At 39.5% G+C, this 41,547-nt stretch carries 31 protein-coding genes and 1 tRNA gene; 12 read left to right on the forward strand and 20 right to left on the reverse strand.

What is annotated here, in order from left to right; translation table 11 throughout:
- The coding region (locus A3775_RS22765) for a serine/threonine-protein kinase (protein ID WP_082803831.1) at window positions 1–1,415 on the reverse strand (1,415 nt) is incomplete at its 3' end.
- A 576-nt stretch (window positions 1,416–1,991) separates the two neighbouring features.
- Between A3775_RS22765 and A3775_RS25160 the strand changes: the two genes are divergently transcribed.
- Both A3775_RS25160 and A3775_RS22770 read left to right on the forward strand, forming a co-directional pair.
- Window positions 1,992–2,213, forward strand: a complete 222-nt coding sequence (locus A3775_RS25160) for a hypothetical protein (protein WP_156481715.1) — start codon at window positions 1,992–1,994, stop codon at window positions 2,211–2,213.
- Between the two features lie 477 nt (window positions 2,214–2,690).
- Entirely contained in the window at window positions 2,691–4,889 is a 2,199-nt protein-coding gene (locus A3775_RS22770) for a CHASE2 domain-containing serine/threonine-protein kinase (RefSeq protein ID WP_066382071.1), read from the forward strand.
- Between the two features lie 213 nt (window positions 4,890–5,102).
- On the opposite strand, the gene A3775_RS22775 is transcribed toward A3775_RS22770, so the two are convergent.
- Together A3775_RS22775 and A3775_RS22780 are read right to left on the reverse strand one after the other, a co-directional pair.
- Window positions 5,103–5,498 (reverse strand): tetratricopeptide repeat protein, encoded by a 396-nt coding sequence (locus A3775_RS22775; RefSeq protein ID WP_066382068.1) that lies wholly within the window; start codon window positions 5,496–5,498, stop codon window positions 5,103–5,105.
- A gap of 162 nt (window positions 5,499–5,660) precedes the next feature.
- Entirely contained in the window at window positions 5,661–7,370 is a 1,710-nt protein-coding gene (locus A3775_RS22780; protein WP_231867065.1) for a ShlB/FhaC/HecB family hemolysin secretion/activation protein, read from the reverse strand.
- Between the two features lie 339 nt (window positions 7,371–7,709).
- On the opposite strand from A3775_RS22780, the gene A3775_RS22785 reads away from it, so the two are divergent.
- Window positions 7,710–13,178, forward strand: coding sequence for a CHAT domain-containing protein (locus A3775_RS22785; protein ID WP_066426965.1), 5,469 nt, complete (start codon window positions 7,710–7,712; stop codon window positions 13,176–13,178).
- A gap of 96 nt (window positions 13,179–13,274) precedes the next feature.
- Here the strand turns inward: A3775_RS22785 and A3775_RS22790 are convergent, their stop codons facing one another.
- On the reverse strand, window positions 13,275–14,189 hold the full coding sequence (locus A3775_RS22790; protein WP_231867066.1) for a DUF928 domain-containing protein: 915 nt from the start codon (window positions 14,187–14,189) through the stop codon (window positions 13,275–13,277).
- Window positions 14,190–14,654: 465 nt separating this feature from the next.
- Between A3775_RS22790 and A3775_RS22795 the strand changes: the two genes are divergently transcribed.
- From A3775_RS22795 to A3775_RS22805, 3 genes are all read left to right on the forward strand, one after another.
- Window positions 14,655–15,641 (forward strand): helix-turn-helix transcriptional regulator, encoded by a 987-nt coding sequence (locus tag A3775_RS22795; RefSeq protein WP_082803833.1) that lies wholly within the window; start codon window positions 14,655–14,657, stop codon window positions 15,639–15,641.
- Between the two features lie 193 nt (window positions 15,642–15,834).
- Window positions 15,835–18,420 (forward strand): TonB-dependent siderophore receptor, encoded by a 2,586-nt coding sequence (locus A3775_RS22800; protein WP_066382057.1) that lies wholly within the window; start codon window positions 15,835–15,837, stop codon window positions 18,418–18,420.
- A 400-nt stretch (window positions 18,421–18,820) separates the two neighbouring features.
- Window positions 18,821–19,765: an iron-siderophore ABC transporter substrate-binding protein gene (locus A3775_RS22805; RefSeq protein WP_231867067.1), complete on the forward strand. Its 945-nt coding sequence runs from the start codon at window positions 18,821–18,823 to the stop codon at window positions 19,763–19,765.
- 142 nt (window positions 19,766–19,907) lie between these two features.
- Here the strand turns inward: A3775_RS22805 and A3775_RS22810 are convergent, their stop codons facing one another.
- The 10 genes from A3775_RS22810 to A3775_RS22855 form a co-directional block, all read right to left on the reverse strand.
- The gene (locus tag A3775_RS22810; protein WP_066426967.1) at window positions 19,908–21,194 is read right to left on the reverse strand and encodes an MFS transporter; all 1,287 of its coding nucleotides are present in this window, start codon (window positions 21,192–21,194) and stop codon (window positions 19,908–19,910) included.
- Window positions 21,195–21,222: 28 nt separating this feature from the next.
- Entirely contained in the window at window positions 21,223–22,137 is a 915-nt protein-coding gene (locus A3775_RS22815) for a ferric iron reductase (protein ID WP_082803834.1), read from the reverse strand.
- A complete protein-coding gene (locus A3775_RS22820) occupies window positions 22,134–23,114 on the reverse strand; it encodes an iron-siderophore ABC transporter substrate-binding protein (RefSeq protein WP_066426969.1) in 981 nt (326 codons plus the stop codon). Before A3775_RS22820 ends, A3775_RS22815 begins: the two co-directional genes overlap by 4 nt.
- A gap of 5 nt (window positions 23,115–23,119) precedes the next feature.
- Window positions 23,120–24,100 carry an iron-siderophore ABC transporter substrate-binding protein gene (locus A3775_RS22825; protein WP_066426971.1) on the reverse strand — a complete coding sequence of 327 codons (981 nt, stop codon included), beginning with the start codon at window positions 24,098–24,100 and terminating at the stop codon, window positions 23,120–23,122.
- A 109-nt stretch (window positions 24,101–24,209) separates the two neighbouring features.
- Window positions 24,210–26,753: a TonB-dependent siderophore receptor gene (locus tag A3775_RS22830; RefSeq protein ID WP_066426973.1), complete on the reverse strand. Its 2,544-nt coding sequence runs from the start codon at window positions 26,751–26,753 to the stop codon at window positions 24,210–24,212.
- A gap of 257 nt (window positions 26,754–27,010) precedes the next feature.
- Window positions 27,011–27,808, reverse strand: a complete 798-nt coding sequence (locus A3775_RS22835) for a class I SAM-dependent methyltransferase (RefSeq protein ID WP_066382045.1) — start codon at window positions 27,806–27,808, stop codon at window positions 27,011–27,013.
- 25 nt (window positions 27,809–27,833) lie between these two features.
- Complete coding sequence (locus A3775_RS22840) at window positions 27,834–28,847, reverse strand: helix-turn-helix transcriptional regulator (RefSeq protein ID WP_066382043.1); 1,014 nt, start codon at window positions 28,845–28,847, stop codon at window positions 27,834–27,836.
- A gap of 324 nt (window positions 28,848–29,171) precedes the next feature.
- Window positions 29,172–29,975 (reverse strand): ABC transporter ATP-binding protein, encoded by an 804-nt coding sequence (locus tag A3775_RS22845; RefSeq protein WP_066427049.1) that lies wholly within the window; start codon window positions 29,973–29,975, stop codon window positions 29,172–29,174.
- 44 nt (window positions 29,976–30,019) lie between these two features.
- Window positions 30,020–31,060, reverse strand: a complete 1,041-nt coding sequence (locus tag A3775_RS22850) for an iron ABC transporter permease (RefSeq protein WP_066426975.1) — start codon at window positions 31,058–31,060, stop codon at window positions 30,020–30,022.
- Window positions 31,057–32,088 (reverse strand): iron ABC transporter permease, encoded by a 1,032-nt coding sequence (locus A3775_RS22855; protein ID WP_066426976.1) that lies wholly within the window; start codon window positions 32,086–32,088, stop codon window positions 31,057–31,059. Before A3775_RS22855 ends, A3775_RS22850 begins: the two co-directional genes overlap by 4 nt.
- 742 nt (window positions 32,089–32,830) lie before the next feature.
- On the opposite strand from A3775_RS22855, the gene A3775_RS22860 reads away from it, so the two are divergent.
- The 3 genes from A3775_RS22860 to A3775_RS22870 are packed head-to-tail and all read left to right on the forward strand — an operon-like array spanning window position 32,831 to window position 35,892.
- Complete coding sequence (locus tag A3775_RS22860) at window positions 32,831–34,543, forward strand: Mu transposase C-terminal domain-containing protein (protein WP_066426978.1); 1,713 nt, start codon at window positions 32,831–32,833, stop codon at window positions 34,541–34,543.
- A 3-nt stretch (window positions 34,544–34,546) separates the two neighbouring features.
- On the forward strand, window positions 34,547–35,383 hold the full coding sequence (locus tag A3775_RS22865; RefSeq protein WP_066426980.1) for a TniB family NTP-binding protein: 837 nt from the start codon (window positions 34,547–34,549) through the stop codon (window positions 35,381–35,383).
- Window positions 35,383–35,892, forward strand: coding sequence for a TniQ family protein (locus tag A3775_RS22870; protein ID WP_066426983.1), 510 nt, complete (start codon window positions 35,383–35,385; stop codon window positions 35,890–35,892). Before A3775_RS22865 ends, A3775_RS22870 begins: the two co-directional genes overlap by 1 nt.
- Window positions 35,893–35,944: 52 nt before the next feature.
- Here A3775_RS22870 and A3775_RS22875 read toward each other — a convergent pair whose 3' ends face one another.
- The 3 genes from A3775_RS22875 to A3775_RS22885 form a co-directional block, all read right to left on the reverse strand.
- Window positions 35,945–36,934, reverse strand: coding sequence for a hypothetical protein (locus tag A3775_RS22875; protein WP_066426985.1), 990 nt, complete (start codon window positions 36,932–36,934; stop codon window positions 35,945–35,947).
- Between the two features lie 16 nt (window positions 36,935–36,950).
- Complete coding sequence (locus tag A3775_RS22880; protein WP_066382036.1) at window positions 36,951–38,021, reverse strand: DUF262 domain-containing protein; 1,071 nt, start codon at window positions 38,019–38,021, stop codon at window positions 36,951–36,953.
- Between the two features lie 91 nt (window positions 38,022–38,112).
- Complete coding sequence (locus A3775_RS22885; RefSeq protein ID WP_066382035.1) at window positions 38,113–38,565, reverse strand: MerR family transcriptional regulator; 453 nt, start codon at window positions 38,563–38,565, stop codon at window positions 38,113–38,115.
- Between the two features lie 70 nt (window positions 38,566–38,635).
- Here A3775_RS22885 and A3775_RS24820 point away from each other — a divergent pair, with 70 nt between their 5' ends.
- Together A3775_RS24820 and cas12k are read left to right on the forward strand one after the other, a co-directional pair.
- Window positions 38,636–38,881: a hypothetical protein gene (locus A3775_RS24820; protein ID WP_066426986.1), complete on the forward strand. Its 246-nt coding sequence runs from the start codon at window positions 38,636–38,638 to the stop codon at window positions 38,879–38,881.
- Between the two features lie 14 nt (window positions 38,882–38,895).
- Window positions 38,896–39,684 (forward strand): type V CRISPR-associated protein Cas12k, encoded by a 789-nt coding sequence (cas12k, locus tag A3775_RS22895; protein ID WP_066426987.1) that lies wholly within the window; start codon window positions 38,896–38,898, stop codon window positions 39,682–39,684.
- 526 nt (window positions 39,685–40,210) lie between these two features.
- On the opposite strand, the gene A3775_RS25335 is transcribed toward cas12k, so the two are convergent.
- The 3 genes from A3775_RS25335 to A3775_RS22905 form a co-directional block, all read right to left on the reverse strand.
- The gene (locus tag A3775_RS25335; RefSeq protein WP_255363879.1) at window positions 40,211–40,336 is read right to left on the reverse strand and encodes a hypothetical protein; all 126 of its coding nucleotides are present in this window, start codon (window positions 40,334–40,336) and stop codon (window positions 40,211–40,213) included.
- A 43-nt stretch (window positions 40,337–40,379) separates the two neighbouring features.
- A tRNA-Cys gene (locus tag A3775_RS22900) sits at window positions 40,380–40,451 on the reverse strand.
- 154 nt (window positions 40,452–40,605) lie between these two features.
- Entirely contained in the window at window positions 40,606–41,202 is a 597-nt protein-coding gene (locus tag A3775_RS22905) for a chromophore lyase CpcT/CpeT (protein ID WP_066382034.1), read from the reverse strand.
- Window positions 41,203–41,280: 78 nt separating this feature from the next.
- Between A3775_RS22905 and A3775_RS24825 the strand changes: the two genes are divergently transcribed.
- Window positions 41,281–41,487, forward strand: coding sequence for a hypothetical protein (locus A3775_RS24825; RefSeq protein WP_066426989.1), 207 nt, complete (start codon window positions 41,281–41,283; stop codon window positions 41,485–41,487).
- Window positions 41,488–41,547 lie beyond the last annotated feature (60 nt).

A 41,547-nucleotide genomic window follows, 5' to 3' on the forward strand; every position in this document is an offset into this window, starting at 1 on the left:
TCTGGGGTTGGCTGTGGTGCTTCTGGTTGTAGCAGTTGGGTAACGCTATCGTGATTGCCACTGGCGTAGGGTGAAGGATGTGGTGGCAACACCTCCCCTGGGGTTGGCTGTGGTGCTTCTGGTTGTAGCAGTTGGGTAACGCTATCGTGATTGCCACTGGCGTAGGGTGAAGGATGTGGTGGCAACACCTCCCCTGGGGTTGGCTGTGGTTCTATTGGTTGCGGTATTTGGGTAACGCTATCGTAATTGCCACTGGCGTAGGGTGAAGGATGTGGTGGCAACACCTCCCCTGGGGTTGGCTGTGGTTCTATTGGTTGCGGTATTTGGGTAACGCTATCGTCATTTGACTCTTGATTGTACCCTGTTTGCTGAAAAATAATAGTTTCAGCGTCAGATTGGCTAGACTCTACTGCTGGCACTGGATAGGAATGAGATTGAGGATGAACAATAATTGGTTTTTGGCTAGTATTGGTACTGCCCAGCGCAGGTTGGGTAATGGCTTGCAAAGCCTGATTTAGTTCTGCTACCGATGCAAAGCGATGATTCGGGTTCTTTTGCAGACATTTGAGGACTACAGCTTCTACTTCAGCAGATAAGTGTTCACATCCAGGTTGCTCCCGTAGAGGTTTAGGTGGCTCATAGGCATGGGCTAGAACCCAGGAAGCTTCACTAATATTATTACCTTGAATGTGGAAACCAAAGGGATCTGCTGCACTTAACATTTCATACAGAATGATCCCCAAACTATAAATATCAGCCCTGGAATCTAGATTTTCCTTGTTTTGGATTTGCTCAGGTGCAGCATAGCGAAATGTACCAATAAAGGTATGAGTGAGATGGGTCTGATCTGATGATTGATTGCGGATTTTGGCGACACCAAAATCTAAAATTTTCACCCACTCTCCCAAATCTGTAGGTACAAGAAAGATATTATCGGGTTTTAAGTCACGATGCACCACCTGAATATGCTCATGGCCGCCATCTTTTTGCAGGGTCACTCCTTGATGGGCCAAATGTAAACCCTGACACACTTGAGAGATAATACTTACGGTTCGTTCTACAGATAATCGCTTTTCACACAGTAGCAAGTGTCGCAATGTTTGACCGCGCAAATACTCCATCACATAAAATGGATATCCTTCTGGAGTGACACCACAATCAATAATCTTGACAATGTGGTCACTTTGCAAGGCCGCAGAGATTGCCACCTCCCGCTCAAAACGCTTTCTCATCTCTGGTGATGCTACCAGCGTATCTTTGAGTAACTTCAACACTACCTGCTGACCGACACGGGTATCTGTTGCCAAGAAGACTTCTCCCATGCCCCCCGCAGCTATGGGTCTGTCTATCCGGTATCGCTGGTTATCACCTACAAATCGTCCATTCCAAAAATTTGAAGAAGGTGGGGAATTCATTTGATGGAAGCCATCCTAAATTTAATTTCAAGTTTAAACTTTTAGCCAACAGAATAATAATTATTTTGACAATATTCAACGCTACCACTTAAGCATGATAGCAAGTTTTAAGATTAATTTTTACTTCTTTTAATTTCAGCTTATGACATCACTCGCGTCAAGCCAAATTCATCATTTTGATGGTAATACTTAATCAATGTTTAAAATTTTTACTAAAAAATTCTGGCAATTGACTTTTGATGGTATTCTAGATTGATTGGGTAAGTCTATGTAACTACATAATATACAAGGCAAACCGCACTAGATTATCCTGACTGGTTAGTAGCATCAATCAATTCTACCCTTCCCTGGTGTGATGAATAGGACTGGTGCAAGTGTCACACTCAATATCTATATGTAGGGTGCGTCATCCTGCATAAATCCTGCAAATAAACTTATGTTTGCCATCTGACGCGCCCTACCTTACATCTTGCACCAGTTGCTTTATTGCAAATAAAGTCAGGTGGGCAATGCTCACAACGTAAAAATAATGGTTAGAGCGTATTTTCAGCATTGCCCACCCTACGGTTATTGAGAATGGTGCAAGATATCAGCTACCAATGTGCCAGTTGCGTAAGTTCTGATGAAGTATCGAAATGCGCTCCTCAATACGCATTAATACAATTATCAGATGCGTTAAAATGTTTTTTCCCAGAAAACCAAAGGCTTTCCTCAATTCCAGAAAAAAGACAAAAAAGATTTTTTTACCTGATACTGTTGCGTGGCGTAGCCATAGATGCACTTGATTCTGCACTGTAGAGACTAGCTATGCTTAGAGATTATTTACAGCAGGGAACAGGGAACAGGGAACAGGGAATAGGGAATAGGGAATAGGGAACAGGGAACAGGAAAAGAGAAAAGATCAGCATCGAAAACTTATCATAAGTAATTAGCCGGACATGATATCAGCCGTAACACACCCTACTTAATATTTACTTGATAAATAGCCTCTTAGTCTCTACATCATTGATTTGATGCAACTTCATAGAGAATTGGTATTTCCTATCAATTGTGATGATTTATAACTGCAAATAACTCTATGATTATCTGCATAATTAAAGTTAATTATAAAATTACAGTATTATTTATTTTTCACCTAACTGTTTCACAAATTTATATAAGATTCTATAATGAATGATTAATAAAAAATAAAATTTGTAAACTTGGACACATAATTTCAAGAAGATAAAATAATCTAAAAAATACTTAAATTTTATCAAATATCTCCTTAGTGAAATGTTAGCAAATTTTCAGAAACTATTAAAACAGCCAGTCATTATTTCTAGTGCGATCGCCACAATTTTCATCCTGGGAGTTCAAAGACTGCAAGTGCTAGAAGCCCTGGAGTTAAGAGTTTATGACCAGATGATGCAATTGCGTACTGATCCAGGGCCAGATCCGCGTCTATTAATTGTCGCTGTCACTGAACAGGATTTGCAAAAATGGAATTGGCCTTTATCTGGGGAAGTTCTAGACCGATTGTTGGGCAAACTTGTAGAATATCAACCCCGCGCCATAGGTTTAGATATTTTTCGGGATTTACCTGTACAACCTGGCCATGAAAAACTACTAAAACGCTTACAACTAAGTGATGTTATCGTTTCTATCTGTAAACACGCCGATAGCAAAAATCCTGGTATTGCACCCCCACAAGGAACAGAACCATTCCAAGTAGGATTTAGCGATGTTGTTGAAGATACGGATGGTTTGATTCGGCGGAATCTCATATCAGTTAATGTAGATCAATCCGATAGTTGTAAAAGCCCCTATTCCTTGAGTTGGCAGTTAGCCCTGAAATATTTGCAAGTCGGAGGTATTCAGCCGCAATTAACCGCCAACCAAGAACTGCAACTACGTAATGTTGTCTTGAAACCTCTGCAAAGTCACTCTGGTGGATATCAAAATGCAGATGCCCAAGGCTACCAAATTCTCTTAAATTACCGTTCTCCTCGTCAAGTTGCCCAGCAAGTTACTGTGACAGATGTACTTTCAGGCCAGGTGAAACCGGATGTAGTTAAAGACCGCATTGTATTAATTGGTTCCACAGCACCCACTTTAAAAGATATTTTTAATACACCATTTACTTCGGGAAAAGCTGATGATTCTGGCAAGATGGCAGGAGTAGAAATTCATGCTAACATGGTCAGCCAAATTCTGAGCGCGGTTTTGAACAACGAGCGTCTGTTTTGGTTTTTACCTGGGTGGGCGGAAGTGATTTGGATAGGGGGATGGTGTGTAGTTGGGGGGTTTTTAGCCGGGCGGATTCGACATCCATTAGGCTTAGGATTGGCAGAAGGTGCTTCTTTGGCTGTTTTATTTGGCAGTAATTTTGTCATTTTTACCCTAGCTGGATGGTTTCCTGTAGTTTCTCCGGCACTGGGTTTAGTCATGGCGGGCGGTGGTGTTCTGGCTTATACTGCCTATCAGAGCAAGCAAGAACAAGAAAAAATCTTGCAACGGGTACAAGAGCAACAAGATTTAATTGCTCAGTTGCAAGCCTATGTGACTCAAGAAACCAAGATGCCCACGCAGGGCATCACCCTTGCTGCTACTGTCTATCCTGTAGGGCAAGAACTGGGATTAAATACATTACTGAATAAACGTTACAACATTACGGAAATTTTAGGTAGTGGAGGATTTGGTACTACTTACTTAGCTCAAGATGTACAACGACCGGGAAATCCTGTATGTGTTGTGAAACAGATGCGACCTAGTAACCAAGATTCACAATATCTCAGTGTCCTCAGACGGTTATTTAATAATGAAGCATATATTCTCGAAACTTTAGGTAAACATCCACAAATACCCTATTTACTAGCCTTTTTTGAGGAAAACCAGCAATTTTATTTGGTTCAGGAATTTATTCCCGGCCATCCTTTGTCTGACGAGTTAACGCCTGGGGTAACTCGCTCACGGGTTGAAGTAATCAATCTACTCAAGCAAGTTTTGCAGGTGCTAGTTTTTGTTCACAGCTATGGTGTGATTCATCGAGATGTCAAACCTGGTAATTTGATGCGGCGAGAAACAGATGCACAGATTGTTTTAATTGATTTTGGTGCGGTGAAACAAGTGCAACCGAAACAGCACCCCCAGGAGCAAGAAAATCAGACTATTGCAATTGGTACTCCCGGTTATGCCCCTGGTGAACAAATGAGTGGGGTGCCAAGACTCAACAGTGATATTTATGCGTTGGGAATTATTGGCATACAAGCTTTAACTGGGGTAAATCCAAAAGTTTTCCGCAGAGATGTCAATACAGGTATGGTAATTATTCCCGTTACTTCGGAAACTGGTGAACAAATTTGGCAGTATTGGTGGCAAAAAGCAGATACTACTGAGCAATTGACTAAAGTCCTCAATAAAATGGTACATCTTGACTTTACCCAAAGATATCAGTCAGCTGGAGAGGTGCTGAATCTTGTCCAGAGTTTATAGGGGACTGGGGATTGGGGACTGGGTAATATCAAATTAATATGAACCTGCTTAGAATCAAAGATCAAGCATAATTGAACGCAGATGGACGCAGATAAACGCGGATAAAGACAGATAAATCAATGGATTTTATAATTCTGTGCAACTTCACATAAAATTGGTATAAGAATTAATTCTTCCTTGTCTCCTGCTTCTGCACCGCAAGCACTGCTTCAGCTATAACCTATTGGTATCGTGATCAAATAGATGATAAATAGTACCTTCAGGAGCGAGATTCATGGCTGCGTTGTAATCCTCAATTGCTTTTTGCTGATTACCTAGTTTTTGATAAGTTTGACTGCGCCAATAATAAAAGAAAGCATTATCAGGATTTATACCAATGGCTTTAGTATAATCTTCTAATGCTCCTTGATGATCGCCTAATTTTTGTTGACGAAATTTTGCTCTAGCTGTATAAATTTCTGCACATTGGGGAGCAAGAGAAATTGCTAAATGAAAATGTGCGATCGCTCCCTCAATATCTCCTTGGGCAAAATAAGTATAAGCCTGTTGAATATATCGGTGGACATCTGGTTTTTGTGCGGGGCTAATTTCTTGATGATCGCTATTCACTTGTTTCGAGGTTTTTTAATAGTTTACTCAAGCCGTATCTGTTATTAGATTAACCGCATTTACGGTCATCGTCAGTATTTTAAATATCCATTTGCAAATATCCTCAACTTTTACTGATTTTTTCTGAGTTTTTCTGAAAAAACTACATCCCTGGGGAGGAGTTTAAGGTTGATAGCGTAAGCTAAAGTAAAAGCCTTCGTCTTGGATATTGTTACCCCTGCCTTGCAAATCGACGAAGGGAATAGCATAATCTAAACGCATACTCAGACGCTCAATTCCTAAAGCCTGATTCCACAACAATCCTAAGCCTGCACCGGCGAGAAAAGTTTGCTCAGGTAATTTATTGGGATTATCCGCTTGATTCCAGACAACACCCAGATCAAAAAACGGTGCTAGCTGCATTGTTGGTAATCCCGCTTCATTCCTCTGCACTACAATTCTGTTTTCTACTCCCAAACGAAAACCATTATCACCGGCGCGGATATTTTGCCGATAGCCACGGATAGACTGTCCACCGCCAATCACGAATTGCTGGGAAGGTAATAAACTGTTGGGTGTGAGTTGCCAATCTGCTTGGATGAGTAACAAATTATCATTATTGAGTTGCTGCGATCGCTGTATTTGACCTAACCAACTAAAAAAGCGACTATCAGGGATGGGGTCTTGATTAATTGTGGCATCAAATAAGCCCACACCCAGGTTAAATTGCGATCGCAAAAACCAAGCACCCTGAAGATCACGCTTTACATAGTCTTGAGCAAACTTAATTACACTGGTACGACTCACCCCATTGTTACCAGGGCCTATACCCACACGGACGGGGGGGTTGCCAAAAAACAGAAAACTTTGACCATCCTGATAGGTAAATCCTAATGATAAAGCAAACTCTTCTCTAGTGGTTCGCCATAGCGGTTGACGATAATTAATTTCATACAAATCCTGTTCACCCTGAATGTTTAACTCCCGAAATGGTGACTCAGTGATGTTGCTGCTACTAGGTGAAACTCGGACTTGCACAGTTCCATTCATGGCATTCACAGGCATCTGATAACTAAAATCCCAGACTTCAGAACCACCTGTAAACGTCCGGTAATAAGAACCTGTGAACAAATCCCCAAATCCCGTTAAGTTCCGATAAGCCAGTTCCACCCCGAATCTTTCACCACCGACGCTAGGAGGTGAATAGTTATCAATCAAGAAGTTACTGGTAAAATTTTGCGCCTCTTGGACTCTGACAATCAACAAACTTTCTCCCACTTTACCAGTAGGACGGAGGCTAGCTTCCACATTTGTAAATAGGGGATCGAGTCGCAGTAGTCTGAGTTGTTCCTCTAGGTTAATGCCATTTAGAGGCACACCCGCGCCTAGTTGGATGCGACTGCGAATATAAGCCGGGTTGACACGTTCTGCCCCTTGAATATCAATCTCTGCCAACCGCCCCTCAATCACCTGAAGCACCAACACACCGTCTGTAGTACCAGGCTGGGGAGTGATAGGAATGGCTCTAGAATTGAGATAATTCTCATTTAAGTAAAGTTGAGTTACCGCATCAGCCGCTTTTCTCATCTCTTCCACAGTCAATTCCCGTGCTTCAAAGGGCTTGACTATAGGTGCAAAGTCATTTTGATTAAAGACGGTGCTGCCTACCACCTGAATTTGACGCACATAGAACTTTTCTGGAAGTATCGGTGTTTCTGTTGCTGGTGGTGATTGCGTCTGAGATTCTGGCTCAGGAGGGGTAGCATCTGCTGCCTGTACTATGGTAGTTGTCGGTAGATACTGATGACTATTTAACTCAGGTACTGGGTGAGGATTATTACTAGCTAGGCTACGCTGTCCATTGACAATGAATAGACACAGCGTAGGCATCATCAAGAGCAAACTCGACTGGTATCTATGAAAATTGAAATTCTTTACCCTAGGGACACAACGGAAAGCAAAATTGGCAATTCTTGACTGATTGTGGACTTCAGAGGCAATACCAATCTTTTTTCCTTTGCTCATGTCACCTCGGTAGGATGGGTTAATTTGACAAACTGGCTGATGTTGATTCTGCCCTATGCGATTGCTGTTTACGTATCTATGTATCATTTTTTAACAATTATTCTTAAAAAGATTTGTAACTAAAAAACAGAATTAAGAGTATTTTCTCGTACAAGTGATGATACCGCATTATATTCTGGTAGTAGCAGAAAACCTGGGAGTAATTCCATGTCACCACTGATCTCCATTGTTATCGTTAATTACAATCGGGAGCTTTATCTAGGCGAAGCGATCGCCAGCGTCTTACAGCAGACATGGCAAGATTTTGAGTTACTGGTGTGGGATGATGGCTCCACAGATAGATCAGTGGTGATTGCCCAAGAGTATGCCCAACAAGATAGCCGAGTGCGGGTAGTAGCAGCACCGCATCAAGGAACTGTCAAAGCCCGGAAAGCCGCCAACGCTCAAACTACCGGGGCTTATTTGGGTTGGGTAGATAGTGACGATATCCTGGCACCTACGGCTTTAGCCCAAACCGCCGCCGTTCTGAATCATCACCCAGAGGTGGGATTAGTTTATACAGATTATATAGATATTAATGCGGATGGTCAAGTGCTGGGTTATGGTCATCGCTGTCGGATTCCCTATTCTCCCCAAAGGTTATTGGTAGATTTTATGACCTTCCAATTCCGCTTATTGCGGCGTTCAGTGTATGAACAGGTGGGAGGTGTGCATATATCTGCTTCTGACTATGCCTATGATTATGATCTGTGTTTGCGACTTTCCGAAGTTACGCAAGTGGGACGAGTGCAACAGCCGCTTTACCTGTGTCGCCTTCACAATCACAGCATCTCTGCAACCAAAAGAACCGAGCAAATTCTTTGGTCGCAAAAAGCGATCGCGCAAGCATTGCAACGACGGGGACTAGCTGACAAATTTGCCATCGATGTCGAATTACCCGCAGGTCGTTTCATCTTGCGGCGGAAACCAACATGGCGAACAACTCTCACCAATAGCTTGAAGTCTGCGTTAACCCAAACGACTGTCAGCTTGGGTGTTAGCTGCATGGGAATTTTTTCCTTATGGGGAATGAATACAGCGATCGCCCAAACCCAAAACATTGCCCCCACCCCCGGCACAAATACCATTGTCACACCCAATGGCAACAGAATTGACATCACAGGTGGCACAACTTCCAGCGACGGTTTGAACCTGTTCCATAGCTTTCAACAGTTTGGAGTAAGTGCCGAACAAATAGCCAACTTCCAAGCCAACCCCGCCTTAAGAAATATACTCGGTCGGGTAACAGGTGGTAATCCCTCAATTATCAACGGCTTAATTCAGGTGACAGGGGGTAACCCTAACCTATTTTTGATGAATCCTGCCGGATTTATTTTTGGTAGTAATGCCAGTTTAAATGTTCCCGGTGCGTTTACAGCTACAACCGCCAATGGCATTAAATTTAACAATCAATGGTTGAACGCTGTCGGTAATAATGACTATGCCAACTTGGTAGGCGAACCCACCGGATTTGCTTTTACCATGAACCAGCCAGGGGCAATCATCAACGCTGGTAACTTAGCAGTGGGTACTGGGCAGAGTTTATCATTATTGGGTGGAACAGTCGTAAATACTGGACAACTCACCGCACCAGCCGGAGAGATAGTTGTTACCTCCGTACCGGGACAGAAATGGGTAAGGCTGAGTCAACCGGGAAATCTGTTGAGTTTGGAACTGGAAAACCTCACGGCTAATAGTAGCCAACCCAACAATTGGACAATTGCGATCGCCTCCTTACCAGAATTGCTCACAGTCGGTAACATCAACACAGGGTTAACAGCTAACCCTGATAGTAGCGTCACATTAACCGATGCTAACCTCACCATCCCCACCACCCCAGGCACAACCATCGTCAGTGGTAATGTGGATGTTTCCGGCACAACAGGCGGAACAGTCAATATTTTGGGGACAAACGTCGGTGTAATCAACGCTAATATTAACGCCTCCGGCACCAATGGCGGTGGTACAGTCTTGATTGGTGGCGATTACAAAGGTGGCGGTACAGTACCAACTGCCACGCAGACTTACATTAACTCAAACACTGTCATTAACGCCAATAGTCACCAAAATGGCGACGGTGGACGCGTCATTGTTTGGGCTAACGACTCCACACAGTTTTTTGGTAAGATTTCCGCCCGTGGCGGCGCAAATAGTGGAAACGGTGGTTTTGTAGAAGTATCCGGCAAAAACTTCTTAACCTTCCAAGGTTTGGTAGATGCTTTCGCCCCTAATGGTCAAAATGGTACTTTATTACTTGACCCCAGCACCTTAACCATCATCGAAGAAGGAAGCGGTACATTTGACGAGACAATTTTTAGTGCAGATGGCAATATTTTTGAGAACGATCAAGATCCTTCTGGCACAAACACCAACACCATTTCCTGGAGTGCGCTGGCATCTTTGGGCAGTGGGGCTACGATTAATTTAGAGGCAACTGGTGATATTACTATCGAAAACATCACCGGTTCTCTCTCAGATATTCCGAATGTCGTCGTATTAGACTTGGGCGATAGCGGCAGTTTTAGTTTAACGTCCACCAATGGCACAGTTAGATTTGTTGACACCAACGATACCATCAGAACTAATGGAGGAGCAATCAACATTGAAGGGGCTAGTCTAGTTTTAGGAAATTTGGATACAACGCCTAATAATACTGATTTCCCTGATAGCGGAGATGTGAGTTTATCCGCAGTTGGCGATATCTCAGCCGGAAATATTTTGGCTAGTGGTGATGGCTATGCAAGTAACATTACAGTTACCAGTAGTAATGGTGGCATCACCCTAGGAAACCTGGAAACTAGACCCAATTTCGATAATGGTAGCGTAGCATTTAGCGATGGCGATCATGGCAATGTGACTTTATCTGCATTTGGCAACATCTCGGCGGGTAATATTGTCGCCAGTGGTGATGGTTATGCTCCGGGTGACATTACAGTTAACAGTAGTAATGGTACTATCAGCTTAGGCACACTTGACACCAGAAGTATTCTCAGCAGCGACGGTATAATATCTACCTTCGACGATAGTGGCAATGTGACTTTATCTGCACTAGGAAACATCACAGCCGGTGATATTCTTGCCAATGTTGATGACTCTTCTTCAGTTAATACCTATTTGCCAGGCAATATCAGCGTACAAAGTACCAATGGCGATATCAATCTGGGAAATCTTAACACCGAAATGTTTGCAGGTTTTGGTTATGGCTTTGGTTATGGTACTACTGGTAGTAGTCAAAGTGGCAACGTAACAATTAATGCTATTGGTGGTAGTATTAATACAGAAAATATTAACTCAAATTTATTTCTTGGTTTTTCGAGTGGAAGCAACACTTTTACAGGAACAGGTGGTACAGTAAGCTTGACAGCCAGAAATAATATTAATGTTGCTGGTATTGATGCTTCAGCAACAGTGACTGGCTTCAGTGGATCATATTCGGCTACAGGTGGGAATGTCACTCTTGAGACTACTAATCCGGCTGGTAGTATAATTAGTTTCAACAGCATTAACACCAGTGCCGCAGCTAGCACTGCAAACACTACAGGTGGCAATGTGCGAGTTTTGACCAACGGATTGGTACAAGGACTAAGTACAACATCTACAGGTTATACCATCGACAGTGGTGAATACTTGTCTTTCGGTGCTGGTGAAGGTGCTTCTCGTTCTCCACTTCCTGGTGGGGGACAGGTAACAATTAGACATGATGGTGGCCCTGACAACGTGCCATTTACTGTAGGTAATCTCAGTGAAAGTGAAACAGCACAGCTTGTCAATGGTACAGTAGGAGGAATTTATGCGGGTACTGATTCGCAAATCCCTCCCCCTTCCGCGACTGAATCCCCATCCTCTCCCATCAGCTTCCCAGTCTTGCCGAATGGTGGAAATGCCGAAGGCACACCCAGCAACATCACTATTACGTCTGTTAACACACCACCGACACTAACCACCAACTCCCCCATTGCCTCGAATGCTCAACCAGGAGTACCCTTTGACTTTACGTTTACAGCCAGTGTAGGGGATGTGAATCTGGATAATACTACTGTGGAGATAGATTCTATTTTGGCAGGGACACTGAGCCGAGGCGGTACAGTGTTACAGCCTGGAGACAGCCTAACTATAGGTGAGACATTAACCTATACCCCACCAGAAAATATTACTACTAGCAGCAGCATTCAGGCTTTTAGCATCAGAGCTAGTGATGTGGTTTCAGCTACAACTATACCTGTAGAGGTGGGAATACAAGTCTCTACACCCCCAACACTAGACAACTGTGAGGTTTTACCGTCTAGTTGTCAACCGCCTACTCTCCCACCTAAAACTGAAGGTACTAATCTTGGTAAACCAGTATTGGAGCGCGAAAGCAATCCAGAAAGAGACTTCACCAATAAGATTGCTAGCCAGTTAGGTGTAGCTACGCCTAAAGTCAAAACCATAGAAGATGCAATTGCGCTTGTCCGCCAGACAGAACAAACCACAGGCGTAAAACCGGCGTTAATTTACTTCAGTTTTGTGCCAGTGGAAATTGCACCCAACATAGCGACGAAGAACAACAAATCTAATCAAATATTAAACACCGTCGGCGAGAGCGATCGCGATCAATTAGAAATAGTAGTCGTCACAAGTTCAGGAAATCCCATCCGCAAACGCATCCCCACAGCCACTAAAGCCGAAGTCTTGCAAGTAGCGCAAGAATTTCGCAATCAAATAGTCAATCCCCTCAACCGCAGCACCAACGGTTACTTAAAGCCATCTCAACAACTTTATAGTTGGTTAATTGCGCCACTAGAGGCGGAATTAAAAGCTCAAGGTATTGATAACCTCGTCTTCTTGCCAGATATTGGCTTACGTACAACGCCAATGGCAGCACTTCACGATGGTAAACAATTTCTCGTCGAGAAATATAGTCTGGGCTTAATGCCTAGCCTGAGTTTAACTAACACCGTTTACACCGACATTAAACAATCCCAAATTTTGGCTTTGGGAATTTCTCAAAGCACTCAGGGACAACAACCATTACCAGCTGTTCCCTTTGAATTATCCACTCTCGTCTCTAAACTCTGGCCTGGCAAATTGTTGTTAGATCAGCAAGCGACATTAGAAAATCTGAAACGGGTTCGTAGTCAACAACCCTTCGGCATTATTCATCTAGCCACCCATGCCGACTTTATTCCCGGCCCCTTGAGCAACTCCTATATTCAATTATGGGATGATAAATTACGCTTAAACCAATTACGGCAATTACGGTTGAATGAACCCCAAGTTGAGATGATAGTGCTGAGTGCTTGTAGAACTGCTTTAGGTGATGAAGAAGCAGAAATTGGCTTTGCCGGTTTAGCTGTACTCGCCGGGGTGAAAACCTCGATTGCTAGTATGTGGGCAGTCAACGATGCTGCTACGGCGGCTTTGATGACAAAATTTTATGCCTCCCTCAAGACTGCACCCATCCGTGCAGATGCCCTCAGAACCGCTCAGGTAGCTATGGCTAAAGGACAGGTTTATCTGAAAAATAGTCAGTTGCAAGGTTTAGAAGCAGTTCAGGGCTTACGTTTGCCTGCTGAGAGTGTTGTTGAAGAAACCGATTTACAGCTCACTCATCCTTATTATTGGGCTGCATTCACAATGGTGGGTAATCCTTGGTGATTTCATACCCTTCAAATATCCTCTAAAATTTGTAGGGGCGCAAGCCCCTACCTCATCTATCAGCCGCATTCTTGTTGCCAATTGAGATCAGCTATTTTAATTTTCGGTAGTACAACAAGATAATAGTGGCTTGTTTGCCACAGTATCCAGTTCTACTGATTTCAACAAGTCCGTCCAATATTTCTGAACTTGGCGATCGTTGGGACGTTCGCGGCGTAAATTAGCTATAACACTGAGAGCATTTTCCCACACTCCAGCTGTTGCATAAAGAATCGCCTGATCTAAAGGTTGGGTTGTTTGCTGTATCTGCTCAGACAGGTTTTCGTCTTGCACACGCTCAATTTTACCTTGTAGGAATAGGTCTTGATCACGATTACGATAATCGCAAACCATAGAAAAAGCCCAAGTATAATTTTTACCTGTCTTTAATGCTGGTTGATCCGTCGGGATAGTTACACTCACAATCCCTCCTTGTTCAACAGGTTTCAAACTTTTTTTATACAAGGTTTCCATACTTTCATTATCCCGCAACAGAAATTCCAAACCTTGTATTGGTTTAACAGTTTCAGGAATGTAGAAAAAGAATGTGGGATGCTCTGCTGTCGTTAGTTGGGCTTCTTTGCTTGTCGGTATCAAAGGAATGGCAGTCTTTCCATTTAAGAAGCAATTGCCTCTGGTGGCAGCAGTTGCTAATCTACCAGGTTTACCCGGAACAAACATAATCAGACTTCTGCGCTGCTCAATGTAACTACTGACATTCCTCACCGCTATAGTGGCATACTGATCGTTAGGTTTGATTTGTAGTGCTTGCTGGAAATATCCTAAAGCCTTGCGATAGTTTCTGCGTCTAGTTTCTGTATAACCAAGTTGCATATATTGGTCATAATCGGAGTTTGTTTGTGCTATTTGCACAACCTGATCTACTGCCAAAACCTGCGTCTGACTGACAAAATCTAAAGGTAGACATACTAAACCAGCAAACAGAAAGTTTGTCCAAAATCTAAGTTTCATGGGATACATATTTACTGCTACTAATATAGTGTTGTTAATCACATAAATATTGCGACTTATAGGTTTTTCAATTCCCACACCACACTAGAATATAATACGTAATCTTTGGTGCTTATGTTCCCGATTTTCACTGCTTGCTCATGTAGCGGTTAGCGAATTTATACCTATAATCATAGGTATTTTTTCAAAAAATGAGATTATACTATATAACACTCTCATTAGCAAGATACTGTACCCAAATTCAGAGGAGGAGCGGGTTGAGCGAGATCACGATTAATGGTTGGTAGCATTTGTTAACTCGCCCCTACCACGCACTAGCGTTGCCAAGTATTGGCTATCTCCCCCTTACTTACCAAAACTCTAGACAACATTGTTACATTCTGATACGCTTATATCCAAGGTTTTTGAGAAAGTTTATTGATAATATCATCACTTAATTAGTATTTTTGTTTTGTAGGGTAGCGCATGGCGAATATTATCTCACTAGCAGATTACCAAGAATTGTGGAGAGAACGCAACCAAAATACCCAACAACCAGACCCATCAGACCCATCTGATATTATTAATCTATGTCCTCAACAATTTGGTACTGGATATGAACGCTGGATTGAACTGAGAAACATTAGTTTACTAATTATTGATGCTGAATTTCATCATGAATTAGTCATAGAAAAAACAGAACCAGAAATTTTTATCGGTGGTCTAGAATTTGGCTTTCATCTATTAGGGTGTTGGAATAAAACTAATGCTGGACAAAACTTTTTTCAAAGTGGTGGTATCTACTATAATAACAAGACTGAATTTTTGCGCCAGCAAAGACTTTTAAAAGTTGATATACATCCAGAATCCCCTGATTTACTGGATAGTTTTATTACAGATGGCTTAAATTACATATCACCGGCAATCCTGCAAAACCTTATCAAAACTCATCAAGAATCATCTTTTCAAATTGACAATACTACCCCAGAAATGCGTGTAGCCCTGGAACAAATTATCAATTGTCCCTTTAGAGGTTTAACCAAAAAAATCTATCTAGAAAGTAAATGCTTAGAATTAATTGCCCTGAAACTGGAACAATTAGCTAAAAAAGAAAATAATGGTACAAAGACCACTAATTTTAAAAAAGATGATATTGATAGAATTCATTATGCTAAGGAAATTTTAACTAACAATTTAGATAATCCCCCTTCCTTACTAGAATTAGCCAGACAAGTAGGATTAAACGACTACAAACTCAAGCTAGGCTTTCGCCAAGTATTTGGTACAACTGCATTTACCTACTTACACCAACAACGCATGGAAAAAGCACGCCAATTACTTTTAGAAGGACAAATGAATGTCAAAGAAGTAGCCCGTGCTGTTGGTTATGCAAATCAAAGCCGTTTTGCAACAGCTTTCCGTAAGCAGTTTGGCAGTAATCCTAAATCCTATGATTTGTTACTGAAAGCTTAAAAATTAAATAATATACAGTTATTTGCTGTAAAATTTTCCGAAAAATCCGTTAGAGGCGCAAAAAAATCCGTTTGAGATTCAATTAGGTCTTCAAAATCACATCAATTGTAGATTAAGCTTCTTGAAAAAGATTCTTAGCTAATAGCAGTCAGAGTCTCTGGTATTGAAAGAGGCTTGTCTACGTGAGGAGATTATGAGGAGACAACCGCAATTATTGATGGGTTTATGGTTAATAGGGGTAGTAGTTGCTGCACAACCAGCGTGGGGAAGTGGTAATAGCTTGGAAAATCCTTCTTTGTCTGAAGGAGGTAGTACATCTAGAAATCTCAAAAGATTACTATCTCAAGCATCCACACCTCAATCTCCAATTCTTGTCAATGGAGTGCGGATTGATACCACAGATAAAGGTATAGAAGTAATTTTAGAGACTAACCAAGGCGAACAATTACAAGTAGCTAATAGCAGTTCGGGAAATAGCTTCATTGCCGATATTACTAATGCTCAACTGCGTTTGCCATCAGGAAACACATTTCGGCAAGAAAAACCTTTTGCGGGTATTACTGAAATTACAGTTATCAACCAAGACAATAACACTATCAGAATAACTGTCACGGGAGAGGCGGGAACACCTATTTATGAACTATTTGATAGTGATGCAGGTTTAATTTTCAGTGTGACACCTGTATCACCTTCCGCATCTCAACCAGAAACACCACAACAGTCGTCAGAGGAGAAACCTACTACTCACACCCCCACAGCACAACCAACAGCCCAGACTGATGAACCCATTGAACTGGTAGTTACAGGTGAACAAGATAGCTATCGAGTCAGGGAAGCATCAACCGGCACAAAAATAGAAGTTCCTTTGCGTGATGTTCCCGCATCTATCCAAGTTATACCTAAAGAAGTTATTCAAGACAGACAAGTTGTTAGACTCAACGAACTAGCAGATAATGTTAGTGGTGTACGTCCTCAAGGTACTTTAGGTGGACTAGCATCTCAAGGTTATTTTATTCGTGGTTTTGCTACAGGTTTTGAAAACCTGCGTGATGGTTTTAAAGACTTTGGTTTTACCAGTCCGCGTGATGTAGCTGGTGTTGAAAGAGTAGAATTTCTCAAAGGACCTGCTTCTGTTTTATATGGAAGTGCTTTAAGTCCCGGTGGTGTAGTTAACACAATTACTAAAAAACCCCTATCAGAACCCTTCTATCAAATTGGTGGAACATTTGGGAGTTATAATTTTTATCGTGGCACAATTGATCTCACAGGGCCACTCACAGAAAATCGGGCAGCACTTTATCGGCTGAATGTAGCTTATGAAAATGCTAACAGTTTCCGGGATTTTATAGAAAATGAAAGTACATTTATTAATCCTGTTGTTAGCCTGAAATTAGGAGAAAATACCAATCTCACCTTTGCTTATGAATATCAGAAATACAACTACGTCTTTGATCGGGGTTTTCCTTCTGATAGCACAGTAATTTTTGAGCTTCCCATTAGTCGCTCTTTAGATGAACCAAATCTTCAGGATTCTGAATATAAATCTAATAACTTCGCCTACAATTTAGAAAGCAAATTTGGTTACAACAATCACTGGAAATTCCGCCAAGGTTTTAATATCCTGAGTGTTAGCGGTGCTTCCCAAGGAGTACAATCTAGGGGAATTAGAGCAGATAGGCAGACAGTACGCCGTAGATTCCGTCGTTCTGAAAGTGACCAAACAAATCTTGCTTTTCAAAATGAAATTAGTAGTAAATTTAACACAGGCACAATTCGCCATAATATCCTCGTTGGATTTGAGTTAGCTAATTATCAATTTCAAAGTAATTTTTTCCAGGGTGATATTGCCGACTTAGATATATTCAACCCTGTTTATGGCGCACAACCAGAAAACATACGTCGCACCTATGTGGGGGAATATGGTGGGGAAAATGTCGCACTTTACTTACAAGATTTAATTGAACTTACACCTAATTTCAAATTCTTAGCTGGTGGTCGTTTTGACTGGGTAAACTCCTATGACAGATATGAAGACGACCCAGATTTAAACACTAGAAATTCAGATTCGGAATTTTCTCCCCGTTTAGGTATAGTTTATCAACCTACAGACACCACCTCAATTTATGCCAGTTGGACAAATGCTTTCAACCCGCAATATTTTGGGAGAAGCCGCAATAATGAACCATTTAAACCAGAAACATCAGAACAATTTGAAATAGGAATTAAACAAGATTTTCTGGATAAACGCCTTTCTGCAACTTTAGCTTTTTTTGAAATTACCAAGAAGAATGTATTAACTCCTGATCCAGAAGACGATAGCTTTAGCGTTCAAACTGGTGAACAAAAAAGCCGAGGAGTTGAACTAGACGTAGTTGGAGAAATTTCACCAGGTTGGAAAATCATTGCTACTTATGCTTACACAGATGCTTCTGTCAGCAAAGATAATAACTCTGACCTATTAAATGATCAGTTAGTTGGTGTGCCTTATCATAGTGCTAGTTTATGGACTACCTATGAATTTCAACAAAGAAATTTACAAGGTTTAGGACTAGGATTAGGATTAGTTTATGCTGGTGAACGGGAAGCATCTTTACCAAATCAAATCCAAATTCCTTCTTATCTGAGAACAGATGCTAGTGTCTTTTATAAAAAGAACAATTGGCGGGCTGCTCTCAACTTTAAGAACCTTTTTGACACTAAATATTATGAATCCCAAGGTTTTTTTGTTGTTCCGGCTGCTCCTTTTACAGTGATTGGCAATGTTACCTTTGAATTTTGATTGGTTTAAAGTTTGATTTGTGGCAAGTATTCAGCTATCAGTAATCAGTAATCAGCTTTTTCCTACAGTTAGGCAGATTTGTCTTAAAATGAGCATAATTTGTCAAGTTTCACAACTGTTAATGAGAGAAAGCTACAGGTTAGTATTGATGTTTCTTAGGCTCTTGCTTATGGCTGATGGCTGACGGCTGAATGCTTACAATTTGTGTATAGTGGGTATTTATAGGTTAAATTTTCTATGGCAGTAAATATAATCAAAAATTCCCACCCTATATATCAAATTTGAGATCAATGAAGTCCAAATTTTAGGAACAAAGCTTTATGATAAGATACTTTCAAACCTTTTCTTTGTCTTGTTAAATATGAAAAAAGGGTGCTTTTACTATATCAAGCTATGCTTTTTGGTAATCATATCAGCATTAATAGTTACTGCTTGTCATGGTGTCAAATATCAAGACTTAACTTTGTCCAAACCAAAATTATTAAATACCGAATGTAAATTAGTAAAACATGAATTAGGCGAAACTTGTGTTTCTCTAAATCCGCAACGCATTATTGTTACAGAACAAGTATCACTAGAAGCTTTAATTGCATTAGGTATAAAACCAATAGCTACAGTAGATACGGCTTTTGTAGCTAGTAAAACTAATTTTTTAACAAGTCAAATGGATGGGATAAATTATATAGGTAAAGAGAGTCAGTTTAATTTAGAAACCACACTAAAACTACATCCAGATTTAATTATTGGTACGTATGGTATTGATGCAGCAAATTATAAATTATTTTCCCAAATAGCACCTACGGTTAAATTACAAAATGTCCATAGTCAATGGAAAGAAACTTTGATGAGTCTGGCTGAAATAGTCAATAGAACTGCAACAGCCAAGACATTATTAATTGAATATCAACAACGTCTAGAAAAATTACGCACTGCTTTGGGTGAGAAAATCAATGAACTAGAGGTTTCTGTGAGTCGATTTCACGGTGGTAATAAAGTTCCTGCAATTCGTTCTCAATATTCTTTTCCTGGCAGTATTTTGGCAGAGTTAGGAATTTCTATGCCAGTTCATCAACGTCAATTAATTAAGACTGCTGATGATACTGTAGTAACACTCAGCTTAGAACGGATAGACTTACTGGATGCTGATGTTTTATTTGTAGCAGTAGATCCTGGTGCTAGAGAGGTATTTAATCAATATCAAAATACTCGTATTTGGCAAACTCTCAATGTAGTGCAGAATCAGCGAGTTTATAGTGTGGATTCTAGTTACTGGATTTTTGGCAGTATTCTCTCAGCTAATGCTATAGTTGATGATTTATTTAAGTATTTGCTCAAGGCAACGTAAGACCCCCTACTCCTATCTTGCCAAAAATAGTAGTCAATGCGGCAAAAAACGCTGATAAAAGGGCGAATAATATAGGACTGGTTTCATAAGGAATCATTGAATATCTCTAAAGAATCTGAGTATTTATTAAGAAATAAAATCACTAATCTTGCTCCCACAGCACAGGTACAAAGAAACCCAGTAAACCAACCAGTAACATACATACTGCACAAATCACATATAACAGGGCAATTCCTGCACCAGTACCAGTTCCAAGTAATCCGCCAAACATACGACCTAGAACACCCCCTGATTGCAAGGCTGGTGTAAAAAGACGATCTGCCAACGGGCCTGCTATTAAATAGCCTACCGCAGAAGCGATCTGTAAAAGTAGCGATCGCGCTGCAAAAACCCTTCCTTGTACATTTGATGGTACTTTCGCTAGCCAAATAGCAGTATCAGAACTACCATTTAACGGGAAATTCAAAGAAGAACAAAATTGTGCAGGAATCCAAACCCAAGCTGTTCTACCCAAACCAAAAACAATTTTACTGATACCTGCACCGATCATTCCTAGTAAAACGCCGTTGATTTTCCGTTTAAAACCGCCCCAAATACTAACAATTATAGCACCTGCCACCCCACCAAAACCAGCCGCAGAAGCTAAACTACCTAGCACTAAAGTATTATTATTTGTTTTTGATAAAATCATTGGTGTATATAGTGAATTACCAATGTCATGGGGTAGCCAAAATAATAAGTTAACTAATAGCAATGCCAATAAACTTTTGTGCGTGATAATATAACGCCAACCAACCCCCAAATCTTGCCAGATATTGACTATATTTTCGTTATTTTTAGGTGGTGTTTGAGGGATACTAACTAAAAATAAACTACTAATTGCTGTAGCAAAACTACAAATATCAATTAACCAAATTCCTGAAAAACCAATAACTGTGTAAAGATATCCTGCCAAAGCAGGAGCGATAATTTGACTACCGTAACCTGACAAAAATCCCAGACTACTAGCACGGGTATAATGTTGTTGAGGAATCATTAATGATACTGATGACTCAAACGCCAAAGACTGAAATTGATTAAAAGTTCCAACAATTGCGCCTGTCAGATAAAAGTGCCAAATTTGTAAATTATTGGTGAGATGTAACAACAAAATTATAATTGTGCAGAAAACGGCAACTGTATCACCCACCATCATTAAAAATTTGCGGTTAAATCTGTCTACAATTACACCACTAATGGGGGTAATGATAATACTTGGTAGTAAACTAAAAAAACCAACCAGAGTGAGGGTTGTTGCTTTACCTGTGATTTCCCATGCCCAAATTTCAATTGCAAAACTGGTCATGTTACTACCAATGGTAGAAACTAATTGACCAAGCCAAACAACGAGAAAACTACGCATATTGGCTGGTTGTTGTTCTTCTAGCATTTTTTACGACTTTACTTGAATTATGATTTCAATCAGTTTCTGTGATGTATTCCTTGATTTGGGCAATTCTTTCCTGTGGTTTTAATAAAGGACAGTTTGTACATTTTTCATCACAAGGAGGAATGAAGGCATATAAACAACAGGTAAGACGGACTGTAGTTTTAGCTGGTAAACCAGGTTCGTTAATTTTCTCAGTGCGGACTAAATTATAAAGTGGGTTTCGTCCTGGCATAACTAAACTATCGGGTTGTTCATATAAAACGGAATAATCTGTTTTTATTGATTCTGAATTTGTAACTTTATTAAGTTCTGAAAACTGCCATTCTGAAGCATTTACCGCATTACCCCACATAGTTTTTTTAGAAAGTTTAGTTAAACTATGAACCCGTTCTATCATCGGGGCAAAATTGCGCTGAAATAAGCTAGTAAATACAGCTTGATGTAAATCTTCCACGCTATTTACTATTTTGCCTGGATAATCTTGAGGAATGGGTATAGGTAATCTTTGGGGATAAATTACAGTACCACTTAAATCATGAAAATATAACGCCTTGGGTTCACCATTTTCTAACACAAAACTTACATTATCAATCTCTGAATTTAAGCCAATTCCTGCCCAAGTCATCAAAGCTAAAACACCAGGTAATGTTTTCCAACTGTAAACTTTGTTCCAGATAGATGCCGCAATGCGAATGTCTTGAGTTTTTTGGTATATATCGCTGGTTTGCCATTCAGATAAAAGTCTATCTGGTTGTAGATAATCATTAACTGAAATCACCTCAGCACCATCAGGAGGCTGAGTCAAAATTATGATGTCTGTATAGAAACTATCTAAATTTCTTTGAGCAAGAGTAAATATTTCTAGTAAAAAATCTAGTATATTATTATTAGCTTTTTTTTGAGCAAATTGTAGAGTTTCTATATTTTCAGAATCAAATATCATGATGTTTTCACCAAATATGTAAACAAATCATCTAAAATAGCATTGGCTGAAAGAATATTTCCGAAAATCCAGTAACTTGAATCAACAGTATAGATTCGTTGATTTTTGACTGCTTTCAGATTTTGCCATAGTGGACTATTTTGATATTGTTGAAAATTTTCTTCCGCACCGGGATCTAAAGCGATAAATAAAATATCAGCATTGATTAAATCTAGACGTTCTAAACTAACTGAAACTAGAGGTTGATTTTCATAAGTAGTCAGTTGATTTTGAATTTCTGGTAGAACTATTCCCACTTCTGTCAGTAGACTGCCAGGAAATGAATATTTAGTGCGAAATTCTGTAAATTTGTTGCCAGCATAAAAGCGACTCACAGAAACAGTTTTTTCTTTGAGGTTATGATTTATAAATGTGCGTAATTTTTCAACTCTTTGTTGGTATTCTTCCAATAATTTTTGTGCTTTTTCACTTTTGCCTGTGATTTCAGCAATACGTGATAAAGCATCTTTCCAACCATTTTGAATATAATCTAGTGTAACTGTGGGGGCTATTTGGGAAAATAATTTGTATTGTTCTGCGCTGATAGAAAAACCCAAAATTAAATCTGGATTTAACAGTACCATTTTTTCTATATTTGGTTGACTATTTTTTCCTAAATAAACTATTCCCTCAGCTTTTTTACCTAACTTTGGTATGATACTACCTGCAATATTCGGTTGTGTTGCTGCTATTGGTTTTAAGTCCAGTGCTAACAACGCTTCCATAGAAGTTTCATCTAATGCGATAATGCGTTGGGGTTGTAAAGGAATACAGCTTTCACCTACAGGCTGTGTGATGACTTTACATTCAGATATTGCTAATTTGGTCTGATTTGAATTTGTAATTTGATGATGATTGCCATGACAACCCTTAATTAAAATTACGCTTACTAGGAGAATAAAACATAATTTTATATAGTAACTAAATCTTTTTTTCATTATTTTTATAAACTGTCTAACAAGTATTTAACAAGGTCGTCTAAAATGGCATTTGCTGACAGGATATTTCCAAAAATCCAGTAACCTGAGTTAACAGTATATACTCGATTATTTTTAACTACATTAAGTGTTTGCCATAAAGGACTATTTTGATATTTTTGAAAGTTTTCTTCTGAACCTGGGTCTAGTGCTATAAACATTGCGTCTGACTCTAATAAATTTATACTTTCTAAACTAACATTGTTATAACTGACATTTGCATTACTACTAATTTGACGTTGTGCTAGGGGTATAGATAATTTTAATTCCTCTAAAATGCTGACAGGAAATGATAACTCATTCAAAAATTGTGTAAATTGAAGAGTTGTGTAAAATCGCATGACAGAAATTTCTGTATTTCCCAGTTTTTGAGCGAAATTCAAGCTTAGACTTTCAATTCTTTGATGATATTTTTCTAAGAGTTTTTTTGCCTCTTGAGCTTTGTTAATTAATTTACCAAATTGTAGTAAAGTTTCTTTCCAGTCATTTTCTTTATACTCAATGGAAACTGTGGGAGCGATTTGAGAAAATAATTGATAATTTTGAGAACTCAAAGAATAGCCTACAATCAAATCAGGACGTAATTTAACAATTTTTTCAAGATTCGGCTGACTTTCTTTTCCTAGATCAATAATGTTATCAATTTTTTCTTTTAATATAGGTGCTTTGTTTCCTACCCGATTTGCTGTAGTTGCTGCTATTGGTTTTAAACCCAACGCTACTAAAATTTCTAAACTTTCTTGATCAGTTACAATTATCCTTTGGGGAATGATGGGAATACAGCTTTCTCCTAATTCATGTTTAATATTTCGACATTCTGATGTAAGAGAATTGACTTTTGATGAGTAAGTTTCTTGAGAGGAAAAAGTATAACAGCCTTTGAGAAATATTACAGTCAGGGTTACTATCAAAGATAATTTTATGTGATACAACCATTTACTGATCATTGTATGCCTTGTCCATGAATTTGGGCAAGAAACAGCCCTTAAATTATTTTAGGGCTGTATATTAGATTCACTGCAAGTAAAATAACTATCGCTACGAGCAATTTGTAAATTAAAATTCCCAACCCAATGTTAATTTTACTGCGCGGGGTGCGCCGTAAAAAACACGTAAGCGGTTTTCAGCCATTTCAAAATACTCAGTATCAAACAAATTTTGTAGGTTAAGAGAGGCTCGGAAGTTATTTCGGCGATAAAATAATGCTGCATCAGTGCGTAAATAACTAGGCAAACTAAAGGTATTGTTTAAATCTCCCTCCCTTTCTCCTACATAAAAAAGACCTAAACCAAAACCTAAACCTTGTAGATTTCCTTTTTGAATTTCATAGGTATTCCACAAACTAATAGCGTGTTCTGGTACGTTATTAATGCGGTTTCCGACTGGAATATCATTGTCTTCGCTCACTATTGCATCAGTGTAAGCATAACCACCAATTATTTTCCATCCAGGTAGTATTTCCCCAACAATATCTACTTCAAAACCACGACTTCTTTGTTTCCCTGTCTGGATAGAGAAATTTGCATTTATGGGGTCAGAAGTAAGCACATTTGAACGTGTAATTTGATATAGAGAAACTGTTGAAGAAAGTTTGTCATTCCAATCAAATTTAGCACCTACTTCATATTGAGTGCCTTTCTCTGGTTGAAATAAACCTCTATCAAAAGTTGATCCTGTTACTTGCTCAAATGAGCGACTGTAATTAGCATAAAGTGAAACTAATTGACTAGGTTGATAAACTATACCAATTCGAGGGCTAAATGCTGTATCTTCCTGGAAAGAATCAAATTCATCATCGGATGCGTCATACTTTTGATTAACAATATCGAAACGTCCACCAAGCAGTATTTTTAAGTTATCGCTTAGTGCAATTTGATCTTGTAAGTAAAACCCTAGAGCTTCTATAGTATAAGGCTCATTTGGGTATTCAGCTATTAAAGCACCAATGTTTTGAGATCCATAGTTAGGATTAAATAAATCCAAAGGAGTTAATTCAAATTCCCGCCCAGTACCTTGAAATATCTGTCTAGATAAATCAAAACCCAATAACAGTTTATGTTCTATATTCCCTGTTTTAAAGTTGCCAACAACATTCGTATCTAAGAGAAACTTTTCGTTAGTTGAATCATCTGTATTGTATGTACCACGCTCTAAGGTGCGATTATCTGCTAACAAAGAAGTAGGAAAACCTGAATTTTGCTGAGAGCGTTGGAATGAAGAACGAAAACTATTTTTTACTTGCCAATTGGGGCTAAAACGATGTTCAAAATCATAGCCTACTCGCAATACTTGACGATTATTCTTATCAATAGAAGGCTCATTTATAAACCTATTTCTTGGTATTTTGCCGTTGGGGTTTGGTAAGACAGTACCAATTGCAGGTAAACCTCTATCATTGCGTTGTTGTGTGTCAAAATACTCTGCTTCAAAAGTCAATTGAGTATCTTGTCCAATTTTCCAAGTTAAAACCGGAGCGATAAAGTAACGCTGAATGTCAACAAAATCTACAAAGGTATCTGTACTAAAAGCGGAAGCATTCAAACGATACAACAGAGTTTTACTATCATTGAGGGGACCTGTTAAATCAACTGAACCACTATATGAACTGTAATCGCCAATTGTTCCTTCTACTGAATAAAAGGGTGTTTCCAGAGGTTTTTTGGTGACAATATTAACAGTACCCCCTGCTCCACCTTGACCAAAAAGAACCGATGCGGGTCCCCTGAGAACTTCTATCTGCTCAATGTTGGCAATTCCAGAACCAGCAGTAACGTTAGTGTCATCTCTCAATCCATTACGGATAATATTACGATTGGCAAAGCCTCGAATGTTGAAACCATCAAATACATTACGTTCTGAAGAGTTAGTAATTACACCTGCGGTATTTTTTAATGCGTCACTTAAACGTTGTGCTTGCTGTTCCTGAAGGACTTGCTTTGGTATTACTTGAATTGCTTGAGGAATATCGCGGATTAGAGTGTCAGTTTTTGTACCAGTAGAGGCATTAGGAACTCGGTAGGTGTCTTGTTGACCTGTAACAACTAATTCAATAGGTTGTTCTGTTGGTGTTTCGCTTCTTGGTTCTTCTGGTTGTGGTGGTTGTTCCGGTTCTGGTGGTGGTGTGGTTGCAGCTTTAGGTACAACTTCAAAAATTAAACCTTCTTCACCATCAAATAATTCTGCCGCTGGTAAACCAGATTCACCTGTGACTGTTAACTGTACAGTGTTATTATCAGCTTGACTTACACTCACAGAGATAATCCCCTGCACTGGATTAGCAATGTTAAAATCTTTGCCTTCTGGTAGTGCTAATACTGCATTAGGGATATCAACAATAAAACTATTTTCTGTACTTTTATTGGTTGGTTGCAGTGCTTCTGGGTTTGCACTTTCTAAAATAATTTCAATTCCCTTATCTGTATTGTTGACCTTTACACCTGTAACTTTTACAGATGAATTGTTATTTTGTTGTACCAGTAGTAACTTAGCTGTACTGGTATGATTTGATGTAGTTTGTGCCGCAGCAGGTTGGATAAGTATTAATGCGAATGCAAAAACAATTCCTGCGGAAATAATCTCTTTTGATTGCCGAGACACCATACCCCTCACTCCACAAATGCAAGTCGAATGTTGAAAATTATTTGCAACTGTCTGTGGAATGAGTTTATGTAATTGATACGGTGTAAGTCTATATAGTAGAGGGAGAATTTTGAACCATAGCGGGAGAGTGTGATTAATTGTTGACAAGAATCTGCAAGTAGGCTGAGAATAGAGTATAAAAAGCTGTTAATAACACTTTTACAAGCATTCACTTGCGAATAACCGCAAAACTCTATTACGTCTGTACTAATGCAGTGTTAGCTTGCTGTATATGCCCATATCTCAAACTTGGCTTTAGATGATAACTCTGTTTCCAACGTACCGTAATGTTCAATACAAAATTTTTCAAACTCTCTCATTACATGAGGAAATATCTCATCTGACACCAGCCAGCATAAACCGTATGCCCGTAATTGGAAAAAACTGAGGAGTTCTTCAACGGTGTTGCTTACCGTCCACTCTTTTGCAATCACATAGTTTGACTGATAACCTTTGCTACGAAAATAGTCTTCTACGTTGATTTCTTCAATTACTTTATTGACACGCTTCGGTGCTTGTTCCACTTCGTATTTAGCTACAATAGCTCGGAAATGACGCTCAAATTCCATCCGTGCAGGTGGAGTAATCCATTGAGCATTGAGATAGAAACCTTGTGTTTTCAAGACGCGAGCAATATCATCCAGAAAAATTTTCTTATTTGAAATGCCGTGAACCATGTGAACAGTTAACACAACATCAAAGCTATTATCTGTAAAAGGTAGTTGTGACGCATCAGCATGAATTAGGTTCAAATTTTGAGGTATTTCTGACAGTTTTTGCCTTAGTTGGTCAAGCATAGGTTGAGAAACATCAATTCCCGTTACAGAATAACCGCGTCTGATGAAAGGAATAACATTCAAGCCTGTACCAATACCAGGTTCTAAAAAAGATGTCTCAGGTGTTGCGTCTACTAATTCAAGAATAAAATCTGCAACTTCCTCAGCGATGGATTGTGTTAACCAACGAGTTTGGTCGTAAACATGAGCAATTTTATCGTAATAAGTAGATTTTATCATTTTGTGAACTTTATACCGTTTTTTCTCAACATCGTCCTAAACGACAATCTTGGGGAGTAATCCCAAATTTACGCTTAAATGCGGCTGCAAAGTGGCTTTGATTGGCATAACCAACGGTGTTAACTACAGTTCTGACATTTTGCTTTTGTTCCTGTAGTAATTTGCGGGCTATTTCTAGGCGATAATCACGCAAATAACCAAATACTGTAGTACCGAATATTTCCCGAAAACCATACTTGAGTTTGTTGTCGTTGATACCAACTTTTTTCGCTAAGTCAATTAATGACGGTGGATGATCATAGTTTTTGGTTAAAATTTCTCTAGCTTGATAAATTCTCTCAACATCACCAGCTTTGAGATTAATCAAGGGTTGTTTATTTCCCTCAACTTCTATTAATTGTGCAAGTTGCAAAGCCAGTAATTCTAGTACCTTGCCTTCGAGATACATTTTTTGTATCATCCCCTGATAGGGTACATTGAGGATTTGCTGTAATGCTGTCTGCATAGCAAGGGTGATTTTACCGACTGGACGGTGAAACCTTGGTGGAGAGTCGCTTTCTAAGAAAGGCTGTAACTGTTTTGGTAAATGTTCTAGTCCGTCAATGAAGGATTTAAGGAAGTCTAGGTCTATACAAATTCTAATTAAATTGATGCGATCGCCCGCAAAATATTGTTCGATTTCTTCAATATCTGGTAAGTAAAATAAGTAATTATTTCCTACTGTTTCTTGGTAATTTTCCTTAACTCCGGTAATACCCGGACAAATGACATGATGATTACCTGCTAAATAAAATTTGGCTGTTAGTATGTAACTACCATAGTGGTCAACTTGACTACTAACTTGCTGGTAGAAATAATCATCAAAAATTTCTAGACTTAATCCTGGGTGAAATTCAACTAATTGATAATTACTATCATACAAACTATTACGGACTGTCCGAATTTCATCAAATCCCTTAGTATTATAAGATACTTTTATCTTTTCTAAAGTTTCCTGTTCAATTTGATTGATTTGCTCTTGCGTCAGGATGTTGGTCATTTTTTAACGGCAAGTTTCGTAAATAAATTGCGAATTATTCTTAACTAAGAAAGTATTACTGGTTAATTTACAACAATCATGAGAAGATTTGCAATAAGGAATTTATGGCATTAGTGCTTGGACTTGTCATATCGTGTCTGGTTAAAGATTGATTTGAGAAAGTTAGTTAGGCATAAACCAGGACTTGATCGGCTGTTCTGAGTTTTCTACAGAGAGAATTGGGTGATGGGGAGACAGTTCCAGTTCATTCTTCTGAGCCTATTCCCCTTTTAGCCCAAATAATGGTCAAAAAGTTACTTATTTTTTTTAATTGATAGTTTATATCTAGAATTTACTCTTGATTTCGCCCTTACGTCCTATTGGCACACACATCGGTGTCCCCACAACAGGATCATCAACAATACGACACTCTAAACCAAAAACTTCTTGCACCATTTCCTCTGTCATTACCTGCTGCGGTTCTCCAGCAGTGAAAATTCTTCCTTGTTTGACAGCAACCAGATAATCTGCATAACGACAAGCTTGATTTAAATCATGTAGCACCATGACAATAGTTCTTCCCTGATGCTGATTCAATTCATATAACAAATCTAAAACTTCTATCTGATGCGCCAAATCTAAAAAAGTAGTCGGTTCATCTAATAGTAAAATATCTGTATCTTGCGCTAGTGCCATTGCAATCCAAGCGCGTTGTCTTTGTCCACCTGATAAGGTGTCTAAGGCTCGATCTGCTAACTCCAACAAATTTGTAATCTCTAGTGCCTGTTGGACAATTATTTCATCTTTTTCTGACCACTGCTGCAACCAGTTTTGATAAGGATAACGTCCTTGTCCTACCAAGTCTCTGACTGTTAATCCTTCCGGTGCCACTGGACTTTGGGGTAAAATTCCCAATTGCTGTGCTACTTCTTTAGTGGAACGATTAAAAATAGATTCCCCATCCAGATAGACTGTACCGTGTTCTGGTTTGAGTAGTCTGGCTAAACCTCGTAATAATGTTGATTTACCGCAACCATTTGCACCTACTAAAGCACTAATTTTTCCGGTGGGAATTGCTAAATTTAGGTCACGGATAATTGACACACCATCGTAAGCTAAACACAGACCTTTGGTTGATAATCCTTTCATAGTTGCTACCATTTTGAATGTTCAATTTTGAATTGATTCGTTCCCTATTTTTTCCGATTACGAATTAACAAATAGATAAAATAAGGCGCGCCGACAGCAGCAGTTACCACGCCGCAAGGAATTTCTATAGGTGCAAACAGGGTTCTTCCGATTAAGTCTGCCAATACCACAATCATTCCTCCCAAGAGTGCAGATGTAGGAATCAACCCTTCATGGTTGGGGCCGACTAACTGTCTTCCTAAATGGGGTGCGATTAAACCCACAAAACCAATCGTTCCCGCCGTGGCGACTCCTGCACCTGCTAAGGCGACAGCCACTAGCACCAGTAAACCCCGTTGCCATTCGACGCGAGTCCCTAAACCTTTAGCAATATCATCTCCCAAATTTAAGGCGTTCAAATGTCTGGCTAATGTCAACGCCATTGGCACAAAAACGATTAACCAAGGTAAGAAGGAAAAGACTTGTTCCCAGGTGCGTCCGTAGACGCTACCAGCTAACCATACCAAGGCATCACTGACGTTATAAATATCGCCAAAGGTAATCATTAAGCTGGTGACAGCACTGGCGATCGCCGCCAAACCTACACCCATTAAAATTAAGAGAATCGGGGAACTGCCTCTGTTCCAAGCTAAGAAGTAAATTAAACCAGCCATCAATAAAGCACCTGCAAAAGCTGATAAAGGCAACGTATAAATAGGTGCAAATGGCATTAGTACAATTACTGTGACGGCTGCTAGACTTGCCCCAGCATTAATACCAATAATGCCAGGATCAGCTAGCGGGTTGCGTGTGATGCCTTGAAAGATAGTCCCTGAAATAGCCAGTGCTATTCCCACCATGAAAGCGACAAGGGTACGGGGTAGACGCAGGTTCTGAATGACAAAAGCATGATCTGGGTTGCCTGTATCTATACCCAATACAGTTTTAACGATATCTACGGCAGAAATAGGATATTCACCCCGTCCTAAATTGATCACCATTGCTACCACAATCGCCACTATCAGAGATAGCAGTATTGGTGGTACACGTCGGTCGATCCGCCAAGATATCACCTCGGAACGGATGATCAGCCAATCCAACTTCATTTTTTCACCTTTGACTTAGCCAAGTAGACAAAAAAGGGCGCACCAATCAATGCTGTCATCACACCCACAGGTAATTCCTGGGGTTTGAGTAAGATACGGGCAGCAACGTCTGCAATTAACAATAAAGTTGCACCTACCACGGCGGAATAAGGCAAAATCCAACGGTAATCGGTTTTAATAAAGAATCGGATGATGTGGGGAACAATTAAACCAATAAAGCCAATTGGCCCTGCCATTGCCACTGAACTTCCCGCTAGTAAAATTACACTGATAGCTGTCACTATTTTGATCCAGCCTGTCTGTTGTCCTAAGCTTTTGGCGACATCTTCGCCTAAACTCATGGTAGTAATCTGTCTGCTCACAGCAAAAGCTATTACTAAGCCAATGGCAACAAAAGGCAGGACTTGTACGAGTATGTTGACATCGCGTCCCGACAATGAACCAGCTAACCAAAATCTAATTTCTTCTAATGTGCGTTGACTGACAATCAGAATGGCTGTGGTGAGGGAAGAAATTAAAGCCGTTAGTGCCGCCCCTGCTACTGTCAAATTCAGTGGGGTAGCTCCTCCTTTTCCTAGAGAACCGAGGCAGTAAACTAAAATTGCTGTGGCTGCTGCACCCAACAAAGCCACTATGGTTAAAACACTCAGGGACGAACTGCCAAACACAAAAATTGTGGCAACTACAGCCAGTGCTGCCCCTGATTCAATACCTAAAATTCCCGGATCTGCTAAGGGGTTGCGTGTCAAACCTTGCATTAATGCCCCGGAGACGGCTAAGGCTGCTCCTACTAAAATTGCGATGAGCGATCGCGGTAATCTCACTGTCTGAATAATTAAATGTTCATACGAACCATCAAAGCTAATAAAGGATTCCAGAATCTTGTTTATAGGTATTTCTGCTGCTCCTAGAGTTACACTGTACACTAAGCAAGTGAGCAGGAGCAGTATTCCCAGAATCAGACCCCCTAATACTGATATTTTCGGTGTTTTCCAGTTTCTAGGTGATGCTGTGGTTGCTCTTGTCATGATCTTTTAGTTAATTGCAAAATATATTCATTGACGTAAGCTGCTTGTTCTTTCTTTGACATTTGCAAGTTCAACATCTTAATTGCTAATTTTTATAGTTTTATCAAGTATTTCAGCGAGGTATTTTCTAGTAATATCTATATTTACAGCCTGATTTGACGGGAAAGTTTCCAGACTATACTTTATACTTATTAAGAGATTTTTTCAACTGGTTGTGATGTTGTGGTAAGAAGCATGAAGAAAATCGCCTGTCTTTAGCACAAGCAATAAATCTTATAAACCCCAGGTGGTTAACCTAGGGTTCTATAGGTTCTATTGGGGGTAGTTAGGCTTTTGAGGATGTGTTGTATAGCTGTATCCTGTTAGTATCCCACTACAGGCGATCGCACTAACTCTGTGACTATCAGATATTAGGTTTTGATGTTTCTTGAGGTGTCCTCGAAGGGTAAAACCCTAATCTACATTAACTAATTATCTGTCCAATTAACAAAATATTGTCACAAAATAGATAAATAGCTCAAAGCCTGTCTTAACAAGGGGTATGGCAGGTTTTTGATTAGCTCAATTCTCTCAACCTTATTTTGGGTAGATTAACAAATTAAATGTCCAATTCCTGAAATTTCACAATTTAACTGTCACTTCACAGAAACAGGAAAATTCTTGAATTTTAAAAAAGTTAACAGATTAAATGTCACTCTGTAGGTACAATATACATATATGTTTCAATTAAACAATTAGGTTTATGCAGGACGCTAATTTTTCTGACATACCTGCAACCAAGACAAGCATCACAGACTCAAGCAGCAGTATCATCGAAGCAAATGTAATTGTCTCGGAACTTACAGATGAGGCAAAGTTAAAAATGGAGGTGATTCAAAGTCTACTAGAAGCAAGCGATCGCACAACATATACTCAAAGGCTCCAACAAGCAGCAGTAAAACTGGGTAAATCGGTACGAACGGTGCGGCGACTGATTGATAAATGGGAGCAAGAAGGGTTAGCGGGACTCACTCAAACTCAACGTGCAGACAAAGGAAAACACCGAGTTAACGAGAATTGGCAAGAATTTATCTTAAAAACCTACAAGGAAGGCAATAAAGGTAGTAAAAGAATGACTCGTCAGCAGGTAGCTGTGAGAGTCCGAGCAAGGGCTGATGAACTTGGTGTTAAACCTCCGTCTCACATGACGGTATACCGCATTTTGCAACCATTAATTGAGAAGCAAGAGAAAGCTAAAAGCGTTCGCAGTCCGGGTTGGCGGGGGTCACGCCTAGCAATGAAAACCCGTGATGGAAAAGATTTATCTGTAGATTACAGTAACCATGTTTGGCAATGTGACCATACCCGTGTAGATGTTTTATTGGTAGACCAGCATAGCAAAGTTCTGGGTCGTCCCTGGTTGACAACGGTTGTAGATAGTTACTCACGTTGCATTATAGGTATTAATTTGGGCTATGACGCACCTAGTTCTCAGGTGGTCGCTTTGGCGTTGCGTCATGCCATTTTGCCCAAACAGTATGGTTCAGAATATGGACTCCATCAAGAATGGGGTACTTATGGTCTGCCGGAACATTTTTATACAGATGGCGGCAAAGATTTCCGTTCTAACCACTTACAACAGATTGCAGTACAACTAGGTATGGTATGTCATTTACGCGATCGCCCCAGTGAAGGGGGTATTGTCGAGCGTCCTTTTAAGACCTTTAACACCGAATTATTCTCCAATTTACCAGGATACACGGGGTCGAATGTACAAGAGCGACCAGAAGAAGCGGAAAAAGAAGCTTGTCTTACCTTAAGACAGCTAGAACAGCAGTTGGTACGTTATATCGTCAATCACTATAACCAGCGAATTGATGCCCGTATGGGCGATCAAACTCGATTTCAACGCTGGGAATCTGGGTTGATTGCAGTTCCAGATGCCATGTCCGAGCGAGATTTGGATATCTGCCTCATGAAACAAACACGACGGCAGATTCAAAGAGGAGGCTACCTGCAATTTGAAAACATCATGTATCGAGGTGAACTTTTAGCAGGATACGCAGGGGAAAGTATTATTTTACGATTTGACCCTAGAGATATCACAACTATATTGGTTTACCGCCAACAAGGAAATCGGGAGGAGTTTGTTGCTAGAGCATTTGCTCAAGATTTGGAGACAGAGCAATTGTCTTTAGATGAAGCCAAAGCCAGTAGTCGCAAGATTCGAGAGGCTGGTAAGACAATTAGCAATCGCTCAATTTTGGCAGAAGTCAGGGAGCGTGACACTTTTGTCAACCAAAAACCAACTAAGAAGGAACGTCAAAAATCGGAACAGATTGAACTTAAAAAAGTCAAACAACCATCGCTTGTTGAAGTAGAACAGCTAGAAGTAGCATCTCCCCAAACTCAGGAAGAATCGGAGATGCCAGAGGTATTTGATTACGAACAAATGCGCGAAGATTACGGATTTTAAAAAATGACTTTAAAAGAAGCTCAAACAGTCGCCCAAGAATTGGGCGATATTGCCCTCACTGATGAAAAATTACAAGCAGAAATTCAAAGATTGAATCGTAAAAGTTTTGTCCCGCTCGAACAAGTTAAGATTCTCCATGACTGGCTGGAAGGAAAACGTCAAGCACGTCAGTCTGGACGAGTTGTGGGTGAGTCAAGAACAGGTAAAACAATGGCTTGTGATGCCTACAGGCTCAGACATAAACCCAAGCAAGAACCCGGACAACCGCCAACTGTGCCTGTTGCTTATATTCAAATTCCGCAAGAGTGTGGTGCTAAGGAATTGTTTGGGGTGATTCTTGAGCAGTTGAAGTATCAGGTAACAAAAGGCACAGTTGCAGAGATTCGCGATCGCACGTTTCGGGTTCTCAAGGGTTGCAGCGTAGAGATGCTAATTGTTGATGAGGCTGACCGTTTGAAACCGAAAACCTTTGCAGAGGTGCGCGATATTTTTGACAAGTTAGAAATTGCCGTGATTTTGGTGGGAACAGACCGCCTGGATGCTGTAATTAAGCGAGATGAGCAGGTATATAACCGTTTTCGGGCTTGTCATCGCTTTGGCAAGATGTCAGGCGAAGATTTTAAGCGGACTGTGGATATCTGGGAAAAGAAAGTTTTGCAACTTTCGGTGGCTTCTAATCTTTCCAGCAAGACAATGTTGAAGACTTTGGGTGAAGCAACGGGGGGTTATATTGGGCTGTTGGATATGATTCTCAGAGAAGCAGCAATTCGAGCTTTGAAGAAAGGATTACAAAAAATTGACTTGGAAACTTTGAAGGAAGTAACAGGCGAGTATAGGTAATGAAAGCCGAAGATATCCAACCCTGGCTGTTTCGAGTAGAACCATATCAGGGTGAAAGTTTGAGTCATTTTTTGGGACGGTTTAGACGAGCGAATGAATTAACGCCTACTGGGTTAGGTAAAGCAGCAGGAATTGGGGGTGCTGTTGCACGTTGGGAAAAGTTTCGGTTTACTCCGCCTCCCTCACGTCAACAGTTGGAAGCGTTGGCTATTGTGGTGGAAGTTGAAGCCGATAGGTTAGAGCAGATGTTACCACCTGTTGGGATGGGGATGAAGATGGAGCCAATTCGGTTGTGTGCAGCTTGTTATGCCGAGTCGCCTTGTCACAAAATTGAGTGGCAGTTGAAGGTAACACAGGGGTGTAAGCAGCATCAGTTAAGGTTATTGTCAGAGTGTCCTAATTGTGGAGCAAGGTTTAAGGTTCCGGCTTTGTGGGTTGATGGGTGGTGTCAGAGGTGTTTTATGGCATTTAAGGAGATGACAAGCAAGCAAAAGCCTTTTTATTGTTAGATTCTTGTGTTTAAATATTGATTTAAGCCAAAGGCGAAAATTTTTTGATAAACTAACTATCTTCACTATAGAGAAAAATAAAATCATTATCTATCTGTATATCGGGATATAAAGTAGTTAATTCTTCTGTTATATGGCAATGGTAGTTTTTTATAGGAATTTCAATGATTTTATTACGTATTAATATAGCAAAGAAATATTGAAACAATGAAATACTACGAGGAAATTTTTTAAGTGAAGTCGAATGAATTTCTGTTTTTAGTTTTTCAATAATTTCTGGTATATTATTTTCTTTCTTAGCATCGACAGCAAGACGATATAAGTTATCACAAAAACGGTTCATGTCCTTTGGTTGTAGTTCATTAGGAATTTTACCGTTTTCAAAAAGCTTGTTAATTTCAGTAGCTAACTTACGTTTGATTTTTATATCAGGATAATTATTTTCTTGAATAATAAGAGATGTTTGTTCAAAAGCAAGAATAAGCGTATCTAGTTGTTCAACGTTTGCTTTAATTTGTGCTGCTAAACGTAATCTTTTCCAGTCTATTTCAGAACTTTTATATACTAAATCATGAGTTGAAACTGACCAAGCGTGTTCAAAAGCACTTTTAATTTGAATTTCAAAAGTAATATTATAAATACTTAATTCATTATCTGGATTTAAAGCGTCAATTTTTTTGATTTGAGCATATATTCTGGTCGAATCAAACCTAAAAATATCCGGTGCTTTTTTATTTTGTCCTCTTTTAACTGTTCGTATATTCTTAAAAGTATTGTTGCAAAATTGTATCACTTCTTCTTCATGAGACAAAGTTGGTATTATAATAGTGCAAGCAAATAAATCGTCTAAATCTGACCATTTTTTAAATCTACCTGTTTCAATTTTTTCCGCAAGAGATTCAACAGTTTTAATGCGCGAAGTAAAAGCATATCCTTTGCTTTCACAAAAATTTAACAATGTTGATTTAACTGTCTCTGCAAGTCTTTTAACAAAAGGACTATATTCATTATATTTACGCTCTAGTATAGAAGGATAGATCATACATCTAAGATTCTTATCAGTTTAGATTTCCCTGAATTACGGATTTCATAATTCTAATTCTAGTTTTTCTTGTACCTGCATCTGTAAATGAAAACTTAACAGCGTTATAATAGTCTAGTGCGTTTTTTTGATAGTCTGTTAATGAATCTTTAGACTGATTCTGTAATTCTGAATCTCCTACTACTTTCAGAAAATCATTAATTCTTTCACCAATATCTTTAGATATCATCAATCTATTATCATTTTCACTATTTAACTCAGCAATAGCACCAAACAAGGAGTAAAAGTCAGCTTGATTTTTCAATCTTGTTTTAGATAAATTTATATCTTGTGATGAATCTAATAACTCTTTAATATATTTAACTGTATTACGAAATTCATTCTCAATTTCTTGTTTTACTTCCCAATTAATATCTCGATCACTAAATGCTTTATCAAGATATTCTTGACTATAAGCTCTAACACCTTCTTCTAGAAAAAGTAATAATTGAGCAACCATTTCAACATCTTTCATTTGTTTTTTGGATCTTCGATCAATTGTTGGAAAATTTCCACCTAAATACTCGAACATCCAGCTAGTTAATTCTTCTACTGTAGTAATAAAATCTCCGTTAAACTTTGCATGGCGAAGCTCTTGAGGTGTTAATTTAATTACATTACGATTTATACGATCAAATATATTACCAATTATTTTTTCATCAGATGATGGTACATATTCTATAGCAAACTGATATTTCCAAAAATTTTGTTTATCTTCAGTATCTAAATCTTTAAAATATTTACCACGAAATCTTTCAATCGTAGATTTTTCATACACAGGAAATTCATTGTTTGCAAATTCAAATAAAGTAGACAATCTTTGTTTGCCATCAACTATACTAACTTTAGATACTCCTTCAGGAGTAATTTCTTGATATATAAATATTGCAGGTGCAGGATAGCCATTAAGTACAGTATCAACAAAAAAATCTTTATAGTCTTGATTCCAAACACTACGTCTTTGATAAGGTGGATCAAGCTCAAGGAGTTTTCTATTATAGAGATCCCAAAACCAAGAAACAGTTTGAAAGTTAATTGTTCTACTCATTAGATATATTTAGCATATAGTATTGATTGAGATGCTCTTTCTGGCACATTCTTTCAACACCTTTGACACCGCTAATTTTATCGCATTTTTATTAGACTATCAGCTTTTGTTCCAATATTCTATAAATCTGATCTAACCACACGGGAATGACAGGCTTACCTTCTACTACGGAAGCGATCGCTTTTTCTCGGTCAAACTCCACAAGGGAAAGCATCAGCCCTGTTCCTTTTTTGGTAGCTTTTTCTCCTACTGCTCCCAACAGCATAAAACGCTTTCCCTGACCAGATTTAAACAACTCCGGCTCTTTGTCTTTCAGGGTTTTGACCGTTTCACCAGCCAGATCAAAACTCAACCCAGCAGACAAAAAATATACCATCACAGCCAATTCCACCAAATTGGCTTTTGAGTAATAGATACTACGTCCAGTTCCCGTTTCACTGATAACGGGAACAATTACCCCCTTCTCTCGCCAGTACTGGAGCTGACGCAGGGTACAGCCTGTGATTTCAGCCGCTTGTTTGCTCGTAAAAAATGTCTCTTGCATGAAATAATTTTAAACATGGCTGCTTATAAGACAAAAATGTTATTATTGAACATATATTGTTTAAAGTGTCATGAGCCAAATCACAATTCAGTGCCGTTTGGTTGCCAGTGCATCTACCCGCCAATACTTATGGAAGTTAATGGCAGAGCAAAATACGCCTCTGATTAACGAGTTACTGGAACAATTGGGTCATCACCCAGACCTTGAAAATTGGCGACAAAAAGCTAAAATCCCTGCTGATATCGTCAAGCAACTATGTCTGACACTCAAAACTGACTCGCGCTTAAGGGTGAACCCTGGAACGTTCACAGTCTAACTCTCCACTGTTGTGTGGATACCCGTTTGTGGACAGCTGAAGGTACGGAACAAGTAAAGCAAGAAAGAGCAGAAGAAATCGCCAAAATTATCACTAGAACCGAAGCGAAAGGCAATCTCAACCCCAAACAAGAACGATTTATCAAGCAGAAAAACTCGACACTATCTAGAATCAATAACTCCTTCCTTCGTCCGAGTCAACCTTTGTACAAAGGTAAATCTCATATTTTGGTAGGTGTTAGCTTTGGTCTAAAGAAACCTGCAACAGTAGCAGTAGTGGACGGCATTACAGACAAAGTGATTACCTATCAAAGCATCAAACAGCTACTTGGGGATAAATACCAACTATTAAACAGACAGCAAAGAGAAAAACAAACTTTATCTCACAAACGCCAAATAGCCCAAATATTTGCTTCACCAAAACCATTTGAAGAATCTGAGTTAGGACAGTACATAGATAGATTACTGGCTAAAAAAATTGTCGCCCTTGCTCAAACATACTCTGCTGATAGCATAGTCCTGCCCAAACTAGGCGATATACGAGAGCAGGTAAACAGTGAAATTCAAGCAATAGCTGAACAAAAATGTCCAGATTGCCTGGAAGCACAGAAAAATTATGCCAAACAGTATCGGCATAGTGTCCATCAGTGGAGTTATGGCAGATTGATTGAGTGTATTCAAACTCAAGCGACTAAAGCTGGAATTTTTCTAGAACAAGGGAAACAGCCTATCAGAGGCAGCCCACAACAGAAAGCAAAAGAGTTGGCTATCGCCGCCTATAATTCACGCCAAATGGTTGATTGACAAAAACTTGAACCTTGAAAATAGAATAAGTAATAGTGCCGCAGTTCATGTTGTAATCAACCCCTGAACTGTGAAAAGTTTGGGTTAGTTTGACTGTGGGAACACAGTCGTGCTTTCTGACCCTAGTAGCTGCCCACCTTGAAGCTGCTGTCTCTTGTAGACAGGAATCAGGTGCGCCCCCAGTAATAGAGGTGCGGGTTTACCGCAGTGGTGGCTACCGAATCACCTCCGACCAAGGAGGAACCCACCTTAGTTATTTTTGATAGGGGTTAAAGATTCGAGCAGTTTCAACCCCCGTTCTTAATTAGGAGGGTTGAAAGATTCTTAGAGGAAAAGTTTAGCGCATCCTTGGGTGCTTTAAAAACCCTTCAAGCTGGATAGGTTGAAAAAGACGACAGAAGCGACTTAAAAGCCTTTCCATCTAAAGGCTTATTTCAGGTTGAGTGCTGTCACTTTTTCAGGTAAGCGTAGGCATCGCTCTTTCAACAACCCTCTATTAAGTTTGAGTTGAGTAAGCTTCTAAATATTAAGCTTTGAGCATTTGTGCTAAAGCCTTGCTAGATTTATGGTGGGTTGAAAGGTAAGGCAGAGGTCTGCCTGTGTCATAGGTGTCCGTTTGTAGTTGTGACAAAAAATCTGTTAACAGTGACATCAATCTGTTAACAGTGACAAATAATTAGTTAATGTACACCTAAAGGCGACACCCGGATTTGAACCGGGGAGTGGAGGTTTTGCAGACCTCTGCCTTACCGCTTGGCTATGTCGCCCTATCCACAATTAACTATATTATCAGATATTTTCTAAATTGGCTCGTTTGTCTGGGAAAATTTTGGTTGATGATTCCAGAATCTAGGAATGAGGCAGGGAATGGAGGGTAGGGAGTAGGGAAGATGTACCCTACTCAGTGATGTTCATCAGAATTTAGGGGTTGATGACTACTTCATCCGCGAAACTTTGCCAACGCACGAAGTAAAATGGCCCTGCCACAGAACCCCAAATATGTTCATCAGTTTCTAAATCGCGTCCTCTGTCAAGGCTGATAAATTTCTGTTCGTTAATTTCAAACTCGCTATCTAAATAGGTTTTTTGTCCTTTACGGAAGACAATACAACCTTTACCGGGTTCTACTTGACCTTTGAAGCTATTACCAGTCCACTCTACAATCATATTACAGCCTGGTAATTTTTCTAAATGGTCGCTGTTTAAGGTTTGGAGTCGTTTTAAGTCACGGGATGCACCGTAGAAATTTTCTTCTTGCTTGACAGTGTAGTTTTCTATGTGGATGCGATCGCCTACTATATCTAACTTTAGCACCCGCAAGCGATAAGGGTCATTGAGGGTATAGTCATAAGCTTGTTCCACAAAAAATCCCACCCCTGACAACACATCCCAAGGTAAAGGACGCATACAGACGCGAATATGAGCATAAAAAGGTGGATTTTCAAAAGCTTGCGCTTGATTGCTAAAATCAGCAGCCATCCAACGCGCTAAAGTGGCAATATCCGTAGAATGAGTCACGTCGCTTTGCTCCTAATTCAAAATTCAAAATTCAAAATTCAAAATTAATTAACAATCCTCATCATCTATTCATGGGGGTTGTATTCTTTTCTGATTCAGTCATTAGCGATAATTAAGGGTTACTTCAAAATATCTGTCAGTATTTTAAAGGTTATTGGGGATGAGGGAGATGAGGGAGATGAGGGGGATGAGGGAGATGAGGGAGATGAGGGAGATGAGGGGGATGAGGGAGATGAGGGAGATGAGGGGGATGAGGGAGATGAGGGAGATGAGGAGGAAAACTAATGACTAATGACTAATGACTAATGACTAATGACTAATGACTAATGACTAATGACTAATGAC

The sequence above is a fragment of the Anabaena sp. 4-3 genome, from assembly GCF_001597745.1.
In the GTDB taxonomy this organism is placed as follows: domain Bacteria; phylum Cyanobacteriota; class Cyanobacteriia; order Cyanobacteriales; family Nostocaceae; genus Trichormus.

Coding starts and splice junctions, on each gene's coding strand:
- A3775_RS22880 (WP_066382036.1), bottom strand. CDS start 38,021: ATGAGTAGAACAATTAACTTTCAAACTGTTTCTTGGTTTTGGGATCTC.
- A3775_RS22865 (WP_066426980.1), top strand. CDS start 34,547: ATGACTTTAAAAGAAGCTCAAACAGTCGCCCAAGAATTGGGCGATATT.
- A3775_RS22820 (WP_066426969.1), bottom strand. CDS start 23,114: ATGAAAAAAAGATTTAGTTACTATATAAAATTATGTTTTATTCTCCTA.
- A3775_RS22770 (WP_066382071.1), top strand. CDS start 2,691: ATGTTAGCAAATTTTCAGAAACTATTAAAACAGCCAGTCATTATTTCT.
- A3775_RS22840 (WP_066382043.1), bottom strand. CDS start 28,847: ATGACCAACATCCTGACGCAAGAGCAAATCAATCAAATTGAACAGGAA.
- A3775_RS22815 (WP_082803834.1), bottom strand. CDS start 22,137: ATGATATTTGATTCTGAAAATATAGAAACTCTACAATTTGCTCAAAAA.
- A3775_RS24820 (WP_066426986.1), top strand. CDS start 38,636: ATGAGCCAAATCACAATTCAGTGCCGTTTGGTTGCCAGTGCATCTACC.
- A3775_RS22795 (WP_082803833.1), top strand. CDS start 14,655: ATGGCGAATATTATCTCACTAGCAGATTACCAAGAATTGTGGAGAGAA.
- A3775_RS22825 (WP_066426971.1), bottom strand. CDS start 24,100: ATGATCAGTAAATGGTTGTATCACATAAAATTATCTTTGATAGTAACC.
- A3775_RS22870 (WP_066426983.1), top strand. CDS start 35,383: ATGAAAGCCGAAGATATCCAACCCTGGCTGTTTCGAGTAGAACCATAT.
- A3775_RS22860 (WP_066426978.1), top strand. CDS start 32,831: ATGCAGGACGCTAATTTTTCTGACATACCTGCAACCAAGACAAGCATC.
- A3775_RS22875 (WP_066426985.1), bottom strand. CDS start 36,934: ATGATCTATCCTTCTATACTAGAGCGTAAATATAATGAATATAGTCCT.
- A3775_RS22885 (WP_066382035.1), bottom strand. CDS start 38,565: ATGCAAGAGACATTTTTTACGAGCAAACAAGCGGCTGAAATCACAGGC.
- A3775_RS25160 (WP_156481715.1), top strand. CDS start 1,992: ATGGTGCAAGATATCAGCTACCAATGTGCCAGTTGCGTAAGTTCTGAT.
- A3775_RS22830 (WP_066426973.1), bottom strand. CDS start 26,753: ATGGTGTCTCGGCAATCAAAAGAGATTATTTCCGCAGGAATTGTTTTT.
- A3775_RS22785 (WP_066426965.1), top strand. CDS start 7,710: ATGTCACCACTGATCTCCATTGTTATCGTTAATTACAATCGGGAGCTT.
- A3775_RS22835 (WP_066382045.1), bottom strand. CDS start 27,808: ATGATAAAATCTACTTATTACGATAAAATTGCTCATGTTTACGACCAA.
- A3775_RS22800 (WP_066382057.1), top strand. CDS start 15,835: ATGAGGAGACAACCGCAATTATTGATGGGTTTATGGTTAATAGGGGTA.
- A3775_RS22810 (WP_066426967.1), bottom strand. CDS start 21,194: ATGCTAGAAGAACAACAACCAGCCAATATGCGTAGTTTTCTCGTTGTT.
- A3775_RS22855 (WP_066426976.1), bottom strand. CDS start 32,088: ATGACAAGAGCAACCACAGCATCACCTAGAAACTGGAAAACACCGAAA.
- A3775_RS22845 (WP_066427049.1), bottom strand. CDS start 29,975: ATGAAAGGATTATCAACCAAAGGTCTGTGTTTAGCTTACGATGGTGTG.
- A3775_RS22790 (WP_231867066.1), bottom strand. CDS start 14,189: ATGAAACTTAGATTTTGGACAAACTTTCTGTTTGCTGGTTTAGTATGT.
- A3775_RS22850 (WP_066426975.1), bottom strand. CDS start 31,060: ATGAAGTTGGATTGGCTGATCATCCGTTCCGAGGTGATATCTTGGCGG.
- A3775_RS22780 (WP_231867065.1), bottom strand. CDS start 7,370: ATGATGCCTACGCTGTGTCTATTCATTGTCAATGGACAGCGTAGCCTA.
- A3775_RS25335 (WP_255363879.1), bottom strand. CDS start 40,336: ATGTCACTGTTAACAGATTTTTTGTCACAACTACAAACGGACACCTAT.